Below are 57,476 nucleotides of genomic sequence, written 5' to 3'. Positions count from 1 at the left end.
CTACACTTCCACATCCAACCTATCAACGTCCTAGTCTTGAACGGCTCTTTAGGTGACATAAAGTCACAGGGAAATCTAATCTTGAGGTAGGCTTCCCGCTTAGATGCTTTCAGCGGTTATCCCTTCCGAACATAGCTACCCGGCGATGCGACTGGCGTCACAACCGGTACACCAGAGGTTCGTCCACTCTGGTCCTCTCGTACTAGGAGCAGATCCTCTCAAATTTCCAACGCCCATGGTAGATAGGGACCGAACTGTCTCACGACGTTCTAAACCCAGCTCGCGTACCTCTTTAAATGGCGAACAGCCATACCCTTGGGACCTGCTTCAGCCCCAGGATGAGATGAGCCGACATCGAGGTGCCAAACACCGCCGTCGATATGAACTCTTGGGCGGTATCAGCCTGTTATCCCCAGAGTACCTTTTATCCGTTGAGCGATGGCCCTTCCATACAGAACCACCGGATCACTAAGACCTACTTTCGTACCTGCTCGACTTGTTGGTCTCGCAGTTAAGCGCGCTTTTGCCTTTATACTCTACGCGTGATTTCCGACCACGCTGAGCGCACCTTCGTACTCCTCCGTTACTCTTTAGGAGGAGACCGCCCCAGTCAAACTACCCACCAGACATGGTCCTCGATCCAGATTATGGATCAGAGTTAGAACCTCAACATTACCAGGGTGGTATTTCAAGGATGGCTCCATAGTAACTGGCGTCACTACTTCAAAGCCTCCCACCTATCCTACACAAGTAAGGTCAAAGTTCAATGTCAAGCTGCAGTAAAGGTTCACGGGGTCTTTCCGTCTAGCCACGGGTACACGGCATCTTCACCGCGATTTCGATTTCACTGAGCCTCTGCTGGAGACAGCGCCGCCATCATTATGCCATTCGTGCAGGTCGGAACTTACCCGACAAGGAATTTCGCTACCTTAGGACCGTTATAGTTACGGCCGCCGTTTACTGGGGCTTCGATCAAGAGCTTCGCTTACGCTAACCCCATCAATTAACCTTCCAGCACCGGGCAGGCATCACACCCTATACGTCCACTTTCGTGTTTGCAGAGTGCTATGTTTTTAATAAACAGTTGCAGCGGCCTGGTTTCTGAGGCTGCCGACAGCTCAGGAAGCAAGTTCCATCACCATCAGCAGCGTACCTTCTCCCGAAGTTACGGTACCATTTTGCCTAGTTCCTTCAGCAGAGTTCTCTCAAGCGCCTTGGTCTACTCGACCTGACCACCTGTGTCGGTTTCGGGTACGATTCCTGTGTAACTGAAGCTTAGAGACTTTTCTTGGAAGTATGGTATCAGCCACTTCGTAGGTAAACCTACTTGCTATCGACTCTCAGCATAGAGCACCCCGGATTTTCCTAAGATGCATGCCTACTGTCTTCCACCTGGACAACCAACGCCAGGCTGACTTAACCTTCTCCGTCCTCTCATCGCATTACACAGAAGTAATGGAATATTAACCATTTTCCCATCGACTACGCCTTTCGGCCTCGCCTTAGGGGTCGACTCACCCAGCCCCGATTAACGTTGGACTGGAACCCTTGGTCTTTCGGCGAACGGGTTTTTCACCCGTTTTATCGTTACTCACGTCAGCATTCGCACTTCTGATACCTCCAGCATGCTTCTCAACACACCTTCATCGGCTTACAGAACGCTCCCCTACCACTTACGCTAATGCGTAAATCCGCAGCTTCGGCACATAGTTTTAGCCCCGTTACATCTTCCGCGCAGGCCGACTCGACTAGTGAGCTATTACGCTTTCTTTAAATTATGGCTGCTTCTAAGCCAACCTCCTAGCTGTCTATGCCTTCCCACATCGTTTCCCACTTAACTATGATTTTGGGGCCTTAGCTGGCGGTCTGGATTGTTTTCCTCTTGACTACGGACGTTAGCACCCGCAGTCTGTCTCCCGGATAGTACTCATAGGTATTCGGAGTTTGCATCGGTTTGGTAAGTCGGGATGACCCCCTAGCCGAAACAGTGCTCTACCCCCTATGGTATTCGTCCGAGGCGCTACCTAAATAGCTTTCGGGGAGAACCAGCTATCACCAGGCTTGATTAGCCTTTCACCCCTATCCACAAGTCATCCCCTGGCTTTTCAACGACAGTGGGTTCGGTCCTCCAGTTAGTGTTACCCAACCTTCAACCTGCTCATGGATAGATCGCCTGGTTTCGGGTCTATACCCAGCAACTAAACGCCCTATTAAGACTCGATTTCTCTACGGCTCCCCTATACGGTTAACCTCGCTACTGAATATAAGTCGCTGACCCATTATACAAAAGGTACGCAGTCACATAATAAATATGCTCCCACTGCTTGTATGCATGCGGTTTCAGGATCTATTTCACTCCCCTCACAGGGGTTCTTTTCTCCTTTCCCTCACGGTACTGGTTCACTATCGGTCAGTCAGGAGTATTTAGCCTTGGAGGATGGTCCCCCCATATTCAGACAAGGTTTCACGTGCCTCGCCCTACTCGATATCATTATCTAAGCCCTTTCGTGTACGGGACTATCACCCTTTATAGTCACACTTCCCAGAGTGTTCCACTAAAACTTAGATAACTTAATGGGCTGATCCGCGTTCTCTCGCCGCTACTGACGGAATCTCAATTGATTTCTTTTCCTAAGGGTACTGAGATGTTTCACTTCCCCTCGTTCGCCTCAACAACCTATGTATTCAGTTATTGATACCTACCTTATGGTAAGTGGGTTCCCCCATTCAGAAATCTCCGGATCATAGGATATTTGCCGCCTCCCCGGAGCTTATCGCAGGCTATTACGTCTTTCATCGCCTCTGACTGCCAAGGCATCCACCACATGCACTTAATTACTTGACTATACAACCCCAAACAGTCGCTTACGCGAACTTCAAGGTGTACAGCTTCAATCTCATACCAAAACGCTTGATTCAGTTAATTTGCTAGTTCTCATCTCATTTCAAGTTGCTTTAATGTGAAATTAATTAAAATTTCAATTAAAACGCTTCAAAATGTATGAGTGAACAATTTTATTTCAGACTCAAATTGAATAATCTGTTAATGATTTAACATGCCTTCGTCAGGTCATGTACTGTGATTACTCACAGAGGTTAATATCAAGGTGGCGTAGTATACGCAATCTTTCTACTAAACTCTATAAGCAAATAAGCTGTTTGCTTATTTATTAGCTTAACTTTAATTAAATTGAAATATCAATCTGATTAAAATCATGGTGGAGACTAGGAGAGTCGAACTCCTGACCTCCTGCGTGCAAAGCAGGCGCTCTACCAACTAAGCTAAGTCCCCAGCTTAAAATCATTTCGAATTGTACATTATCTTCTAGTCTTTGGTGGGTCTGACAAGACTTGAACTTGTGACCCCACGCTTATCAAGCGTGTGCTCTAACCAACTGAGCTACAGACCCTCAGATAATATACCGAAGAACAACTTGTTGTGGATTCTTACCAAGTCTCACCTTTTCGTTAAGGAGGTGATCCAGCCGCAGGTTCCCCTACGGCTACCTTGTTACGACTTCACCCCAGTCATTGGCCACACCGTGGTAAACGTCCTCCCGAGGGTTAGACTATCTACTTCTGGTGCAACAAACTCCCATGGTGTGACGGGCGGTGTGTACAAGGCCCGGGAACGTATTCACCGCGGCATTCTGATCCGCGATTACTAGCGATTCCGACTTCATGGAGTCGAGTTGCAGACTCCAATCCGGACTACGATCGGCTTTTTGAGATTAGCATCACATCGCTGTGTAGCAACCCTCTGTACCGACCATTGTAGCACGTGTGTAGCCCTGGCCGTAAGGGCCATGATGACTTGACGTCGTCCCCGCCTTCCTCCAGTTTGTCACTGGCAGTATCCTTAAAGTTCCCATCCGAAATGCTGGCAAGTAAGGAAAAGGGTTGCGCTCGTTGCGGGACTTAACCCAACATCTCACGACACGAGCTGACGACAGCCATGCAGCACCTGTATCTAAGTTCCCGAAGGCACCAATCTATCTCTAGAAAGTTCTTAGTATGTCAAGGCCAGGTAAGGTTCTTCGCGTTGCATCGAATTAAACCACATGCTCCACCGCTTGTGCGGGCCCCCGTCAATTCATTTGAGTTTTAGTCTTGCGACCGTACTCCCCAGGCGGTCTACTTATCGCGTTAGCTGCGCCACTAAGTCCTCAAAGGACCCAACGGCTAGTAGACATCGTTTACGGCATGGACTACCAGGGTATCTAATCCTGTTTGCTCCCCATGCTTTCGCACCTCAGTGTCAGTATTAGGCCAGAAGGCTGCCTTCGCCATCGGTATTCCTCCAGATCTCTACGCATTTCACCGCTACACCTGGAATTCTACCTTCCTCTCCTATACTCTAGCCACCCAGTATCGAATGCAATTCCCAAGTTAAGCTCGGGGATTTCACATTTGACTTAAATGGCCACCTACGCGCGCTTTACGCCCAGTAATTCCGATTAACGCTTGCACCCTCTGTATTACCGCGGCTGCTGGCACAGAGTTAGCCGGTGCTTATTCTGCGAGTAACGTCCACTTATCCTAGGTATTATCCAGGTAAGCCTCCTCCTCGCTTAAAGTGCTTTACAACCATAAGGCCTTCTTCACACACGCGGCATGGCTGGATCAGGCTTGCGCCCATTGTCCAATATTCCCCACTGCTGCCTCCCGTAGGAGTCTGGGCCGTGTCTCAGTCCCAGTGTGGCGGATCATCCTCTCAAACCCGCTACAGATCGTCGCCTTGGTAGGCCTTTACCCTACCAACTAGCTAATCCGACTTAGGCTCATCTATTAGCGCAAGGTCCGAAGATCCCCTGCTTTCCCCCGTAGGGCGTATGCGGTATTAGCGCTCCTTTCGGAACGTTGTCCCCCACTAATAGGCAGATTCCTAAGTATTACTCACCCGTCCGCCGCTAGGTCATGTAGCAAGCTACAATCCCCCGCTCGACTTGCATGTGTTAAGCCTGCCGCCAGCGTTCAATCTGAGCCATGATCAAACTCTTCAGTTAAAATCATTAATTCCTTAAGGGAATCAATCTGGCTCATTAATCACTAGCAAAAATATTCGCTCTCAAATAAATTTTCGAGTAAATTTCTACTTTTAATCAATGAATCTTAAATATATTCAGTGATCACTCAGTAAAAATCCACACAAGTTGTTCTTCAATTCTATTAATGATTCGCATCACTGATTCGTCATCAGCAAGCTAGGTCGGCTATATTACTCTCTTTTTAAAGAAAGTCAACTGTAATCTGAAAGTTTTTTATCTTCTTAATCAAACCTAACTTTAATCAATCTAAGAACTAAATCTTAAACCAATCAACTAAGTTACTGTTTACTAAGAAGTTTCTTTCAACATCACCGCCGATGGATACGCATTATAGACCAATACATTCCAAACGCAACCCCTTAATCCAATTTATTTCTAATTTATCTATCAACAGAATAAAATACGTACGAAATACGTGAGTTTTCAATCAATTTGAATGATTTTACAGCAAAATAGGAAAGATTATTTATTATCTATCAGTTCTTTTATTTTTAAATAGCGCGCTTGTGATGCTAAAAAGAGTATTTTCATCATTTTTTCAGAGAACAAACAATTTTCTCGTAAGAAATAAATAGACCATGCTTCTCTAAAAAGAACATAAGGAAGTATTTCTTTCATTTGTAATGTTTGCTGGCTTAGACCGTTATATATATGTAGAAAGTATTTGAGCCGATGATCTACTTCCTCATTGGATAAGTCTGAGGAAATAAGATTCCAGACTACAGTGGCTAAATCATATTTTGGTGTAGCCAAGGCAGCATTTTCAAAATCTATAAATGTCAGATGTTCTTTTTCATCAATAAATGTATTTTCTGGTCTTGCATCTCCATGACAAAAAGATTGGGATTCATTTAAAGGCATGAGTAAGTATATTTGAGAGCATAAGTGTTTGTAGTATTGAGAATAGGTTTCATCTTCTGTAATAAAAGACTGTATTTTTATAAACTTTTTTAGATAGTCGTGAAAATCAAATGGCTGAATCAGAGAATTTGGTTGATATTGATGAAGTTGTACCAAGCTTTGTGCAAGTAGTTTAAGGTCTGTCTTTTCTAATGAACATTCTCTTCCTCTTGCTTCAGAAAAAACAAGCGTGTCATAGAATTGATGGCAGAGTTTGAGCCTTGTTAAGTAGTTCCCTCTGTTATTTTTAAGTACTTGTGCTGATGCTAAACCAATACTATTTAGCTCATTTACAAGGTTTGCTTCTGTTTCAATAGAAATAGATTGGCGAGGTTGGTTAAATAACTTGATGTAAAATCTATTTTTTTGCTGATCCATCACTTTTAAAACTGTATTCAACCGATTAGGAATAACCTCTAAATGTTGAATATAGAGACTATAGTTGTTGCACATCCATGCATTTACAATATCAAAATATTGGTTATCCATCACTCAATTGTATTTCCTTTGCTTTTTAAAAATAAGGGAGAATTCCCCCCTACTTTTAATTTGTATTTTTAATCATTCATTATTCTTTGTGTACTGTAATCTAAAATATTTGGTTTATAAATTTGTTTTTCACCATCAACAGTTGGCTGACGCTCTAAATAGTTTAAGAATACTTCGGCATAATCTAATCCAATGTCTTTACGGCGATCTCCTTGTATTGTACTCAGAGTCGTGTAGTGTGTGTCCTGAGCCTCTTGCCAAAAAGTCTATCGTTGCGAGTTTATATATTTTATTTAAATCTAAAGGCTGTATTTGCCCTGATGATAGAACTTGCTCCAAATTTTGAATGCGATTCCCCTTGGGCTGGTTTAAGTCTACAGTCCAATGCAATCCCGACATATATGGATAACTTCCTGCATCTTTATCTAGGTTATTCTTATCCATTACTTGTTCTAAGGTATTTTTTATTTCAGCCCCAGTCATATTTAACTGCATTAAGGTATTTTTAAATGGTAAAAGCTGATAGACCATTCCAACAGTCACAGGCCCTTTTGCAATTGGAATACGAACCCCACCACCATTTTGTAAAGAAAAGTCTGCATTAAATTGACGCTTGCCTTCTTCTAATAGCGCTTTGGCAAAGAGTTGCTGTAATTCTCCACCATATTTTCCACATTTATTATTTGATATAGGTACAGGCATACTTTTTACACATAAATCTTCTTTGGCATAGCCAACAACTCGGTTGGTGAAACGTTGTTTCTGCTGACTATATGTTGCTAATACCTGCAACATAGCGGGATCAGGCTGTATGATATTAACTGGTAACTGCTGTTGCTTGATTTGTTCTTGAATTTTTTGTTTTTCACTTTTAGATAAATCGCTGTTATTTGAAGCTCTTTTAATATCATCACCTATTAAAATATGGGGTGTGCCTGTACAGCTTAATACTTTTCCATTCTCATCAAACTTGATATTCAGTTCACCTACAGCATAATTATACTGCCATGCTTGAGCGATACAGATAGGCTCTCCATCTTTATTTTTTACTTGGGTTGGATAAGCTCCCTCAGGCTTTAAACCAATATTATTTAAGTTACTTGGTCCAAGTAGCGTATGTGAATCTGCTCCAACAATCACATTTACACCTGTGAGTTGTTGCGCAAGCTGAATATCGAACTTATAACCCAAATGAGTTTGTAAAATAATCTTATTGATCCCTTCTGCTTTTAAGCGATTAATTTCCCCTTGTGCTATTTCTAACTCATTGGCAAAAATTGTATCTAAATTCGGTTGTGATGCATTTTTAGTTTTATCTGCAACAGTTAAACCAATAAATGCAATTTTTTGACCTTGTTTTTCAATAATTGCTGTTTTCTGTACTAAGTTAGTTTTATATAAAGGTGAAGATGCACCAAAACTCACATTGGCTGAAAGAATTTGTGTTGGCTGAGGACAGTTTCCATGTTTTAGAAAGTGAATAAACTGATTAAGTCCTTGATCTTTCGCATCAAACTCATGATTTCCTAATGTAAATGTATCAAAGCAAATCTGATTCATTGCCATTGCATCAGCTTTACCTCCATTCAAATTATAGTAAAAGTCACCTGTAACTGCATCCCCCGCATGTACTTTCACAATATTTTTATTTGGTAAACTGAGCTCATTGATCATTGTTGCAACACGAGCAATACCCCCACGTGTCACTTCAAACTCTTCTATACCTTTACCCGCATCAAATTTTAGCTTTGTTTTTTCTTCATCTAAATGAGAGTGATGGTCATTGATATGTAAAATAGTCAATTCGAATGGCTGCTGTAGATGTTCAGCATGTCCTAATGAGCAGCCAAGAATAAATGCTGTAGGAATAAACTGACGAAAGATTCGCATAATGTATTCTAAATAATCGTATAAATTCTTATATTATTTTCTTTGAGTTTAATTTAAATGAATATAATATTTTTATAATAAAAAATGCCCCCTAAGGAGCATTTTTAAAGAATGATTCAATTAGTCTACGAAGGTAACACGGGCAATTGCTTTTTTACCTGCTTGAATGATCACAGTTTTATTTTCACTTACAGAGAAATCTGCACCAATCACTTCACCATCAACTTTAACGGCTCCACGTGAAACAGCATCTTTTGCTTGTGCTGCATTCTTGGTTAGACCAGACATACGTAAAATAGAAACAATGAAGATTTCACCAGATTCACCGCGTGATACTTCAACTTCAGGCGTATCTTCTGGAATTTCACCATCAACCAAACGATTACCTGCACCTTTATGTGCATTTTGTGCAGCTTCTGCATCATGGAAACGTTCAACAAGTTCTAATGCAAGAATACGTTTAATCTCTTGTGGATTACGCCCTGCTTCCATTTCTGCAAGAAGGTTTTGTATTTCTTCTACTGTTTTAAAACTTAATAAGTCAAAGTAGCGTTCAATGAGGGTATCTGGCATTGAAAGCACTTTTTGATAAATAGAGCCCGGCGTATCAAAAACACCAATATAATTACCTAAAGATTTAGACATTTTATTTACGCCATCTAAACCTTCAAGAATTGGGATTGTGATACATACTTGTGACGCTTGCCCATAGCGACTTTGCAGTGTACGCCCCATAAGCAAGTTAAACGTCTGATCTGTCCCACCAAGCTCTACATCTGCTTCTAATGCAACAGAGTCATAACCTTGAACCAATGGGTATAAAAACTCATGAATCGCGATCGGCTGTTGGTTGTTATAACGCTTTGTAAAATCATCACGTTCCAACATACGCGAAACCGTTTGCTGGCTTGCCAACTGAATGAGGTCTGCTGCCGTTTTTTGCCCGAACCATTCTGAGTTAAAGACAACTTTGGTTTTTTTTGGATCAAGAATTTTAAAAACTTGTTCTTGATAAGTTTTTGCATTTTCAATGACTTGCTCACGCGACAATGGAGGTCTTGTTGCACTTTTACCAGTCGGGTCACCAATCATGGCTGTATAGTCACCAATCAAAAAGTGAACTTCATGACCTAAGTCTTGAAAAGCTTTCAGCTTATTAATAAGCACAGTATGACCAAGGTGTAAATCTGGAGCAGTTGGATCAAAACCTGCTTTTACACGTAATGGGCGATTTTCTTTTAATTTCTTCAGTAAGTCTTCTTCAGAAATAATTTCATGTGTGCCTCTTTTAATAAGGGCCAACTGCTCTTCAGCAGGTAAGAAATTTGACATCACAAAATCCAAACACATCAGTTATTCAATTTATGCGATATACTAACACTTTTTCAGCATATTGCAGGTTTTGTTAATCATGACATCAATCTATATTGGAGTGATGACAGGAACAAGTATGGATGGCATCGATATTGTCGCTGCATCTTTTGAGCCTTTACAGTTACATGCAACACTTACGATTCCATTCGAGCAAGATTTAAAAGATGAGCTCATGGCACTCACGTTACCAAGTGATAACGAAATTGACCGCATGGGAAAAGCAGATGTTGCTCTTGCAAAACTGATTGGACATGGCATTAATGAACTAATCAAGAAAAATAAACTTGAGCGTAAAAAAATTAAAGCAATTGGATCGCATGGTCAAACGATTCGACATCGTCCTGAAGATGGTTTTACACTACAAATTGGCGATCCAAACATTATTACAGAGATCACTCAACTTCCTGTTATTTCAGATTTTCGCCGTAGAGATATGGCGGCAGGTGGTCAAGGTGCGCCCCTTGTCCCTGCATTTCACCAAGCCTTGTTTCAGCATGAGCAAATTGATCGTGTCATTTTAAACTTAGGCGGGATTGCAAATGTAAGCTTCTTACCTGCAGGCAAGAAAGAAAATATTTCAGGTTTTGATACAGGACCTGCAAATGTATTGATGGATGCATGGTGTCATCGCCATACAGGACACGCGTATGATGAAAATGGCGATTGGGCAGCCAATGGATCACCCATTCGTGCCCTACTAGACCGTTTATATTCACATGATTTTTTTGCGAGAAAACCGCCAAAGAGTACAGGTCGTGAAGACTTCAATTTAGATTGGCTAGATGATCAGATTTCTGACTGGCGTAATGATGAATTAGAGTACGAAGAGTTTGAGGATACTCCTGAAAATATTCAAGCAACTCTGGCAAAGCTCACAGTACGTGCAATTCAAAAAGCCATTTACCGTTCAGGTATGAAAAATGGTGAAGTTTATGTCTGTGGTGGTGGCGCTTATAACTCACATATCCTTGAACAATTACGATGGCGCTTACGCAAGCATAGTTGGTCTGTTCAAACCACAGATGTTATTGGGCTTTCACCAACATGGGTAGAGAGTACAGCCTTTGCATGGCTTGCAATGCGATTTGATCAAAGCATGAATGGCAACCTGTCTGCTGTTACAGGCGCGAAAGGTGATCGAATTTTAGGAACAATTACGAAAGTATAATATAATGATAAAAAGCGACAAATATTTGTCGCTTTTTTTATTGATTAAACAGAGAAAGACGAACCACAACCACATGTTGTTGTTGCATTTGGATTCTTCACAATAAAGCGCGAACCTTCTAAACCCTCTATATAGTCTACTTGAGAACCCACTAAGTATTGATAGCTTAAAGAATCAACAAGCATTTTTACATCACCGTTTTCAAATGATGCATCATCATCATTGGCACCTTCAGCAAAGTTAAAGCCATAAGAGAAACCTGAACACCCCCCACCTGTGACATAAACACGAAGCATAAGTGCCTGATTCCCTTCACTGTCGCGAAGCTGGCGTACTTTTTTTGCTGCATTATCAGTTAATACTAAAGCTTGAGCAGTCATGTTGGGCATTCCTCAAATCAACACAGATGGTCTGGCAGGACAATATATCCGTATAATATAACATAATCTATCTGTTGAAGTATGTCTTCATAGAAGCGATTTGTTTTGTTTTCATCGGCTTTAGCTTTAGAATGGTTGCATCTTATTACATACTGAAAGCCTTATGATCCAACTTGAACATTTTAGTATTCGTCTTGGCGGTCGTGTTCTCTTTAAAACAGATACCATGCAATTGCACCCAGGTTGGAAAATTGGCTTAACAGGTGTAAATGGTGCAGGAAAATCATCATTATTTGCAGCTTTGCTTGGCAAAATAAGTGGAGATGAAGGCAGTTTAACACGACCTGAAAGCTGGACTGTGGCACATATGGCTCAAGAGATTGAGGCTTTAGACCTGCCTGCCATCGACTTCGTTTTATCAGGTGATGAAGAATATTGGAAAATTCAAACCCAACTTAATGACAGTGACAAGCTAAGCAATGATGATATTGCTCAACTTCATGGAAGGTTTGATGAAATTAATGGCTATACAGCTTTTGCAAAAGCTGCACAGCTTATGGCGGGTTTAGGGTTTTCAGAACAACAAATTCGTAACCCTGTCGCAAGTTTTTCAGGTGGATGGCGAATGCGCCTTAACTTGGCACGTACATTGATGAGCCGTTCTGACCTGCTACTTCTAGATGAACCAACCAACCATTTAGATTTAGATGCAATTTTATGGCTAGAAGATTGGCTAAATAGCTATGAAGGCACACTAATTCTGATTTCGCATGACCGTGATTTTCTAGATTCCGTTACAGATCATATTTTACATATTGAAAATCAAAAGCTCACGCTATACACAGGCAACTACTCTTCATTTGAAACCATACGTAGTGAACGCTTAGCACAGCAACAACAGGCTTTTGAGAAACAACAAGAAACAAGAGCACATTTACAAAAATTTATTGATCGTTTTAAAGCCAAAGCCACTAAAGCAAAACAAGCACAAAGTCGTATTAAACAACTTGAGAGAATGCAAGATCTCGCACCTGCGCATGTTGACACTGCATTTACCTTTAGCTTTAGAGAGCCAACAAAAATGAGCTCTCCGCTTCTTACTTTAGATGATGTAACTATTGGCTATCCGAATAAAGAAATTGCAAGCCAAATTAATCTACAAATCACACCAAGCTCTCGTATTGGCTTACTCGGTATGAATGGTGCAGGTAAATCGACACTGATTAAGTCTTTAGTTGGTGACTTACCTATTCAACATGGTGAAAGAAAAGCATCTGAACTTTTAAACATTGGTTACTTCGCACAGCACCAAATGGATGCCTTAGATGGTAATGCAAGTCCTATGTTACAACTTGCACGTATTGCAGACCCTAAAATTAGTGAAGCATCACTCAGATCATTCTTAGGTAGTTTTGGATTTAGCGGCGAAAGAATGGATACCGTATGCGAAAACTTTTCAGGAGGAGAACGTGCGCGTCTTGCCTTAGCTTTAATTGTATGGCAACGCCCAAATGTACTTATTCTTGATGAGCCAACCAACCATTTAGACTTAGATATGCGCCATGCTTTGACTATGGCATTACAAGATTTCGATGGTGCTGTAGTTTTGGTATCGCATGAGCGTCAGCTTATTTCAAGTGTTTGTGATGACCTAATTTTAGTACACGGAGGTCAATGTCAAAATTTTGATGGTGACTTAGTTGAATATGCAAAATGGTTGCGTGAAGCACGTCAGCAGCAGATGAATGCACAAAATGCACTTGATGCGAAAAATACACCGAAAAAAATAGATAAAGAAGCACAAAGAAAAGCTGCTGCAAAAAAAAGAGAACAGACGCGACCTCTTCAAAAAAATATCGAAAAAGTTGAAAAGAAAATTGAAAAACTTCAAGAGCAACTCCAGAAAATTGAAGTTCTATTGGCAGATACAACTTTATATGATGAAAATCGTAAAGATGAATTACTAAAAATTATGGATGAACAATCTAATCTAAAAAATGATTTAGAAAAAAATGAGGAAATGCTGCTAGAGCAAATGATGGAACTTGAAATGTTAGAAGAAAGTTTCTCTGAGTAAATGATTTAAGAAGATGTTCCACATGGAACATCTTCTTATTTTGCTTTATTTAAAAGCATGATGCCCAAAAGACATAATTCGATCTATCTCTTTTGTTTCTTCTTTTGCTTGTGCAAGCTGATTATTTTTAGTTAGATCTTCTGCCTTTTGAACTTCCATTGCCAAAGCATCTAATGTTTTAAAATATGATTTAACCTCAGGGCTATTTTCAGGCTCATTCATAAGTTTCATTGGAATGCTATTTTTTGCATCTAATGCATAAGTTTTCATTTTCTCTAATGCAGCTATCGCTTCTTCATTATTTTCAGTCTTTTTAAACTGCTTATAACTTGTTGATAACCCATCCATGTCTGTGGATAAGTCAGCTGCAAAAGCACTTCCACTCAAAATACATACACAAATAATGGCTACTCGGCTAAACCCTAACATATAAACTCCTTTTCATAATGAAAAATGAATCGTTGGCTAAAATGGCTATATTTTCAAATATTAATCTAATACCTTAACTTTATTTTTATATTAAATATTATAATTTCGTTTGATTTATTTCAGTTATCTATATATATGTAGTAAGTTAAGCTCAGTTTTTTATAATCTGTGCTAAAATTCTTTCAAGCAAGTGATGTGCAACATTTGTACTGTGTTGCTTTTTTCAGTGGAATATTATGTAAATAAAAGTGGGAATGTACCCCCGATGAGTTTTTTTGATTTTATTCTTAGCTTTGAAAATCATTTACCTATCTTGATTCAAGAATATGGTATGTGGATTTATGCTATTTTATTTTTAATTATTTTTGCAGAAACTGCATTTATTTTTATGTTCTTCCTTCCTGGGGACAGCTTATTACTCACAATAGGCGCATTATGTGCAACAACGCCTTTGCTTAATCTTAATTATATGATTTTTCTTTTATTTATAGCTGCTGCACTTGGCTATATTGTTAACTATCATATTGGCAAAGTATCAGGAAATAGTATTATTAACTCAAATTCTAGATTTGTTAAAAAAGAATATTTACATAAAACAGAAGCTTACTTTGCAAAACATGGTGGGAAAACTATTCTTCTCGCACGATTTATTCCATTTGCACGTTCATTTGCGCCGTTTGCAGCAGGTTCAACGGGCATGAATTATTTTATGTTCCTTATTTATAATATTATCGGTGCTTTTATTTGGATTGCCTTACTTGTAGGTATTGGCTACATGTTTGCATCAGGTATTTTAACTGCTGTTGAATAAATATAATGCAATAAAAAAGCACTCAATTTGAGTGCTTTTTTATTTTCAGGTATTAAAGCACTTAGGCATCAATATCTGCATTTAGTGCATTTTCTTCAATAAATGCACGACGTGGTTCAACGTCATCACCCATTAGACAGTTGAACATACGATCTGCTTCAATTGCATCATCAATAGTTACTTGAAGCATATGACGATTTTCAGGATCCATCGTTGTTTCCCACAATTGGTCTGCATTCATCTCACCAAGACCCTTATAGCGTTGAATCATCATACCGCGACGAGAATCTTGTAACACGTTTTGCCAAACTTGATGGAAATCTGCTACAGGAATACGTTTTTCACCTTTTTGTAGGTATGCCCCACTTTCTAAAAGGGTAAACCAACTTTCTGCATTTTTAAGTAAGCGTGCACATTCAGCAGAGTTTAATAAACCTGCATCTAAAAGATAGTGATGTGGTAAGTTATGTACATATACCGTTACACGTGGCCAATAATGCACAGACTTCGTACCATCAGCATCTTCTCTTTCAAAAGCTTCTAATGAAATTTCAGGTTTTAGACTTTCCTGATATTTTGCTACTGACTGCTTCAGTTTCTCTGCCCAAGCTTGAACATATTCCTGATCATGATTTTGCTCAGACTTAAACATATCAAGATCTAACAAAGCATCCAAAATACTTGCAGGATAACGCTGAGTTAAGCGTGTAATACTCTTCTGCGCAGCTTGATAGTCATAAATTACTTTAGCCAATGCTTCACCTGTAATTGCAGGCGAGTCTGCATTAATATGCAAGCCAAGATCATCAATTGCATTTGAAATAAGGAATGTTTCTAATGCATCCTTATCTTTCATATATTGCTCATGCTTACCTTTTTTCAACTTATAAAGTGGTGGCTGTGCAATATAAATATTGCCACGCTCTACAAGTTCAGGCATTTGACGGAAGAAGAACGTGAGCAGCAATGTACGAATATGTGAACCGTCAACATCGGCATCCGTCATAATAATAATTTTATGATAACGCAATTTATCTGGATTATATTCTTCGCGACCAATACCACATCCAAGTGCTGTAATGAGTGTTCCAACCTCTTGGCTAGAAATCATTCTGTCAAAACGTGCACGCTCAACATTCAAGATTTTACCTTTTAAAGGCAAAATTGCTTGCATTTTGCGGTTACGACCTTGCTTTGCACTTCCGCCTGCTGAGTCACCCTCGACAAGATAAAGTTCTGATAATGCAGGATCTTTTTCTTGGCAGTCTGCCAATTTACCTGGAAGACCTGCAATATCTAATGCACTTTTACGACGTGTCATTTCACGTGCTTTACGTGCTGCATCTCTTGCACGTGCTGCATCAATAATTTTTCCTGCAATGGCTTTTGCTGCAGTAGGATTTTCAAGTAAATACTCAGAGAATGCTTTGTTCATTGCCTGCTCTACAGCAGGTTTCACTTCACTAGAAACAAGTTTTTCTTTTGTTTGCGATGAAAACTTTGGATCTGGAACTTTTACAGAAACAATTGCGGTTAGACCTTCACGAGCATCATCACCCGATACATTTACTTTTTCTTTTTTAAGAATATTTTCTTTATCTAAATAGCTATTTAGACCACGCGTTAATGCCGCACGGAAACCTGCTAAATGCGTACCACCATCTTTTTGTGGAATATTATTTGTAAAACATTTTACATTTTCTTGATATGAGTCATTCCATTGTAAAGCCACTTCAACCGAAATGCCTTGGTCAGATTCTGCATTAAAATGAAAAATATCATTTAAGTGTGTTTTGCCTTTATTGATATATTTTACAAATTCAGCAAGACCACCTTCATAATCATATGAGTATTCTAAATTAACACGTTGGTCTATTAGAACAATACGCACGCCAGAGTTCAAAAATGAAAGTTCACGTAAACGACGCGCTAAAATATCTACATTAAAAATTGTTTGGCTAAAAGTATCTGCACTTGGCCAAAAACGAACAGTCGTACCTGTTTTCTCAGTTGTGCCAATTGCATTTAGCGGTTGCTGAGGTACACCATGACGATATTCTTGTTCATGGATTTGTCCTGCACGGTGAATTGTCAGCTTTAATTTACTCGAAAGTGCATTTACAACTGAAACACCTACACCGTGTAGACCACCAGAAACTTTATAACTATTGTCGTCAAACTTACCACCAGCATGAAGAATTGTTAAGATTACTTCTGCTGCTGAAACACCTTCTTCAGGGTGTATATCTGTTGGAATTCCACGTCCATTATCTGAAACACTTAATGATTCATCCTCATGAATTTTGACGATAATTTCATCACAGTGTCCAGCCAATGCTTCATCAATTGCATTATCTACAACTTCAAAAACCATGTGATGTAAACCTGTCCCGTCATCGGTATCACCAATATACATTCCAGGACGTTTACGAACTGCATCTAGCCCACGTAATACTTTGATACTAGAGGAATCATAAGCCTTTTCATTGTTTAGTTCTGTTTGAGAAGCAGATTGAGACTCTGAATCCATGGTTTCTCCCTAGTCATAAATAAAATAATGATTATTCAACCTGGTTTGTGTTTTTCATCAGCTGAACACAACCGTTGTTCACATTAAATAATTGATACGAAATAGATAGCGCGTACAAGTGTTTTTCTACGCTTTTATGGTCTAAAGTTGTTAAAAACACCTGACAGCTCAGTTCATTTAAACGCGTAATTAAACGCCGTTGCGCCTGATAATCTAGTTCTGCCGTCAAATCATCTAATAATACCACAGTTTCCATATTACTCGCATGTAGCATTGCAATCTGAGATAACTTTAGAGCAATAATTAATAGCTTTTTTTGCCCTCTTGAAAGAACAATATCGGCATCTCCTTGCGCTGTCTTGAGCTTTAAATCTGCACGATGTGGGCCATATTCTGTATAACGTTTCTCAGAATCTTTAACATGATGATTTATAAGGTTTTGTAGTAAGCCTATACTTAATGAATAGCCTGCCTGATATTCTAGTTGAATCTCAACCTCTGGCAATAATTGCTGTATAGCTTGCTGAAAAAATACTTGCCATTGCTCTACGACTGCATAACGCTGAGAATTTAAAATTTCACCATACTCAGCAACGAGATTATTCCAAGGTTCAAGGACTGCTAAAGGAATATTTTTTTGACCTTTAAGTAAAATATTCCGCTGCTTCAGTGCCCGTGAGTACAATTGCCATATTGGATAAAAGTTAGGTTCCACGTGAAACATCAACCAATCTAAAAGTTGGCGTCTTGGCTTTGCTCCATGATCAATAATGTCGGTACTTAAAGGGTCTATATGCTGTAACGGAATCTTTTTTGCAAGCTGTCCTTGCGTTGCAACATTGTCGCCATTAAGTTTAATAATTTGCTCGCCTGATATTAGTTTCTGTATACCAAGCTTTTCTTCTAAAGATTGTGCAAAGACAATTGCATTATCTGTTTTGTATTGAATATAGTGTTTAGGTATATGTGTTCGAAAAGATCGTCCTGTTGCAAGTAAATGAATTGCTTCAAGTACTGACGTTTTTCCTGAGCCATTATTACCGTATAAAATAGTAAACGGTTGCAAATTTTGCATTGCAACCGTTTCTAAGTTTCTTACACGCTCGATATTTAGACGTGTGAAATGCATATAAAAACTCTAATTTCTAAACACGCATTGGCATAACAACATAAACCTGATCTTGATGCTGTAAGTCTTGAACAAGAACTGATTGATTTGCTTCTGTCATTGTCATTGAAACATCATCACCATCTAATGCACTTAAAACATCTAATAAATATTGGGCATTGAATGACATTTCTAAACTATCATGCTGATATTGAATCGCAAGGTCTTCAATCGCCTCATCTTGTTCAGGGTTATTTGCACGGAGTTGTAGCGTATCTGTATAAAAGTTTAAAAATACGCCACGTAGTTTTTCATTACTTAAAATTGCGACACGTTGTAAAGACTGCTTAAAAACATCATGACCAATCGTTACGACTTTGTCCCCCCCTTTAGGAATAACACGACGATAGTCAGGAAATTTTCCATCAATCAGTTTTGTTGTAAATCTTACCGTAACATCACCCTGTTCTTTATCTCGGCTTGGCATACCAATGGTCACATTCAGTAACTCACGCCCAATAAGCACTGTTAAAGCTTCATCTTCTACACTTAACAAACGCTGTAACTCTGCCACTGCCTTACGTGGAATAATCGCTTGTAAGGGCTGTGTTGCTGTAGATTGAGCACCTGTTTCACACATTGCAAGACGATGACCATCTGTTGTCACTGCACGCAATTGCTCTGTATCTATTTCAAGCAATGTTCCTGTTAAATAGAAACGAACATCTTGTACTGCCATTGCAAAAGCAGTCTTTTCAAATAGACGCTTTAGCTCACGTTGTGTAACTTGAACTTGTGTTCCTTGGGTTGTTTCTGTTGTAAGAAGTGGATAGTCTTCCGCAGGCAATGTACCTAAAACAAATCGGCTATTGCCAGACTTTAAAATACAACGCTGATCTTCAGTAATATGTAAATCTACCAATGCTGCAGAAGGAAGTGATTTACAAATATCCATGAGCTTACGCGCAGGAACAGTCGTTTCCCCTGCTTGTACACAGCCACCATTTGCAAATGGCATACTTGCAACCAGTTCAACTTCTAAATCTGAACCTGTAATGGTTAGTGCATCATTTGAAGCTTGAATCTTTACATTCGATAAAATATTTAAAGTATGGCGACGTTCAACTACACCAACAACATGGGATAAGATATTCAGTAAACTCTCTTTCGCAATTTTTAAACGCACAGCGCATTCCTCTAAACAAGTATCTTAAAATAAAATAGGTCTATTACTAAGTACAGTGCAATCTAATAATTAGATGCAAATATAGCGTTTTTAAATTAAATAATGAAGTTCTAACTTTGTAGCAATCGTAGTAAATTTTTATAGTCTTCATCAAAAATTGGGTCAGTTTCTCGTAGGCTAACTACCTTTTCACAGGCATGCATCACTGTACTATGATCTCGTCCACCGAAAGCCATTCCAATCTCAGGAAAGCTATCACCCGTTAATTCTCTTGAAAGCCCCATTGCAAGTTGTCTTGGACGTGCATAAATACGTGTTCGCTTTGGTCCAATAAGCTCTTTTAAAGGTACTTTAAAATACTCACCAACCACTCGTTGTATATTTTCTGTACTAATCGTTCTTGCACGAATTGCAAGTACATCCTTTAAAGATTCTCTTACAACATCTAGATCAATTAATGAACCTTTAAATCGTGCAATTGCAACAACTTTATTTAAAGCACCCTCTAATTCTCGAACATTTGCAACAACTTGCTGTGCAATAAACAAAGCACAGTTTCTTGGCAAATCTACACCAGTACTACTTGCTTTTTTAAGTAAAATTTCAATACGCGTTTCAATATCAGGGGGCTCGACCCCAACAGACAATCCCCAAGAGAACCTTGAAACAAGTCTAGGATCTAACTCTGTAAGCTCTTTAGGATAACGATCTGAAGTTAAAATAATTTGTTTTGATTCGTCTAAAAGCGCATTAAACGTATAGAAAAACTCCACCAAACTTGCTTCTTTTCCCGCAAGAAGATGAATATCATCGACTAATAATAAATCTAAAGAACGGCAGTTTTTTTTGAATTCTTCAACTTTTCCTTTTTGTAATGAACTTACAAAATCTTGTACAAAACTTTCAGCAGTCATATACATCACACGCGCATTAGGTTTTACATGCAATAATGCATTACCAACTGCTTGCATTAAATGCGTTTTACCTAGGCCTGTTGGACCATATAGAAATAAGGGATTATGCTGAGACTCCCCCAAATGCGTTAGCGCTTTCCGACATGTTTCCGCTGCCATTTGGTTAGAACGACCTTCCACAAATGAAGAAAAAGTAAATAGCGGATTCAGTTGTCTTCTCTTACTTGTTTTATTCGTTATAGGCGTTGTTGCTTCTTTTTTCTCTTTTTGGGGAACAATGGTCGTTTTTGTACTTACAGTTTTTTCAAGTGCAGCCGTAGTCGTAGCTGGTTGCTCACTGGCTTTTAAAATTGCACCAGGTCTTGAGTCAACAACAATTTCAACATTTGTTACTCGTCCTTCTGAGAGCTGCTCGACTAAAATTGAAATGAGCTCTAAATGATGCTCTTTTATATAGCGTGTCCAATAAGGATTTGGTGCATATAAAAATAGTGTTGCCTCACGTTCTTCAGCAACTAGCGGGCGTATCCACATAGCAAAGACATTATCAGATAACTCTTCTCGTAAACGAGCTAGACATTGTGTCCAAAGCATGTAAAAACCCCTAATTTAAATTTAAATACATCAACCTCAGCTTGAGGGTCGGCTATTCTAACCAAGTTATCCACATCTGTCATAAAAATTTTAAACTTTTAATGTCGAAATCAGCCTGTGGATAACATCCGCAAAAAACTGTGGATAAAATATATCACAAAGTTATCCACAATTTAATATTTTTTTAGAAACAATATTATCCACAACATAAGTATATGTTTTATTTATATTAATATGAGTTATCTACAGAAAATTAGCTTCCTAATAATAATAAATTTAAATTTATAAATTTGAATTTATATATAAACTTTAAAACTACTGTGGATAATTTGAATTTATTTCTGAATTTAAATTTAAATCAGAGAATTGAAGTTATGTGGATAACTATGATGATAAAATTGTTTATAACTTATTGAACTGTTTTCGACACTTTTTAATCTACTTAATTCTATTCATTTAAGTAAAAATCGTTGACATAATGTCCAATGCACAATAAAATCGCGAACCTTTAAGATAGATCAATTTTGGAGTTTCGATATGAAACGTACATTTCAACCATCTGAATTAAAGCGTAAACGCGTTCATGGTTTCCGTGCTCGTATGGCTACTAAAGCTGGTCGTCAAGTATTAGCTCGTCGCCGTGCAAAAGGTCGTCATAGCTTAACAGTATAATTATACTGTTAACGCTTCATCGACTTTGGGTGTATGACACTTTATAGTTTCGGCACAGAAAAACGAATACGCTGTGCCGCAGATTACAAGAGTGTATTCGATGATGCGCTTTTTAAAGTGCATCAGCCCCACTTTCTTTTTTTAGCGAGAAACTCAGAAGAACATAGTCGTTTGGGTATTATTGTTGCGAAGAAGAAAGTTCGTCGTGCACATGAAAGAAATCGAATAAAACGTATTGCTCGAGAGAGTTTTCGTTTAAATCATCATAATATTGATTTACTCGATATTGTAGTCATGCCAAAAAAAGGAATTGAAAGTGTAAGTAATGAAGACTTGCATCAACAATTGAAGTTCGCTTGGCATAAATTACAACGCTTATCTAAAAAGCGACATAATAATACGACTACTATCCCGCCAAAGTAGAGATTGCCAATGGTTAAATTATTACATTGGTTGGTTCGCTTTTATCAGATTGCTATTAGTCCTCTCATAGGGCCTCGTTGTCGTTATATTCCTACCTGCTCCCAATATACTATTGAAGCGCTTCATATGCATGGTGCTTTCAAAGGTAGTATATTCGCTGTTAAACGAATATGTCGTTGTCATCCTTGGGGTGGTTCAGGCTATGATCCTGTACCCAAAAAAGCAATTCGTTTTATTTCATTTCAGCAAATCAGTTCTCAAATGCATCACGTTGCTGTACCCTTTCGTGAGCATTTTATGAATCAATATCATTCTAACCACTTGGGGTCATAGCTATGCAAAAATGGGCCAGGTTTGCGATACTCGGAGCCATGTTGGTTACCGCGTACTTACTTGTTTTGGCTTGGCAAAAGGACTATGGTCATAATACAAACACAGCTGTGCAACAAAGCAGTGTAGCTGTTGCTTCTAATGACGTATCTGCCGATTTACCAAATAGTCAAAATACTGCGGCAACAGATGTGCCACAGGCAAGTAATACTGCCGCATCTCAAACTAACAATACAGCAGCGACATCAGATCAAAAACTGATTACTGTTCAAACAGATTTATATCGCTTATGGATTAATCCAAAAGGTGGTGACATTGTTCGTCTTGAACTGTTGAACCATGATTCTAGCAAAAATAGTAATCAACCTTTTGTAATGCTTGAAAGTGATAAAGACCGTACCTATGTGGCTCAATCTGGGTTGATTGGTGCAAATGGACCAGATAGCAATGCTTCAGGTCGTCCATCATTTGAAATTGAAAAAACAAACTATTCTTTAGCTGATGCTAAAACAGTAAATGCTAAAAATGGTCAAGCAGAAAAAGTTATTTCTATTCCTATGGTATATAAAACTGCCAATGGTGTAGAAATTGTTAAAACATTTACGTTTACGCAAGGTCAATATCCAATTAATGTTGATTACAAAGTAATTAACCGTAGTCAGCAAAACTGGCAAGGTCAGTTCTTTGGACAAATTAAGCGTGATGATACTATAGATCCTGGAAAATCGAGTCAAGGTATCTTCCAATTAGGGACATATCTTGGTGGTGCATGGGGTACACCTGATGAACATTATAATAAATTAAAGTTTACTGACTTTAATGATGAAAAATTAAATGTTCAGGCAAAAGGTGGTTGGGTTGCTGTTGTTCAACACTACTTTGTAAGTGCTTGGATTCCAGGAACACTGAAATTGAGCCAAGCAAATGGTGAACCATATACAGCAGACTTACAATCGCGTAAATCTCCTGACCATATGAACATTATTGGTTTCACCTCCCCTACAATTACTGTGCCTGCTGGTACAGCAATGGAAGTCGATGCAACATTCTATTCAGGTCCTAAAGTTCAATCTGAATTGAAAGATTTGGCAGTGGGTTTAAACCAAACTGTTGATTATGGTTGGTTATGGCCAATTGCAAAATTGCTTTTCTTAGGTCTAGAAACGTTCCATAAACTTGTAGGTAACTGGGGCTGGTCGATTATCTTATTAACAGTTGTTGTTAAGTTAATTTTATGGCCACTTTCTGCGAAAAGTTATCGCTCAATGGCAAAAATGCGTGTCATTGCACCTGAAATGCAACGCATGAAAGAAGAGTTCGGTGAAGACCGTATGCGCTTCTCTCAAGAAATGATGGCGCTGTATAAGCGTGAAGGCGTAAACCCTCTTTCAGGGTGTCTGCCAATGTTTTTACAAATGCCTATTTTCTTAGCTTTATATTGGGTACTGATGGAAAGTGTGGAACTTCGCCACGCACCTTGGTTAGGTTGGATTCAAGATTTATCTGCAATGGACCCATGGTTTATTTTACCATTGATTATGGGCGCAACCATGTTTGGGCAGCAAATGCTAAACCCACAACCTGCAGATCCAATGCAAGCAAAAGTTTTCCGCTTAATGCCAATTATTTTCACAGTATTTATGCTGTTCTTCCCTGCAGGTCTAGTACTGTACTGGATTGTGAACAACAGTATTACAATTTTACAGCAATGGTTTATTGGCCAAAGTGTAAAAAAAGCACGTGAGAAAAAAGAGGCTAGCTAATTTACGAGATAAGTTAAGCTAAACCGAACCGCTTAAGGTAAAATACTTAAGCGGTTTTTTTATATGTATGATTTAGTTAAATAAGGATGAATGATGAGATACAACCAAACAACCATCGCGGCAATTGCAACCCCTCCAGGTCGTGGCGGTGTTGGTGTAATTCGTTTATCTGGCCCAAAAGCATATTTGATTGCAGAACAGTTGTCGGATACAACACTTCCTAAAACACGAATGGCTGGATTTAGACAGTTTTTAGATGGCGATCAAACTGTATTAGATGAAGGATTACTCATTTGTTTTCCGAACCCTCATTCATTCACCGGGGAAGATGTTGTTGAGATCCAAGGTCATGGTGGACCTGTGGTGCAAAATGCTTTGCTTCAAAGACTCTTTGAATTAGGTGCTATTGCTGCTAAAGCAGGTGAATTTTCAATGCGTGCTTTTGAAAATAGAAAACTAGATTTAGTGCAAGCAGAAGCTATTGCAGATTTAATTGATGCAACATCACAAGCTGCTGCTCGCTCGGCTGTTCGTTCATTACAAGGTACATTTTCGAATAAAGTAAATGCTGTACTTCAGCAGTTGATACATTTACGGCTACATGTAGAGGCTGCGATAGATTTTCCTGAAGAGGAAATTGATTTCTTAGCAGATGGTAAAATATTAAATCTACTTACTGAAGTGCAAAGCTCAGTGAAAGAGGTGCAACAATCTGCACGTCAAGGACAGTTACTTCGAGAAGGGTTACAGGTCGTCATTGCAGGTAAACCGAATGCAGGAAAATCAAGTTTATTAAATGCGCTAGCAGGTAATGACCGCGCAATTGTGACAGATATTGCAGGAACAACACGTGATGTCTTGCATGAGAAAATCTCCTTAGCAGGTCTGCCTATTACATTGACAGATACAGCAGGTCTTCGTGAAACAGGAGATGTTGTCGAGCAAGAAGGCATTCGACGCGCAATTAAAGAAATTAGTCAGGCAGATTTGCTTTTATTGGTTTATGACTTAAATAAAGATGATGATCCTTTAGCATTAGCAAAGCACTACTTTGCAGAATATCAAACACCAAGCAGACTTATTTTGATTGGTAATAAATGTGATTTAACGCAAAGCACGGCGACACTTGTTGACTATCATGGCTTTAGGCATATTTCTATCTCAGCAAAAGAGCAAACAGGTGTTCAAACCCTTATAGACGCGATTACAGCGCATGCTGGTTTTCAGCCGGAAGAAGATACCTTTATTGCAAGAACGCGTCATATCGATGCAATGAGACGCACACAAGAGTATTTAGAAGAAGCACATGAGCAATTAACAGAGTTTCATGCAGGTGAACTTGTTGCGGAGTCACTACGGTTAGCACAAAATGCTTTGGGTGAAATTACAGGTGATTTCAGTGCAGATGATTTACTTGGGGAAATTTTTGGATCATTCTGTATTGGAAAGTAATTTCATTTTTTAGAGTTATTCAAGGAGTTCTAAGGAGTTCCAAAGAGAATATAAATTGCATTAAGTTATAAATACTTAGTGCTTTTTTTATGTCTATTTATATTCAATAGTGTCTAATACGTTCCATTAGTGCTATGCTTTTTTTAGTTGCAGTCTAGTTGCAAAAGTCTTTTTTTCGCTAGAAATAGTAATGCAACTAAATATTGCTCATGAAAGCAACTAAACAGCATATTTCTGTTAGTTGCAGTAAGGTTCTGTATAAGGACAAATCATGGCTTGCAACTAAAACATTCATTTTTATATACGCAATGCAACTAAAAAAGATTATGCCAGTAGATAACGGTTACACATTTGGAACGCCTAGAGAGATAGAAGCATTAAAGCCACAAGAGAAACGCTATATGGCTAAGGATAAGCTCAATAACGGGCTATTCCTTGATATAAAGCCGACTGGACGAAAAGTGTGGGTATATCGCTACAGCTTTAATCGTAAGCAAGAGCGTTTAACAATAGGTAACTACCCTGATATATCCTTAAAAGATGCAAGAGAAATCCGCAATGAAAATGCAACTAAAATTGCAAAAGGTATTTCACCACAGCAAGAGAATAAGAAAGCATATAAGGGCTACTCTAAGACGGTTTTATTTGTTGAGTACGGCGAACGCTATTACAGCGAAGTCATAAAGAAAGACAGAAAGAACCCCAAAACAATGTTTATGTATCTGCATAACGATATATTCCCGATGCTTGGTCACTTGCCTATATCGGATATTGGGATAGAGCATATTAGAGATACGATATGGCGCAAGAAAGAACAAGGTTTTGATGCTTCCGCTAATCAAGTGAAAGGCTTACTGAAACGTATGTTTGATTACGCCGTTACATTAGGCTTAGTTGAATTTAACCCAGTGTTAGCCATTCCGACACGCCATGTATTTAAAGCCAAAGCAAGAGAGCGTTATTTGTCTATTGATGAAATACGTACGTTCTACACTACCCTACTCAATTCAAGAATCTATAAACCACGAAAGCTAGGCATATTACTTTCATTACTCACATTGCTTAGAAAGTCCGAGCTATTGAGGGCTAAGTGGGAACATATAGATTTTGAAAAACGTGTGTGGCTTGTACCTGAAACAAAAGCAGACAGTAAGACAGGCTATAGCCGTGAAATGGTTGTGTATTTATCAGATCAAATTATTGAAATACTCAAAGAGCTAAAGACCATTGCAGGTGATGAACCTTATGTATTTGTTGGTCGGCAACGTGGTACGCATATTAGCCACAATGCATTTAATACGGCGCAAAAAAGTGCACTGGCTTTAACAGATTTACCGCCGTTCACTATTCACGATCTAAGACGTACAGCAAGCACCCATCTAAATGAGCAGGGCTTTAATGGTGATGCCATAGAGAAATGCCTTAACCATGTGATGACGGGTGTACGTGGTGTGTATAACAAAGCTGAGTATGAAAAAGAGCGTATAGAGTTAATGCAGAAATGGAGTAATTTTATATTTAGTATAATTTTTGAGCCGAATCTTATCTTTTTTAATGAGTTTAAGCCAAAGAAATTGGGGTAATTGTAACTAAATATAATGAGGAAAATATAAAAGCGTTACCTTTTAGGTAACAAATCTATATAAATTAAAAACTTATATAACTTTGGTTATAGGTTTTTTTGAAATAAAACCAAATATTTACCGTGTTTTAGGTATAAATCAAGGTCGTTACTAATATTTGGCTGTGTGATAAATCAAAAATTAAGTTTAATTATATGCTTAACTTTTAAGCATAAAATGCCAGATTTGTGTAGTAAGATGCAGTAAGATTATTGAGTTCTAATAAATTCAAAAGAATTCAATAGACAAAGAAAAAGACCAAGCACTGCAATGCTTGATCTTTTGGTTGGTATTTGTAGTTTTCCTACAGATACCTTATTAAAAACCTGCCTGAACAGAGGCACAAAACTAAGAAGGACTTAGAGATGTAGTACAGATTTAAAATATAGAAATTTTGTACTTAATTTTGAAAAAAACTCAAAATTTTGTACTTAATTCTTATCTTAAAACAAATAGAACAGCTATGTAAAGATTATTTGTAATGCAGTTTTAATGACTAAAGACAGGAATTGTATTTAGTCATTGCGAAAGCTGAAACATAATCTATTCATTTGCCTGAGCTTACAGCCATTGTATTAATGGTTTTTAGGGCTTCTATACCCTATTTAAGGAATCTTAAATGGCTGTATAGTCTGTTTTTCTGTTATTACCTCGCTAATTTCTTTTCAAATTTTGTGTCTAGGCATTTCCATAAGGAAAATGTTTAGATGAAATTATCTAAAGAACAGCAACAAGAAAATATACGTCTTATTCGTTGTAAAGAAGTCCAAAACAAAACAGGGCTAGCCCCATCATCTATTTATGCCATGATGAAAAAAGGTGAATTTCCACCTTGCATGAGTATATCTGAACGCCGTGTGGCTTGGCTTGAATCTGACGTAGACGCTTGGATAAATGAGCGTATAGCAACGCATAAAGCCTCTATTGCAACGATGGAGGCATAGTCCATGACTAAGACACGCCTTAAAAGTTTAATACTCCAAATAAGCCGACAGCTAAACGCCGTACAAAAGAATGTTTATAACCTTGATTTGGTAACAGCTATTGATCATAAGCAACTTCAATCTATATCCGTACAGTTTAATGAGCTATACGGCGCAATAGATGGGTTCTACGGTAACCAAACACAGAAACATTTATCTAATTTCATGGAATATACAGACCTCGTTAAGAAGCGTATAGATGCCCTTGCAGAGTACATACGCCCTAGTCGATTAAAGGCAGTCCATATTTCACCAAAGTTAATTACACAGATATTAGATACAGAGCAACAGGCATTAAGCCACCTAACAGTAACTGCTTAGGTGGTGAGGGAATTAACAATGATTAAAAATAATTTTGGATTAACCTTTAAGAACTTGGTGTTATTAGGATGTAGTCATTTTTACCATACTTATACCACTGCCCCTAAAGAGATTTTCGAATATTTGGCAGCGGATTTGAAAGGTATATTCGATAGAGAAATAATAAAATATACGGCTAAAATTGAAGAAGATAGTGAGGGGCAAGCATGAGCAGACATGAAGCCCCAACAGCAAATGGCAACCCTAAATCGCCGTTAGAGATTATAAATCAAACCACTGTATTAAAGCCACAAGATAATGCTTATTTACAGCATGATTTAATTGTACATTTTGGCAGTCCTGAACAGCCGATCTATGTTGATATGGGTAAGGTCACTATAGGCGATAAAACGTATATAGACCCTTTATTATTGCCCATTGTGAATGGTTCATTACAGCATATACAAACCGCAATTTTAACTATTGATAAGCTTATATATATCTACCCTGACGGCGGTAAGGCGAAAGGCTTTGCCTACTTTGGTGAAATGGTAAAAGACCAACCCGTTATTATTACTCATCACCTTGAGGCGTTCTTTAAGGTTGCCTCTACTGGGTACGCCGTTGTGTTGGTGTTATTGCCAAATGTGTCTAAATCTTACAATTATAACGCTTTGAAAGGCTATGAGCTTAAACAGGTTGAATATGTGGTTAATCAACTTAGCAATGCAGGTTATACCTCGTTATACATGCCATCACGCCCCGAACAGATCAAACTTGATGAATATATACAGCTAGAGCAAAACACGGCATTGAGGTTTTTAGATCAATACATGGAAGGTAGTAAAAAATTTATGATTGACCTGAGTTGTGATGATGACAATGCAGAGGTTAAAGAATTTCTTGATGAAGCTATAGATACACTACCCAAAATAGATGTACTTCCAAAGGGGCATTTAGCAAAGCCATTTAGAATGGATAACAACGCATGTTTGCATATCCTAGACAGTGGTTTATACCTCATTAAAGAAACCACAGATTCAGACGGTGAAACAAAGCAGACTAAAACATTGATATCGTCACCAATAATTATATTAGGTGAAGCTAGAAACAAGTGTAATGACCACTGGAAGCGTGTTGTTCAATTCCGTGATAAAGACCATTACATGCATACCTTACTTATTCCCTATGAGCACATCATGGGAGAAGCACAGGACGCATTAAGAATTATTGCCAATCATGGACTAATGCCCCCAAGACAAGGCAGTAAAAAAAATGTATTCATGAATTATATTCAAGACTACCCGATTGAGAAGCGTTTTAGGTGTGTGGCTAAAACTGGTTGGTACGATGATGCCTACGTTACAGCCCATAAGACCTACGGCAATACAGACGGCGAAGACTTATTATTTAGTAATGATAGAAACGACCCATACAGCACACAAGGTACGTTTGCAGGGTGGCAACAACTCAGTAAGTTAATAGAACCTCATGCATTGGCGGTATTGTCATTCTCGTGTGCATTTGCAGGGCAACTTGTCGCACCGCTTCATATAGAAAGTGGTGGATTTCACATATATGGCTCATCGACTGATGGTAAAAGCACCATTACAAAAGCCTCATGCAGTATATGGGGCAATCCTAAACCCGTGTCTAAGTCATGGCGTACCACAGATAACGCCCTAGAGGCTGAGGCAGAAATCAGAAACGATAACTTTTTAAACCTTGATGAATTGCGCCAAGCCTCGCCTAAAGCAGTATCAGATATTATTTATATGCTCAGTGGCGGAGATGGTAAAGCAAGAGCCAATAGATCGGGTAAGAACAAGGAAGTTAAAACTTTTAATCTGATGTATTGCTCAACTGGCGAGGTGATGCTTGAGGAGCATCTAAGACGAGGCAGCCTAGAGTTAGATGCAGGGCTATTAATCCGTTTTGCACAGCTTCCAAGTGATGCAGGGCATGATTACGGCGTATTTGAAACGATTAACTACGGCACACGCCCCCAAGATGTTGCCAATCGTATAAACGAGCTTGCAAGCCAACACTATGGACATGCAGGGGTAGCATGGCTTACCTACCTCACCCAAGACAAAGACAGCGTAATGGAACGAGCAAAGGGCTTGCTAGAGGACTTTATCAAACAATATGCACCTAAGACCACTAACGGACAAACAAGCCGTGTACTACGCCGTTTTGCATTGGTCGCAGTCGCAGGGGAACTGGCAACCCAAGCAGACATTACAGGGTGGCAACGTGGACGAGCCTTTGATGCTGTTGGGCAGTGTTTTAATACATGGCTGAATAGTTTTGGTGATGGTAGTAATTTGGAAGAAACCAAAATATTAGAGCACTTCAAGGCGTTTATTGAATCTCATGGCTCAAGTCGTTTCGAGAGCTTAACTGTTGTTAGACAAGCAGACGGCGAAATCATTAGACCACGTATCAATAACCAAGTTGGTTATTATGACCCTGATGAAAGAACTTACCTTGTATCATCGACCTTGTTTAAAAAAGAAATGTGTTTAGGTATCAATGAAGCTAACGCTAAAAAGGTGCTTAAAAAGAATGGGTGGTTAATGTGTGACAGTGGACGCTATGACAAAAAAACCAAAGGAAAACTGCCTGATGGTACACGCCCTCGTATGATTCATTTTGATGAAAAGCAGATAAGAGCATTTGATGATTAGCTAAAATCAAGTGTTTAGTTTTGGGGCAAGTGGGGCGTGTTTGGTATTATTTATATTTAAGTTATTATTTTATATAGATATATATCTTGCCCCACTTTTTATATTTTAGCTTTTTTACTATTGGGGCGTGTTTGGGGCAGATGGGGCATGTTTAACCTTGCCCCACTTTTTTTAAGATGAATATTTACTATTTGGGGCAAGATTATATATTTAATATCATATAGATAGATCAATCCGCCCCACTCGCCCCACTTGCCCCACAAAATAATGCATGGTTTGGATACTTACACAGTAAGCACAGCCTTATCATGTATGGAGCTTTTAAATATCTAGTTTTATGAGGTTCTAAAACCAGTATCATTTAAAAGTCATGTTTAGTCATGACACTTAGTAAAGCACTTTTTATGAGTGCCTTACTTCTTCTTGAATATTAGTTACGCAGTATTCAACTGTATTTATATCAATACAACTTCCATACTTCATATTGTTAAGACTGCTATAAAGCATAGGGTCTATTATTTCGCTAGTATCTGAATCTATCCATAACTCATAAGCTAAATTATTTACTTCATCTAAATATTGTTCTTCATAGACTCTTTCAATAAGTAAATCTCGCTTTCCTTTACTACTTAGAGTAATACTTTGCATTGACTTCCCCTGAATTGAGTAGCTACTTATATATCCATTGGGGGAAACTAAACTTGTTCAAGTCTAGTCTTTATGGTTAAAAACAATATGCTTGAAAGCTATCCTGAATGTTAAGTTCTATCTAAATGTAAAAGTCATGTTTAGTCATGGTTGAGCTACAGTCCTATAAATCTTGTTTGACAAGATATATTCTTATAACTTACTCAAAGTACCGATATATAAGGATTACAGAATTTTTTATACCCCTCGCTTTGTCATACTACGTCAAACAAAATAGACAGCAGTGTTATAACAATACTGCTTTAATGCTTATCTAGTAATGGACACACGGCGTTTTATACCCTCCCACTTTGTCATGCTACGTCATGCAAGAAATAGCCTTTTAAAGTTCGGGTTTTGACACCTCAAAAGATTAAGTTTTATTAAGTCCAAAGGTGTGGTTCTAATATGAGTTTTTATGAGTAGTTCGAATGTAGAGTTTTGTGGGGTTCTAATACAGGGTTGTTCTCATTAGTCATAAGTAACGAGCTTCTTTAGTATTACTCAACTAAAAATATTATAAATGAGATTAGTTTTATATGTGATAACAATTAAAAAACCTAACACTGAATAAATAACATATCTGAATATGCTGTCGCTTACATTATTTTGAATATACCTATCTGCAATAATTGCCAAGACAAGAAGAAAGAGAGTCAGCATTTGTATTGCCTAGCTTTGTTTTAACAGTATTTATAATAGGTATGATTAGGGCTAAAGTGCAATCTTCTAGCCCCTTAGCCTTCTTATATCAATATATTGGCTTAGTAGAGTTTAGTTTAATCATAATCTATATCAAAAATACGTAGTGTTGTATGAGTTGCACCAAAATATGTGCCTTCATCTACATCTAAGACAAGCCATTCGTTACAGCTAGAGCATTGAAAGGGTTCTATGTCTTCATAATCTTCAATAGTTACGCCGTGTTCGCAGTTTGGACAAATCATAGAGATCCTATAGGGTGATTTAGCATGGTATAGAAAGAGTTTATATCTGCTTAATGACACTAGGGTGTGAAAAATATGATATACCCTAATTGTTGTAGTATTTGGAGGTGAATTTTTAATAAATTTTTTACTGCATAACTTTACTATAAGCTATATACAGTGAGGGTTTTGACTGCAAATTTTGCGCAAAAATAATGAAAAAATAATTGATGAACTTGCAATCTTTCTTGCATTAAATGGCTATTGCTTGAAAGGTTTTTACTAAGCTATTGTAGTCACAAAGCAATAATATCTAATGCTTCTTATCATTTAGTTTTAAAACATGCCTCTTCCATATTGTGGAAGAGGTCATCAAGTAATAGTGAGCTAGAATGTTCTATTGGAGTGTATGTACTCCATAGAATAATCAAATCCTATTATGTTTATATTTAATGGTTTTATCGACACGTTAGGTATTTCATGTTTATGGCATCGACATATAAAGCCCCTCATGTCGATATTTTCCCTTTTTATCGACATGACATTGCCAATATGTTTATAGTATCGACATATAGTTATACTCATGTCGAAGTTTTGCCCTTTTATCGACATGACAATATAGGGTTATTTAGATGAATCAATGGCAAGCCGACCAACCATATAACCAACTTCCACAGCTACCACCTGAGCAAGAAGTGGAAACAAAAGTGGTCTTAAAAGCATGTATTACGGCGAATAAAGCCCTTGCTGAGTTAAAACAGGCAGGTGAGTTAATACCAAATCAAAACATGCTTATTAATATTATTCCTTTACTCGAAGCTAAAGACAGCTCAGAGATTGAAAACATTGTCACCACCACAGACAAGTTATTTCAACATGCACAAGGCAATGATGACACGGCAGACCATTCAACCAAAGAAGCCCTACGCTACCGCACTGCATTGTATAAAGGCGTACAGTCAATTAAAGAACGCCCATTGTCTACAGGTACAGCCATAGAAATATGTCAAACGCTTAAAGGTGTGGATTTAGGTATTAGATCGACAACAGGTACAGCATTAAAAAATAGCTACACTGGTGAGGTGATTTATACGCCTCCAGTTGGAGAGGACAATATAAGAGGGCTATTATCTAATTGGGAAAAGTTTATTCACTACAATGATGACATAGACCCTTTAGTTAAATTGGCTATCTCACATTATCAGTTTGAAGCAATACACCCTTTTATAGATGGTAATGGACGTACAGGGCGTGTACTCAATGTATTGTACCTGATGGGTGAAAACCTTTTGAGCTTGCCTATACTCTACCTGAGCCGTTTCATTATTCAGAACAAGGCAAAGTATTACGAGCTATTGCTTAATGTGACTAAGGACGGCGATTGGCAATCATGGATATTATTTATCTTACAAGCGATTACGGTTACAAGTGAATGGACACTCGCTAAGATTAACGGCATCAAACAGCTACATGAGCATACAGTGGAGTATGTGAAAGCCAATGCTGAGAAAATATATACAAGGGAGCTTGTAGACCTCATATTTGAGCAACCTTATAGCCGTATTAGTAATGTGGTAGACAAAGGGATAGCTAAACGCCAGTCAGCTTCAAACTATCTTAAAAAACTAGCAGAGATAGGCATATTAGAAGAAATGACGGTAGGTAAAGAAAAGTTATTTATTCACCCTAAACTATTGGCTTTATTGCAGGACGATAGCCATAGCTTCATGCCTTATGAGTAATCCAATATAGTAGGTACAAAACGCACCTTTGCGCTTTGCTTACCTATCAATGATATCGGGGTGTAACCATTTCAGTTATACCCCTTTTTTTGCTTTACAGCCCTTACTTGCTAAATCACGTATAAACCATGATATATAAGGCTTACAGGGCTATTTGTACTTTTCAATCCGTATAGCTACGTAAAGCAAAACAATCAAACCTTACCGTAATCTTACCGTCCTACAACCTCGTTAAACCTTGGGGTTCTTTTTGATTAGATTCTGAATCAGACCAAGACCTATAAATAAGAGTTTCGCAACAACTACGCGCGCGAGGGTGTTTACTTCAAAATTAAGCAAAACCTTATAGTAATCTTAGGGTAATTTAAACAGCAGTTTTTTATATGAAGTAAGCAACTAATAAGATAGTAATAAAGCCAAGTATAACCAGTGGTATAAGATTGTGAGATTTATAGTCGTAATAAGAGGATATAGCACTCAAGATAGCGATGATAAGGTTAATTAGTGATTCCCACATAGTAAAAGTATGATTCATTTTAGATACTATAGTTTACTACTTTTTACTACACTTTTCGGGTGGTGAACGACATTCATCAGTGAACCTTATTCACTAGGCTATAGGCTCATCTTTTTAACGTGGTTATTTCCACCATAGTAGCCATGTGATTGTTCAACCATCATGGAAATAGTGATAGTCAACTATTATGGAAATCGCAATGGTTGCATATCAGCATTTGAAATGCGTAATTACTACACCTATTCAAAGTGAACCAATCTCATATATAAGGGTTCCAAGTAGGCTTGCTTATATTCTAACTTTTGCAAAAATAGTTGCATTTTAGTTGCAACAGAAATTTAAAAATTTTAAGTTATTGTTTTTATTTGAATAAATATTTTAAATAACATTCTGTATTGGAAAGTAAAGTAGCTTAAATTTTAAGAACAGCATATTTAAATGCTGTTCTTAAGCACTACTTAGTCCAAACTTGTATTTTATCTTTCATATTAGGTGTATTTTGAGCCATGATGCCAGACAAGGCATGTGGTTGATACTCTTCTTCCAAATAGAATATTTCTTCTTGTGTTAACTCTAGTTCAACTGCCCTAATTGCAGCATCAATATGATGCATTTTAGTTACCCCTATAGCGGGTGCAGTCACTTTTTTTAAAAGCCAAGCAAGTGAAATCTCAGTCATAGAAACATTATGTTTATGAGCAAGATTCGCAACGCGGTCAATGATGATCTGATCTTGTGAAAGGTTATGGTCATATTTCATTTTTGCATAAGCATCATTTTGTAAGCGGTTTGTTTGAACCTGAGTATTACGAGATAGTCGCCCACTTGCCAAAGGGCTATAAGGTGTTAGTGCGATTTGCTCTTCATGGCATAGTTGAAAAAGCTCTCGTTCATCTTCACGCATAATCAGATTATAATGACTTTGAGCGGAAACAAATGGAGTTAGTCCTTCGAGTTTTGCTAAAGTATTTGCTTTTGCAAGTTGCCAAGCGTAGCAATTTGAAATACCAATGGCTCTCACTTTACCTGAACATACAGCCTCGTGGAGTGCTGTTAAAACATCAAGAATTGGGGTGTTGTAGTCCCAAATATGATAGATAAAAAGATCAATATAATCTGTACCGAGATTCTTCAGGCTTTGATTTAAAGAATGTGTAATGGCTTCTTTACCTGAAATCCCAGATTCAATTTGCTGTGGTGTACGCGGTAAAAACTTTGTAGCAATTACAATATCTTCACGTCTTGCCATATCGCGTAATGCTTTACCAACGTACTGCTCACTTGAACCATTTTGGTATGCAATCGCTGTATCAAAGAAATTGATACCTTGATCTAGACCATATTTAATAATAGACCTGCTTTCATTCTCATCCAACGTCCAACGATGTTGACCATCCATAGGGTCGCCGAAACCCATACAGCCCATACATACACGAGAAATATTTAAATTACTTATACCAAGCTGAGTGTATTGCATTATATTTATCCTCGCTCAGCTTATATTTCTTGGATTGTTGGTCTGAAAATAATCTCATTGATATCTACATTCTCAGGTTGTTGAATAGCAAATAGAACAGCACTTGCAAAGCTAGATGCAGGGATTTCATTTTTCTCATAAAAGCTTTGCATTGCATTTAAGGACATTTCTGAAGATGAACCATCTTTTAATTCACTTGAAATAGCACCCGGTGAAATAACTGTTGTACGAAGATTATAAGGTTTTACTTCTTTGCGTAGACTTTCTGAAATGGCAAGAACTGCTGACTTTGTTGCACTATATACGGCACAGAGTGGACCAAAAACATGACCTGCAACAGAAGATACATTAATAATCTGTCCGCTCTTTTGTTCTTTCATAACAGGCAAGACCGCCGCAATACCATGTAATACACCACGAATATTGACATCAATCATTAAGTTCCATTCATCAACTTTCAGTTCTTCTAAGAGTGAAAGTGGCATTACACCTGCATTGTTCAGTAATACATCGACTCTGCCATATAAATGTATTGCTTGTGCAACTAATTTTTGTACCTGATCAAGTTGTGCAACATCTGTTTGCACACAATGGTCATGTGTAATATTTAATTCATCTGCAAGTTGGTGTAGTCGGTCAATACGGCGTGCACCTAAAATAACTTTCGCACCTTGTTGAACGAGATGTCTTGCTGTTTCTGCGCCTAAGCCTGAAGATGCACCTGTAATGACAACAACTTTCTGATCGATATTACTCATTTTATTCCATGCTATTTTTAATAATATATTCTCTATTATTGTATTCTCCACAATGAAGTAGAAGTGCATTGGAGGTTAAATAATACATAACCTAAGGTTGATAATATGCTTTTGTTTCACGTGGAACATCGTATTAAAATACACAACAGAATATTTATCTGGATAGATATACACTATATCGTCGATTGTTTTATTGTGTAATTGGTTATGTGGAAAATAAGTGCGGTTTTAGCGATAGTATTGGCATCTACAATGACATATGCGGATGTAAATACAGTAAATTCACAATTAAAGAAACAATATCCCAATCTAAATTTTCAGCATATACAACCTACAGAAATGCATGGTGTTTATAGTGCAATGCTAGATAATCAAATAGTTTATGTAGATGAAGCAGCAACACATGTTTTGTTTGGATCTATGATTCGTTTAAAAGATCAAAAAAACTTAACGAAAGATTTAGCCATACAAAATAACAAAGTAGATTGGTCTGCGCTTCCTTTACAAGATGCTATAAAAACAGTTAAGGGAAATGGTCAGCATAAAATTGCAATTTTTTCAGACCCGAATTGTCCTTATTGTAAAAAATTAGAATTGGAATTAGATCATCTGAATAATGTGACAATTTATACTTTTCTCTACCCTATCCGTCCGCAATCTATTTTCACGTCTAAACAAGTCTGGTGTAGTACAAGTCGTGCCTATTATTGGAAGAAATTAATTCGTGAAAATATAACACCTCAAAATGATGCAAGCTGTGATACACCAATACAACGAAATTTAATGCTAGGGCAAAAGTTGGGAATTGATGGAACACCTGGAATTATTTTTTCTAATGGTTTTAAGACGATGGGATATATCCCCGCAGCAGAGATAGAAACCGTTTGGAAAGATGCTGGAATTTAAATTAAAAAAGCAGTACATGATGTACTGCTTTTTTTACTAAAGAATGACTTAATCGTTTTTAGTAAAAAAGTTATAAGCAATTAAAACAACAATTGCACCAACAACAGATGCAATAAAGCCTGCTGATGAGTTTTGCCCATATAGGTGTAACATGCGACCGCCATATGTGGCAACAAGCGAGCCTGCAATTCCTAATAGTGTTGTGACTAAAAATCCTGCTTTGTCATCACCGGGGTGTAAAGCTCGTGCGATGAGTCCTGCAAAGAATCCAATAAAAATGGTGACGATGAGGCTCCACATAATAAGATGCTCCCGAAAAGTCTTTGTTTATTCTAGTATTACATTTGAGTGTTTACGATTTCTTAAAATTATAATAAACAAAGAAACAGATAAGAATGTTGTTGTTTTGTGCATAAAAAAGTGGCATATGCCACTTTTTTTATAAACCGATTTCCCCAATAAAAGGAATATGGCGATATTTCTGATCATAGTCTAGACCATAACCAACAATAAAGCGGTCTTCTACTTCAAAACCTAAAAACTTAACATCAAGTTCAATTTCACGGCGTGAAGGTTTGCTCACTAGCGTACATAGCTCAATAGAGTTCGGATTACGTGTCTGTAGCATTTCAACGACTTTGCTCAGCGTATTGCCTGAGTCGATAATATCTTCAACGACTAAGACATCTTTACCCTGAATATTGCCATCTAAGTCTTTTAAGATTTTAACATCACGGCTTGAAACTGTACCCCCACCATAGCTAGAAACAGTCATGAAGTCGAGTTCATGTGGTTTTTCAATGGTACGGCATAAGTCAGCCATAAAAATAACAGAACCACGCAATAAACCAATAAGCACAAGGTCTTTGTCACTATTGGCATAAAACTGGTTAATTTGTTCACCTAGCTGTTTAACTTTGGCTTGAATTTCATCTGTGGAAATCATCACACGCATTGGAACAGTCATCGGAAGGTCCTACTTGTCTGAATAAAAAAGGTGTTGCGTTGCAACACCTCAAAAACTGCCGTTAGTTTAATGCAAAAGGTCACAAGATGCATCTTCAGATTTTTATAAGTATGTTTATTTAACTTTATTTCTGCTGATACGCCACTTGACCATAAACATAAGTAGTATGAATATTACGGTCATCACCCATAGTAAAGAGTGCAAATAAACGGTCTTCAATATCTTTTGCTTGAGACTGTCTAAGTGCTTGTAAAGCAGTTGCATTGAGGTTAATGACAACACAGTCTGCTTCTTTACCAATATTGAAGTTGCCTAATTTATCATCTAAATGTAGTGATTTTGCCCCACCGAGAGTCGCGTGATATAGCGACTCAAATGCAGAAAGTTTGTCACCTTGAAGCTGTTGTACTTTATACGCTTCATTGAGTGTTTGTAATTGTGAAAATGAAGTTCCCGCACCAATGTCTGTGCCAAGTCCTACCTTAACTTGTTTATTCCAAGCTTGTTTTAAAGAAAATAAGCCACTGCCTAAAAATAAGTTAGACGTTGGACAGAATGCAATTGCGGAATCTGTTTTATGCATACACTGCCATTCATCTTCTTCAAGGTGCACGCAATGTGCGAATACAGAGCGGCTACCTGTAAGCCCGTAATGATCATAGACATCTAGGTAGTTTTTTCTTTCAGGAAAAAGTAATTTAACCCATGCAATTTCATCTTTATTTTCACTTAGGTGTGTATGCACGTATACATCAGGAAATTCTTGTTTTAACTGTCCTGCCTTTGTAAGTTGTTCGGGGGTAGATGTCGGTGCAAATCTTGGTGTAATTGCATAAAGTGCTCTGCCCTTACCATGCCATTTTTCAATGAGTGTTTTACTATCTTGATAAGCTTGTTCAGCAGTATCGCAAAGGTCTTCAGGTGCATGACGATCCATCATCACTTTTCCTGCAATGAGGCGCATATCTACTTTTTCTGCTGCTTCAAAAAGTGCATCTATAGATTGAGGATGTACTGTGCCAAACACTAATGCTGTAGTTGTTCCATTCTTTAGGAGTTCTTGAACAAAGAAAGCAGCAATCTTGTCTGCATATGCTTTATCTTTAAATTTTAGTTCTGTTGGAAATGTATAGGTATTGAGCCAACTTAAAAGTTGTTCGCCGTATGCACCTACCATTTCAGTTTGTGGATAGTGAATATGTGTATCAATAAATCCGGGAACAATCAGCTGATCTGGATAATGTTGAACTTGAATATTTTTAGATAAGTGCGCTTGTCCATCTTCCCATGAACCGAACCATGTAATTTTTCCTTCTGATATGATGAGTAATCCATCTTCGATATAACGAATATGATTTTTAATATCACTTGCTTGGCTGACTGTATGGGTAATATCTAAAAAGTTACCGCGAATCGCAGAAGGTTGTGGAGAAGTTGTAAAAGACATTTGCCGCTCATCTATATTGTTTTTTCAATAGATTGTAACGTATTTTTATAATAGATAGATGGGAAAAAAAGATAAAAAAAGCATGCGAGAGGCATGCTTTTTATAAGATTGCTATGGTGTTTTTTGCTTTTTGTCATAACGTAATGAAAGAATCGTTGTAATGATTAAGACAACAGCAATTACACCTAAAGATAACCAAATTGGAATATGGAAGTTAAACATTAACATCAGCATTTTAAAGCCAATGAATATCAGAATGACGCCAAGACCATAAGGTAGATAATGCATCTTTTGTGCAGCACCTGCCAAGAGGAAAAACATTGCACGTAATCCTAAAATTGCCATGAGGTTTGCACTGAGCACAATAAATGGATCACTTGTCACTGCAAAAATTGCAGGGATTGAGTCAACTGCAAAAATAACGTCAGATACTTCTACAAGAATAAGTACAATCAGTAACGGTGTAACAAATAATTTACCTTTTTCACGAATCGTAAATTTGTCTTCACGTAATGTCGGAGTAATGGGTAATTTTTTTCTTAACCATTTGAGAAGTTTCATGTCCTCAATATCAGGGTCTTCATCTTGTCCTTTTAAGAACTTATAACCTGTATAGACGAGGAACGCACCGAAGATATAAAGAATCCATGAGAATTCTTGAATGAGCCATGCACCAATAAAAATAAAGATGGTTCTTAAAACGATTGCTCCAAGTACACCATAGAGCAGTACACGGCGTTGTAAAATAGGTGGAATAGCAAAAGCAGAAAAAATCATGAGCCAAACAAAAACATTATCAATCGCGAGAGATTTCTCAAGGAGATAACCTGTGATGTATTCTAATGTTTTTTGGTTCGCAACTTCTGTACCAACGGTATTTTGTAGATAAGCCCAAAGTCCACCTGCAAAAAGCAATGCCACAGTAACCCATGCAGCACTCCAAATTCCTGCTTCTTTTAATGAAACACCTTGTGATTCATTGGTAGTATCTTTTTGTTTAAAACTTAAAAAGTCGACAAGTAACATGACAGCGACAAGGCAAAAGAATACCCCGTATAGCCAAACGTTTCCGATAGAGTCCATTTTTACTCCTTCATCTTGCATTTGGCCACAAAAAAACCTTGACCAGTTGCCAGATGATTTTTTATCTTCTGAGACAACATGATCAAGGTCTTGCCTACACTGTATATTTACAGTGCTCAGATACCGACTTTGTTTTGACAAAGCGTAATGACGATACCTGACACTTAGTCATTGACTAAGCTTGGAAGAGGCTACTCCCCTTGTTCAATTCTATTTGAATCGTATACATTCAATAGAAATATTTTGTCATATTGTCGAATGAAAAGCAAATATTATTGATTTTTTAAGGCTGTAATCAGCTTCTGATGTAAGCCACCAAAACCACCATTTGACATAATAATAACGGCGTCTCCTTCATGAGCATCTTGTACTACATGTTGAATAATTTCATCGAGTGAATGACTCACATATGATTTATTTTTAGATGCATCTACAATTGGCTGTAAATCCCAGTTGAGTCCTTCAGGCTGATACCAAATGACATCATCTGCGAGTTCTGTTGCATGAGCAAGGTTTTGTTTATGAGCCCCCATACGCATTGTATTTGAACGCGGTTCGATCACTGCCCATAAGCGGCGTTTACCTAGTCTTTTACGTGCACCATCAAGTGTGGTTGCAATTGCTGTTGGATGATGTGCAAAGTCATCATAAACTTCAATGCCATTAATGGTATCTAAGAGCTCCATACGACGCTTTACACCACCAAAGTTAGATAATGCTTCACATGCTTGTTCAATACGAATACCTACATGTTTTGCAGCAGCAATTGATGCCAAGGCATTTGCAACACTGTGTTGCCCAGTCATCGTCCAATGTACTTCACCAACTTTTTCTTGGTTCTGATATACATAGAAATGGGAGCCATCTGCTTCAATGAGCTCTGCATATATTTCAGCATCATTATTTGGTGAGAGCGCCGTTCTTGTCACAGGTGTCCAACAACCTTTTTTAAGTACGTCATCAATATTTGATTCGGTAATCGGTGCAATAATTTTTCCTTCACTTGGAATAGTGCGTACAAGGTGGTGGAATTGTTTTTGAATGGCAGCAAGATCATCAAAGATATCTGCATGGTCAAATTCTAAGTTATTTAAAATTGCTGTTTTAGGGTGGTAGTGAACAAATTTAGAGCGTTTATCGAAAAAAGCAGAATCATATTCATCTGCTTCAACAACAAAGTATTGCCCACCTCCTAAACGTGCGCTGTGGCTAAAACCGAGAGGGACACCACCAATAAGAAATCCAGGATTTAAACCTGCTTGTTCAAGCACCCATGCAAGCATGGTTGTTGTCGTTGTTTTTCCATGCGTTCCTGCAACAGCCAATACATGTTTACCTTGTAATACATGTTCTGCTAAAAACTGAGGGCCTGATGTATATGGAATACCTTCATTTAGCATATATTCAACAGCATCAATACCCCGAACCATGGCATTACCGACAATCACTAAATCAGGTCTTGGGTCTAAATGCTCACGATGATAACCTTGCATGAGTTCAATACCTGCATTCTCAAGCTGTGTGGACATCGGAGGATAAACATTTTGATCTGACCCTGTCACTTTATGCCCTAGATCTCGTGCAAGCAGTGCCAAAGAACCCATGAATGTGCCACAAATACCTAAAATATGCAGGTGCATGATTTAATTTTCTCCAAATTTTACTCTGTTCTTTTCTGATGTGAACATGAGTAAGGTGCTGATCTTAATTGAAGAAACCATAGCAAGGCTATTATAGAAAAGATAGTTATAATTGGTGAAGAAAAGCTGAAATAGCAACCACTACAACGGTGTCGTGTAGCAGTTGCAAGACGATTTATTATTTTGCTTGGTAATGGATCACGGTACGAATAGATTGACCTGTATGCATTAACTCAAAGGCATCATTAATTTGTTCAAGTGGCATGGTGTGTGTCACAAATGGTTCAAGTTGAATATCACCTTTCATTGCATCTTCAACCATAGTAGGCAATTGGCTGCGACCTTTAACACCACCGAAAGCAGTTCCTTTCCAAGTTCTGCCTGTTACGAGTTGGAATGGACGGGTTGAGATTTCCTGCCCTGCACCTGCAACCCCAATAATGACTGACTGTCCCCAACCACGGTGAGCAGATTCAAGTGCTGAACGCATGACATTCACATTACCAATACATTCAAAAGAGTGATCTACCCCCCACCCTGTCATTTCAACAATCACTTGCTGAATGGGTTGATCAAAATCTTTTGGATTGAGAAAGTCTGTTGCACCAAATTCTTCTGCAAGTTTGAATTTTTCAGGGTTAGTATCAATAACAATAATTCGACCTGCTTTAGCCTGACGTGCACCTTGTACAACAGCAAGACCAATACCACCTAAACCAAAGACAGCAACACTATCACCTTCTTGTACTTTGGCAGTATTATGAACTGCACCAATGCCTGTAGTTACACCGCATCCTAAAAGACAAACTTGTTCATGGTTTGCTTCTGGGTTAATTTTTGCAAGCGATACTTCAGCAACAACCGTATACTCACTAAATGTAGAACAGCCCATGTAGTGGTAAATAGGTTTACCTTCATAAGAAAAGCGTGTTGTACCATCTGGCATAACACCTTTGCCTTGAGTTGCTCTTACAGAAGTACATAGATTCGTTTTTCTTGATTTACAGAACAGACATTCTTTACATTCTGCCGTATATAATGGAATGACATGGTCGCCAGCTTGTAAGCTAGTGACACCCTCACCAACTTCAACGACAACACCTGCACCTTCATGACCTAAAATTGCAGGAAATACGCCTTCTGGGTCATCTCCTGAAAGTGTGAATGCATCGGTATGGCAAACACCTGTATGACTAATTTTAACGAGTACCTCACCTTTTTGAGGTGGAGCAACATCAACTTCTACAATTTTTAATGGTTCACCTGGTCCAAATGCAACAGCAGCACGAGATTTCATTTTAACTCTTCCTATTACTTTAGATATGACTTTAAAATTTTGCTGATATTTTGAAGTTCTTCACTTCGCTCTTGCTCACTTGATTGGTTTACTACAAGTGTATCTTTTAAATGTACTTCTAATAACTCATGCATTAGCCCATTCATTGCACCACGTGCTGCACAGATTTGCTGTAAAATTGCATCGCAATTTTTTTGTTCAATGAGCGCACGTTCAATGGCTTGAACTTGTCCACTAATTTTTCGAACACGTAAAAGAATTTTCTTTTGATCTTCAATTTGCTTTGGCATGGTCTAAAAGTATCAGATTTTTTTATACTATACCCTAGTATAGTTATAGAAGTATTTACTTTTTGTTTCTTATAAAGGAATTTCAAAAATACTATTTAAGTAGTTCTTATGCTTCATATATTCTTATCAAAGAGTATTGTTAAATATTTTAGTAATTATTTTTAATTTTAAAGTGTTATTTATCGAATAAAAAATAAGAGAATATTATATGATGGTTCATCTTTAAATATAAATTATGTCTATTTAAAGAATAAAAAATTGCTTATAAATAACATTATGAGGTGTGAATGACTGATCCTTCTTTAATGTTTCTGATAACTAACATACGGTTAAGACTAACTAGCTTCTAAAGGACTAATACTAGAAATTTGACTTACACGATATTCTTTATCCTTTAATGTGAGTAGATCACCTTGTTTTACATTCGCTAGTGCAGAGTAGATTGAAAAATCAATGAGTGTAGCATCATTAATATCCATCCATAGCGTATGTGTAGAGACTTGATGATTTCTCTTGGTAATGTCTTCAATTTTTTGTAAATGCAGAACATGCATATCATCTGAAACTAGTGTTATATATAAATTATTCATCGTTTGCCTAATCTGAAGTAGCCTAACTAAAATATTAATCGCTTCAAATATATTTTTCTGATCTTATCCTATTATATTTGTTAAAAAAATAAAAATATGTAAGTAAATGCTTACAAGATTTGATTGTTTTTTATTCTTTTTTAATTTTATCTTTCATGTTTTATGAATATGTTTCATACTAAGAAGTGGTATTTTGTAAAGGGGGTAAGTCGTGTGAAATTACATGCTTTATGTTATTGCAGTGTACGCAGAGGAAGTCATGAAAATTTATTAGATGAGATTCATGATATATTAGAAGTTGCAAAAAAATTTAATAAAAAACATAATATTACAGGTGTTTTATACTATTCGGAAGGCAGATTTTTTCAATATATTGAAGGTTTGGAAAGAGTAATTGAAGATTTATTTGATCATATTGCTGTTGATCCTCGCCATCACTATGTACACTACTTTGGTACAAATCTAATTTATGAGCGTAGATTTAGTGGCTGGTCTATGAAATATGTGCAAAAGAACTCACGTGTTGAGCTTTTTTTCAAGAATCGAGGTGAAAAAACTCTGATGTCTCTAGGACTAAATGAAAGTAATCTTCCTGATTTTTTGGATGAGCTTGTACTTGCTGAGTAACTTAATGAATAGCATTTTATGGTGTTTTTATGATCTAAAAAAAGATGTAAAAGAAAGCCTATAATGTCTTATTTAGGCAATAATGGGTTTAGGAAGAAAATAGGATAATGGCGAATTAAATCAGGTGAAAATATGAAAGTGCGATACTGCTATTTTGGCCTTATTGATAGCCAAGATAATGAAACTTTAATTGAAAAATTAAAGTTTATACATGAAACAATATCGAGATATAGCCATAAATATCAAATTTGTGGTGTTTTTTATTATGCAAATCAATCTTTTTTTCACTGTTTAGAAGGAAAAAAAGAAACTGTTCATAAACTATTATCCTATTTACATGCAAGTGGAAAACTTATTGATATAAAGGTATATCAGAATATATCTATCGAAAGTCTACATTATCAAACATGGTCGATGAAGTATGTACATAAAGAATCAGATATCATTAAGTTTTTTAATAAAATAGGTCATCAATTATTTTGTCCATTATTACTTAATGATAAAAATATAGATAAATTAGTAAATATAATATTTAGTGAAATTTCAAATGAAAGTATAAATAAGCTTGCCAAGGGGTATAAAAACCGAGGAAAAAGCTTTTATTAAAATAATAATTCATAATAAAAGATCAAAAAGTATATGCATTCTATTGCTAAGAGATAGAACAGTTGGGCACTCTAGAAAAAACAGTTATACTTAAAGTATCTTGATCATTGCTTGTAATGAGTAATTACCAACCCTCCCTTATGCTTGGAATTTTGAATGAACATGGCTAAAGTTGAAGCTACACCATTAGTTGGAATTATTATGGGATCCCAATCTGATTGGGCAACGCTTGAGCATACTGCAAAAATGCTTGAACAACTTGGCGTACCTTTCGAAGCTGAAGTTGTTTCAGCTCATCGTACACCAGATCGTTTGTTTGAATATGCTGAAACTGCACGTGAACGTGGTATTCAAGTCATTATTGCAGGTGCAGGTGGCGCAGCACACTTACCAGGTATGTGTGCGGCAAAAACAGATTTACCTGTACTTGGTGTACCTGTTAAATCTTCTATTTTAAATGGTGTAGATTCGTTACTTTCAATTGTTCAAATGCCTGCGGGTATTGCTGTAGGTACACTTGCTATTGGACCTGCTGGTGCAACAAATGCAGCAATCATGGCAGCACAAATTATCGGGTTATCTCAGCCTCAAATTGCAAATAATGTTGCACAATTTCGTAGTGCACAAACTGATAAAGTTGCAAGTAACAATATTCCTGGAAATATCTAATTAGGGGCTAAAGTATGGATAAAACCATTGGTATTTTTGGGGGTGGTCAGCTTGGTCGTATGATGGCTCAGGCAGCTTTGCCACTAAATATTCAGTGTGTATTCTATGAAGCAAATACTGATTGTCCATCGGCAGCATTAGGTCCTATCTTTTCTAGTAAAGATAATTGCTTAAAAAGCTTTATTCAAAGTGCAGACGTATTTAGCTTAGAGTTTGAAAATACGCCTTTAAATGAAGTAGATACATTACTGGCAGATGAAAAGAATATTCATCCTCCTCGTACAGCATTGGCAATTGCACAAAATAGATTATCTGAAAAAAATCTATTTAAACGATTAGATATTCCTGTTGCACCTTTCTTGGCTGTGGATAACTTAGAAGATATACACAGTGCTGTAGATAAGTTGGGTCTTCCGATTGTACTTAAAACAGCAATGGGTGGATATGATGGAAAAGGACAATTTGTTCTTCGTTCAGAAGATCAAATATTACAAGCATGGGATGAGTTAGGAGATGCTAAACATCTTATTGCAGAGAGCTTTGTCGAATTTTCTAGAGAAGTTTCAATTATTGCGGTAAGAGGGCAGGATGGCGATGTAAAAACTTGGCCATTGGCTGAAAACCATCATCATCAAGGTATTCTTTCTCATTCTATTGTTCCTGCTCCAAATAGCGATGATTTGCAACCGATTGCACAAGAATATATTACAAGACTACTTAATCATTTAGATTATGTTGGTGTGCTAACTTTAGAACTATTTGTCACACCTCAAGGTCTATATGCAAATGAAATGGCACCAAGGGTACATAACTCAGGACATTGGTCTATTGAAGGTGCTATTTGTTCACAGTTTGAAAATCATATACGTGCAGTTGCTGGATTACCATTAGGGTCAACGGCGTTTATTTCTCCAACTGTAATGATCAATATTATTGGTAAACACCCTAATATTGCTGATGTTTTGTCTTTAGAAGGTGTACATCTTCACTTATATAATAAGTCTGAACGTGCAGGAAGAAAATTAGGTCATATTACATTAATGCCTAAAGACCCTACACAATTAACAACTTTATGCCAAAAGTTAGCGAAAATCTTACCTGAGCCATTGGCGCTTACAGAAGATATGACAATTTAATTTTTATACTAAAAAAAGCGGCTTATATAGCCGCTTTTTTTATATGGAAAAATAGATTTGAATTTAAAGTACGTGTTTAGCTTTGGGTAAATCTGTGGATATCTCTTTTTAAATTCAAAGTTACCATTTTTATAATTAGATTTTTTAGAATATCTGTTATTTTATAAAAAAATTAAATTCAAAAAATTAGGAATTTTAGGGATGAAAAAATCTTTAAATTTATTGATGTTACCACTTGCTGTACTCTCTATTAATTCACATGCTGATCTTATTATTCAGTCAGGAATGAATCCACAGCCAACATTAGCACCTGTTTTAAATTCAAATATACAAAATGAAAGCAACAATACAGAGAATTTAAATTTAAACCTTAAATTCAAGCAGTGTTTAGCACAATTAAAGCCGTTGGCTATTAATACAGGTATTCAGTCAGATGTATATGATAGATATACACAGGGAATCACGCCTGATTATTCCATTTTAGATAAGCTAAATTATCAACCTGAATTTTCAACTCCAATTTGGGATTATCTATCAGGATTGGTTGACCAAGAACGCATTACATTAGGTCAAGAAAAATTAAAACAATATCAATCAACCTTAGATCGTGTGCAGATGATTTATGGTGTACCACCTGAAGTGGTTGTTGCCGTTTGGGGTGTTGAAAGTAATTTTGGCAATATCATAGGAAAATATCCGCTACTCCAGTCGTTAGGAACACTAAGCTGTGAAGGTAGAAGACAATCATATTTCCGTGGAGAGTTTTTTGCAGCTATTCGGATTCTACAACGTGGTGATTTAACAGAAAATCAATTAACAGGTTCGTGGGCAGGTGCATTTGGTCAGACTCAGTTTATGCCATCTACTTATGAAAAGCTTGCTGTAGATTTCGATGGCGATGGACGTAGAGATCTCGTTTCTGATACACCCGATGCCTTAGCATCTACAGCAAACTTTTTAAAACAATCGGGATGGCAAGTAGGTATGCCATGGGGTTTTGAAGTAGATGTACCCCAAAATTTTGTTTTTAATAATGAAGGAAGAAGAAATAAAAAGCCATTATCTGTGTGGGTATCACAAGGGGTAGTACGTGCGGACGGTAGCACTCTTGTACAAGGCAATGTTACAGATGCAACTATGGCAGGTTTATTTATGCCTGCAGGTCAAAATGGTCCTAAGTTTTTAGTCTTCAGAAATTTTGATGCGATATATAGTTATAATGCAGCAGAAAGCTATGCTTTAGCAATTGCATATTTATCAGATCGTTTGAAAGGTGCACCTCCAATTATGGCAGCATGGCCAACAGATGACCCTGGAACTTCAAGAGCAGAGCGTAGAGAAATACAAAGTTATTTAATTTCTAAAGGATATGAAATTGGTGAACCTGATGGTTTAATTGGGGATAAAACCCGCCAAGCAATTCAGCAAGAACAACAAAAATTAGGTCTAACACCAACTGCTCGGGCAGGACAAATATTTCTGAAAAAGATTCGTAGTCTGCAAGCCAGTCAATTATTAGATTCAGGAACTTAATTTATTTTATTAATGGAATAACATATTGTGCTGTAAGTGGTGCAATAGGTACTGTGGCATGTTGCTTTGGATCAAACCAAACTAAATCTTCGATTTCTGCACAAGCCACAGGGTTTCCTAAAATTTTAACTTCATATAAATAAGCCTTTAATAGATAACCCGTTTCATTTGCAGCTTGGGTATCAAACTCACCTAAGTATTTTATAATACTTCCTTCTACACCAATTTCTTCTTTAATCTCTCGAATAATTGTAGTTTCAGGTGGCTCATTAGGCTCTAATTTTCCACCGACTTGCATATAGAAATCAGTATTTTTTTTACGAACTAATAATAGTTGTCCTTGATTATTAGTAATAACAGCAGCTGCTACAGTTATTAAGAGATTTTCTTTCATTTCAAATACCTTATTTATGCAGTAATTATATATTAACGATCTTTAATAATTGAATTACTTAAGTTAACAATTAAAATGTTAAATAAAATCATAAATTTAATTCAACACTAGTTAATATTTGTACAAATGTAGGAAAAAGATTACAGAATATTTTTGATGAATTACATATTCTGTATTTGCCCAACAAAAAATAAACAAAGAATAAATATAAACATAAATATACAACAGAGGGTGGGCAGATAAACCTCTCTATGAAAATAGAGAGGTTTATCTTATTTTAAAATATATAAAATATTATGCTTCTTTATCTATATGATTTTTAACTATTCTACGACTTGCCATATCTATAATATATGCAATTAAACATCCAACGGCACAGAAAAGAATACGTAATAATGCACCATGAAATGTATTGTGTGAAACATCATACACAGTAACAATGAGTAATCCTGATAGAGCAATACCACAATATTCTGCATGTTTTAGGAGAATACATGTGACTGTTGTGAGTACAATACCAACAATAAGTAGTAAATACTCAATATTAATATATGTATGTTCTTTAGAAAGTTGTGAAACAAGTAGCCAAATAATTACCCCAATACTAGAGCCAATTAAATTGCCAGTAACCTGATTAAAGTTTACAGGACTATTGGCATCATATTGAATAGTAAAAAAAGCAGTTAATGAGCTCCATAAGAAGAAATTAGAGACATGATCTTTATCTATACATATAGCTAATAGAGTAACAATCATTGCACATGCAAGAATTTTTAGAATATATAAGATTTTTTCTTTTTGTTCTTCGGTGAAAGTCATATTAAATATTTAAAGCTATTGTTATTTAAGTAGATAGTTTACCTAATTTAGCTATAAAAAAACCGTGCATATTGCACGGTTTTTTGACTTTAAGAAATATTATTTCTTATCATCTTTTACTTCTTTAAATTCAGCATCTACAACACCATCATCAGCTTTCTTCTGATGAGCCGCACCTTCTTGGTTAAATGCATTTGGATCAAATCCTTGTGCACCACCTTCAGCGCCTTGAGATTGCTCATAAGCACGTTGAGTGATTGGCATTAAAATGTTTTGTAAGCTTTCAGTTTTTGTTTTGATCGCTTCAGCATCATTTTCTTTAGTGACTGCTTCAAGTTCAGAAACAGCAGTATTTACAGCAGTTTTTTCGTCTTCGGTAACTTTATCACCTAAGTCTTTTACAGCTTTGTTTGCACTAGAAATTAAAGCATCTGCTTCGTTACGTGCTTTTGCAAGATCTTCGAATTTACGATCTTCTTCAGCATTCGCCTCAGCATCTCTGATCATTGCTTCTACTTCTTCATCAGATAAACCAGAGTTTGCTTTAATCTGAATAGACTGTTCTTTACCAGTGCTCTTATCTTTTGCAGATACTTTTAAGATACCATCAGCATTGATGTCGAAAGACACTTCAATTTGTGGTACACCACGTGGCGCAGGTGGAATATCACCTAATTGGAAGTTACCCAACAGTTTGTTTTGTTGAGCCATTTTACGCTCACCTTGGTAAACAGCAATATCAACCGCAGGTTGGTTATCTGCTGCTGTAGAGAACACTTGAGATTTCTTAGAAGGAATCGTTGTGTTCTTTTCAATGATTGGTGTAAGTACACCACCCATTGTTTCAATACCAAGTGTTAAAGGTGTTACGTCAAGAAGTAGAACGTCATTTTTGTCACCAGAAAGTACTGCACCTTGAATTGCAGCACCCATTGCTACTGCTTCATCTGGGTTAACATCTTTACGTGGCTCTTTACCAAAGAAATCTTGTACTTTTTGTTGTACAAGTGGCATACGTGTTTGACCACCAACTAAAATAACGTCTGAAATTTCACTGTTTGAAAGACCAGCATCTTTTAGTGCAATACGGCAAGGCTCAAGTGTACGTTCAACAAGGTCAGCAACAAGTGCTTCAAGTTTTGCACGTGTTACGTTAAGTACTAAGTGTTTAGGGCCACTTGCATCTGCAGTGATGTACGGAAGGTTAATTTCAGTACCATTTGAAGATGAAAGTTCAATTTTTGCTTTTTCAGCCGCTTCTTTTAAACGTTGTAGTGCAAGAGGATCATTTTTCAGATTGACGTCTTGCTCTTTCTTGAACTCTTCAACTAAGTAGTCAATTAATGCTGTATCGAAGTCTTCACCACCTAAGAATGTATCACCGTTCGTAGATAATACTTCAATTTGTTGGTCGCCATCTAAGTCAGCAATTTCAATGATAGATACGTCAAATGTACCACCACCTAAATCGTATACAGCAACTTTACGATCACCTTCTTTTTTGTCCATACCGAATGCAAGTGCAGCAGCAGTTGGCTCGTTAATGATACGTTTTACATCTAGACCAGCAATTTTACCAGCATCTTTCGTTGCTTGACGTTGTGCATCGTTAAAGTATGCAGGTACTGTAATAACAGCTTCTGTAACTGCTTCACCTAAATAGTCTTCAGCAGTTTTTTTCATTTTTTTCAAAATTTCTGCTGAAACTTGTTGTGGTGCAAGTTTTTTATCGTTTACTTCAACCCAAGCATCGCCATTGTCTGCTTTTACAATTTTGTATGGCACAAGACCAATATCTTTTTGTACAGCAGAATCTTCATAACGGCGACCAATCAAACGCTTGATTGCGTATAAAGTATTTTTTGGGTTAGTTACTGCTTGGCGTTTTGCACTTTGACCTACAAGTGTTTCACCATCTTTGTATGCAATGATCGATGGCGTTGTGCGTGCGCCTTCAGCGTTATCAATTACTTTTACTTTTTCGCCTTCAAGTACTGCAACACATGAGTTGGTAGTACCTAAGTCAATACCAATAATCTTAGCCATTGTATGTGTCCTCTAAAAATTATTTTGCAATGTTTTCGCTTGTTATTCGATATGAGAGTGAATCTAATTTTTTCAAGCAAAAAAATTAAAAAAATTAAAAAAACTCTCTAATATTAGTTAATTATTGACCAACGGTAACCATTGCAGGGCGGAGTAGACGGCCTGACAATGTATAACCTTTCTGTAAAACATTTCCGATCTCACCAGCTTTTGCTTCAGGATCAATGCCTACAGCTTGATGAAATTCAGCATTAAAGCCGTTTGCAGTATCTACAGCCGCAATTTCATGTTTTTCTAACGTTGTAATGAGTGATTTTAACGTTAGCTCTACACCTTCAAGTAAAGGGCTTGTTTCTTCGCTTGTTGCTTGAATTGCACGCTCAAGGTTGTCGACAGACTCAAGTAAGCTTTTCGCAAACTTTTCTAAAGCAAATTTTTTCGCAGTATCTGCTTCACGTTCAACACGCTCTTTTACTTTCTCTGATTCATAAATTGCGTTTGCAGCTCGTGCTTTTTCAAGTTTTAAACTTTCTTCGAGTTTAGTAATTTGTGCTTGTAAATCTTCTACGCTCACATCAGCTTGCTCATTATTTTCTTCAACCTGAACTTGTTCATGTTGTTCTACTTCAGCTTGACTGTCTTGAGCTTGGTTTTTTTGCTCGTTCGCCATTGATGATCTCCGTTTAAAAAGTTTTTCAAACATGTACAGTCCTTAGTTGGCATCCGTTCAGTCTTGAACAGGCATTATGCTGAACTGCCATGGAAGTTTGTAAAATAATTAACTAAGAGGTATGGGCATGCTATTAAAATTCAAGAAGCAAATTACATTAATTCGCAAATTAAATCGTATATTTATCTTTTTCCAATAACTTTGGTAAATTTTCTTGAATAAATCCGATAAATTTTTGTGAAATTAGAGGCAGGTGATGGCGTGATGTATACACTAAAGAAAGCATAATGTCTGGTGCAGTGTACTCAGGTAGTACAACTTTTAAATCACCATTTTTTAAATCGTTTTGTACAACATAAGTCGGTAGCATAGATATACCGCACCCTTGGCGACACATTTTATATAAAGCCAATACGTCATTACTTTTAAATGTACTTTTTATTGGATAGTTCTGCGGTTGTTGATTGCTATTAATAAATGTCCATGTACTCAATTGAGCATAGTGAACAATACAATCATGCTGAGCTAGCTGATTTGGACTTGTAATGGTTTCAATCTTTTCTAGAAATTGAGGGCTGGCACAAAAAGTTGATGGAATCGGATAGACAGGTCTTGCAATTAATCCATCTGCAATATTTTGAGCAATTCTAAAAGCAATATCTACGCGGTCTTCAATTAAATCAATTGTAGACTCACTCAGTTGAATATCAAACTCTACTTTAGGAAAGTGCTCTCTAAACTTAGCAATGCATTCATCAACACCTATTTGAAATAAAAAACTGCTACAAGAAATACGTATTATGCCTTGATGTTGTTCATGTGCAGATAGGCTGTATAGCAGGCTTTGTTGCTGTAATATATTTTCACAATAAATTAAAGCTTTCTCTCCTGAGGGAGTGAGCGAAATTTTTCTTGTATTTCGCTGAAATAATCGTGTTGAAAACGTCGTTTCAAGATGCTCTAAATAACGTGAAACCATTGCTCTAGAGTAATTCAGATGTTCGGCAGCCTTTGTAAAACTTCCATATTGATGGATAGTTACAAAAACTTGGATGGCCTTTAGCGTATCCATAATAGAATTATTGCTTAATATGAAATAGACTATCTTAATTGAAGTGCTTTAAAGTACATATAAGAAGATTAAAATAAATATATTCATAAAATGAGATATAAAAAATGACTGGAATACAAAAATTATCAGTGGCTTTACTATTGAATAGTGTGTTTCTAACGCAGTATGCAAATGCTGAAAACATTAAAATACAACCTTTTCTTGCATCTCCTGAACATTTTGGAGTGACATCAACACTCATTGAAACAGATAAAGATGTCATGCTTGTAAATGCACAATTTTCAAAATCTGAAGCATTGCGTATTGCTGCTAACATATTAGATAGTGGTAAACAGCTTAAAACTATTTTCGTGAGCTATGGCGATCCAGACTATTACTTTGGTTTAGATGTCTTAAAACAAATATTTCCTAAAGCACAAATTATAGCAACACCTGAAACTGTAAAGCATATTGAAAAAACCTACCAACTCAAACAAAAATATTGGTCTCCTCAAATGGGGGAAAATGCGCCTAGTAAAATTATTATTCCTCAACCCTATACAGCGAAAGAAATTAATTTTGATGGTCTAAATATCCAAATTCAGGGAAAAAAAGAGCTGACTTATCTATGGATCCCAAGTATTAAGGCTGTCATTGGTGGAATTCCTGTATCTTCAGGTATTCATTTATGGATGGCAGATACAGCAACAGCATCATCTCGAAAAGAAGTGCTGATGACTTTACAAAATATTAAAGAACTTATGCCTAAAATTGTTATCCCTGCACATATGGCAAGTGGTGCGGTAGAAAATATGCCAGCGGTCGACTTTTCCATACAATATTTAGAACAATATGAAAAAGCAGTACAAAAGACAAAGAATGCAAATGAGCTTATTGCTGAAATGAAAACAATCTATCCTAAACTACATGAAGTCAATAGTTTGGAGCTAGGTGCAAAAGTTGTTAAGGGTGAAATGAAATGGCCTTAGATATTTATTATTAAATATAAAAAACTAAAAAGTTCGCGATTATCTATGTAAAAAGACATAACTCTGTTTGTGGATTGTGTCTTTCTATGATTGAAATGAAATTTCAAACTGATAAATAAATAAACAATAAAATAATAATTAAATAAAAAATAATAGATATAGCAAAGATTTAATACTTATATATAGAAAAAGAGTCATTCAGAAAAATTAACAAAACATGCGTTAAAGTAAAGAAATACTTTAAAAAAGTATCATATTCAGAATATTACAGCTTTAAAAAAATATAGATGATGCAAAAACTCCGATGTTGAGTATTTATTTTTTTCCTTTTAGGAACGAGTGATTATGAAAAAATTAGTTTTAATGTCTTTAACAGTTGCTGGATTTGCATTATCTGCTGTTGGATGTGCTTCACAAAAAGCAGAAGAACCGACAAACACGATGCCTGCATCATCTGTTGTTTCTACACAAAATAACGATGCTGCAACTGTAAGCTCTGCACCAGTTGCTTCAAATGATGCATCATCTCAGAGTACAGTACCTCAATCATCTACAGGTGCATCAGATGTAGCAACAACAATGGCTCAATAAAATTTAAGTTATTTAAGGCTATATGATGTATGCATACATATAGCCTTAACCTTTTAAAATTGTGTTTCACGTGAAACCATGTTAGAGATTGACTTAAATAAGCATTGTTTGTGGTATGACATATGAAAAAATCAATTCTTCTACTTTTATCTACGCTTGCATGTGGAACAGCTTTTGCGAATACATATGTAGATATGAAAACTTCTATGGGGAATATAGAAATTGAACTAAATGATGCTCAAGCCCCAATATCAACGAAGAATTTTTTAAATTATGTAAAGAGTAACTTCTATGCGAACACAATCTTCCATCGAGTTATTCCTGGTTTTATGATTCAAGGCGGTGGGTTCGAACAAAATTTTAGTGAAAAACAGACAGCCGCACCGATAAAGAATGAATCGTATAATGGTTTATCAAATGTTCGAGGAACATTGGCTATGGCAAGAACCAGTGATCCAGATTCTGCAACGGCACAATTTTTTATTAATACAGTAGATAATCCTAACTTAAATAAAAGTATGTACAACGATGGTTATGCTGTCTTTGGTAAAGTGGTAAAAGGAATGGATATCGTAGATAAGATATCGAAAGTAGAAACAACAGATAAAGGTATGTATCAAAACGTACCTATAAAGCCTATTTTCATTGAAAGTATAAAAGTTGAAAATAAAAAACAACTCTAAAACCTTTTTATTCTGCTGTAAAATCATTCAAATTGATTAAAAACTCACGTATTTCGTACGTATTTTATTCTGTTGATAGATAAATTAGAAATAAATTGGATTAAGGGGTTGCGTTTGGAATGTATTGGTCTATAATGCGTATCCATCGGCGGTGATGTTGAAAGAAACTTCTTAGTAAACAGTAACTTAGTTGATTGGTTTA

At 37.0% G+C, this 57,476-nt stretch carries 49 protein-coding genes, 2 tRNA genes and 2 rRNA genes; 23 read left to right on the top strand and 30 right to left on the bottom strand.

Annotation, left to right across the window (positions count from 1 at the left end; genetic code table 11):
- The 7 genes from P256_RS12700 to tyrS all read right to left on the bottom strand — a co-directional run.
- Positions 1 to 2,845, bottom strand: a 23S ribosomal RNA gene (locus P256_RS12700); the annotation flags it as partial.
- Positions 2,846 to 3,216: 371 nt separating this feature from the next.
- A tRNA-Ala gene (locus tag P256_RS12695) sits at positions 3,217 to 3,292 on the bottom strand.
- Between the two features lie 41 nt (positions 3,293 to 3,333).
- Positions 3,334 to 3,410, bottom strand: a tRNA-Ile gene (locus P256_RS12690).
- Positions 3,411 to 3,469: 59 nt separating this feature from the next.
- Positions 3,470 to 5,006 (bottom strand): 16S ribosomal RNA (locus tag P256_RS12685).
- A 504-nt stretch (positions 5,007 to 5,510) separates the two neighbouring features.
- The gene (locus P256_RS12680) at positions 5,511 to 6,437 is read right to left on the bottom strand and encodes a phosphotransferase (RefSeq protein WP_023274100.1); all 927 of its coding nucleotides are present in this window, start codon (positions 6,435 to 6,437) and stop codon (positions 5,511 to 5,513) included.
- Positions 6,438 to 6,635: 198 nt separating this feature from the next.
- Complete coding sequence (locus P256_RS12675) at positions 6,636 to 8,327, bottom strand: bifunctional metallophosphatase/5'-nucleotidase (RefSeq protein ID WP_023274099.1); 1,692 nt, start codon at positions 8,325 to 8,327, stop codon at positions 6,636 to 6,638.
- Between the two features lie 120 nt (positions 8,328 to 8,447).
- Positions 8,448 to 9,677, bottom strand: a complete 1,230-nt coding sequence (tyrS, locus tag P256_RS12670; protein ID WP_155756770.1) for a tyrosine--tRNA ligase — start codon at positions 9,675 to 9,677, stop codon at positions 8,448 to 8,450.
- A 61-nt stretch (positions 9,678 to 9,738) separates the two neighbouring features.
- Between tyrS and P256_RS12665 the strand changes: the two genes are divergently transcribed.
- Positions 9,739 to 10,869: an anhydro-N-acetylmuramic acid kinase gene (locus P256_RS12665; RefSeq protein WP_040332354.1), complete on the top strand. Its 1,131-nt coding sequence runs from the start codon at positions 9,739 to 9,741 to the stop codon at positions 10,867 to 10,869.
- Between the two features lie 44 nt (positions 10,870 to 10,913).
- Here the strand turns inward: P256_RS12665 and erpA are convergent, their stop codons facing one another.
- Positions 10,914 to 11,249 (bottom strand): iron-sulfur cluster insertion protein ErpA, encoded by a 336-nt coding sequence (gene erpA / locus P256_RS12660; RefSeq protein ID WP_023274096.1) that lies wholly within the window; start codon positions 11,247 to 11,249, stop codon positions 10,914 to 10,916.
- A 163-nt stretch (positions 11,250 to 11,412) separates the two neighbouring features.
- Between erpA and P256_RS12655 the strand changes: the two genes are divergently transcribed.
- Positions 11,413 to 13,326: an ATP-binding cassette domain-containing protein gene (locus P256_RS12655; RefSeq protein WP_023274095.1), complete on the top strand. Its 1,914-nt coding sequence runs from the start codon at positions 11,413 to 11,415 to the stop codon at positions 13,324 to 13,326.
- A 45-nt stretch (positions 13,327 to 13,371) separates the two neighbouring features.
- Here the strand turns inward: P256_RS12655 and P256_RS12650 are convergent, their stop codons facing one another.
- Positions 13,372 to 13,755: a cytochrome b562 gene (locus tag P256_RS12650; RefSeq protein ID WP_023274094.1), complete on the bottom strand. Its 384-nt coding sequence runs from the start codon at positions 13,753 to 13,755 to the stop codon at positions 13,372 to 13,374.
- Positions 13,756 to 14,020: 265 nt separating this feature from the next.
- Between P256_RS12650 and P256_RS12645 the strand changes: the two genes are divergently transcribed.
- Entirely contained in the window at positions 14,021 to 14,566 is a 546-nt protein-coding gene (locus tag P256_RS12645; RefSeq protein ID WP_023274093.1) for a VTT domain-containing protein, read from the top strand.
- A 61-nt stretch (positions 14,567 to 14,627) separates the two neighbouring features.
- Here the strand turns inward: P256_RS12645 and gyrB are convergent, their stop codons facing one another.
- The 4 genes from gyrB to dnaA all read right to left on the bottom strand — a co-directional run bounded on the left by gyrB (position 14,628) and on the right by dnaA (position 20,898).
- Positions 14,628 to 17,096: a DNA topoisomerase (ATP-hydrolyzing) subunit B gene (gene gyrB, locus P256_RS12640; protein ID WP_023274092.1), complete on the bottom strand. Its 2,469-nt coding sequence runs from the start codon at positions 17,094 to 17,096 to the stop codon at positions 14,628 to 14,630.
- Positions 17,097 to 17,127: 31 nt separating this feature from the next.
- Positions 17,128 to 18,225 (bottom strand): DNA replication/repair protein RecF, encoded by a 1,098-nt coding sequence (gene recF / locus P256_RS12635; protein ID WP_023274091.1) that lies wholly within the window; start codon positions 18,223 to 18,225, stop codon positions 17,128 to 17,130.
- Between the two features lie 16 nt (positions 18,226 to 18,241).
- A complete protein-coding gene (gene dnaN, locus P256_RS12630) occupies positions 18,242 to 19,390 on the bottom strand; it encodes a DNA polymerase III subunit beta (protein ID WP_023274090.1) in 1,149 nt (382 codons plus the stop codon).
- 110 nt (positions 19,391 to 19,500) lie between these two features.
- Positions 19,501 to 20,898, bottom strand: a complete 1,398-nt coding sequence (gene dnaA / locus P256_RS12625) for a chromosomal replication initiator protein DnaA (protein WP_023274089.1) — start codon at positions 20,896 to 20,898, stop codon at positions 19,501 to 19,503.
- A 537-nt stretch (positions 20,899 to 21,435) separates the two neighbouring features.
- Here dnaA and rpmH point away from each other — a divergent pair.
- The 10 genes from rpmH to P256_RS12575 all read left to right on the top strand — a co-directional run bounded on the left by rpmH (position 21,436) and on the right by P256_RS12575 (position 31,133).
- Positions 21,436 to 21,570 carry a 50S ribosomal protein L34 gene (gene rpmH / locus P256_RS12620; RefSeq protein WP_000831329.1) on the top strand — a complete coding sequence of 45 codons (135 nt, stop codon included), beginning with the start codon at positions 21,436 to 21,438 and terminating at the stop codon, positions 21,568 to 21,570.
- A gap of 33 nt (positions 21,571 to 21,603) precedes the next feature.
- A complete protein-coding gene (rnpA, locus tag P256_RS12615) occupies positions 21,604 to 21,993 on the top strand; it encodes a ribonuclease P protein component (RefSeq protein WP_023274088.1) in 390 nt (129 codons plus the stop codon).
- A 9-nt stretch (positions 21,994 to 22,002) separates the two neighbouring features.
- Positions 22,003 to 22,326 carry a membrane protein insertion efficiency factor YidD gene (yidD, locus tag P256_RS12610; protein WP_023274087.1) on the top strand — a complete coding sequence of 108 codons (324 nt, stop codon included), beginning with the start codon at positions 22,003 to 22,005 and terminating at the stop codon, positions 22,324 to 22,326.
- Positions 22,327 to 22,328: 2 nt separating this feature from the next.
- Entirely contained in the window at positions 22,329 to 24,086 is a 1,758-nt protein-coding gene (gene yidC / locus P256_RS12605) for a membrane protein insertase YidC (RefSeq protein ID WP_023274086.1), read from the top strand.
- A gap of 93 nt (positions 24,087 to 24,179) precedes the next feature.
- Complete coding sequence (gene mnmE / locus P256_RS12600; protein ID WP_023274085.1) at positions 24,180 to 25,538, top strand: tRNA uridine-5-carboxymethylaminomethyl(34) synthesis GTPase MnmE; 1,359 nt, start codon at positions 24,180 to 24,182, stop codon at positions 25,536 to 25,538.
- A gap of 326 nt (positions 25,539 to 25,864) precedes the next feature.
- On the top strand, positions 25,865 to 27,121 hold the full coding sequence (locus tag P256_RS12595; protein WP_040332363.1) for a tyrosine-type recombinase/integrase: 1,257 nt from the start codon (positions 25,865 to 25,867) through the stop codon (positions 27,119 to 27,121).
- Positions 27,122 to 27,867: 746 nt separating this feature from the next.
- The gene (locus P256_RS12590) at positions 27,868 to 28,104 is read left to right on the top strand and encodes a helix-turn-helix transcriptional regulator (RefSeq protein WP_023274083.1); all 237 of its coding nucleotides are present in this window, start codon (positions 27,868 to 27,870) and stop codon (positions 28,102 to 28,104) included.
- Positions 28,105 to 28,107: 3 nt separating this feature from the next.
- Positions 28,108 to 28,464 (top strand): hypothetical protein, encoded by a 357-nt coding sequence (locus tag P256_RS12585; protein WP_023274082.1) that lies wholly within the window; start codon positions 28,108 to 28,110, stop codon positions 28,462 to 28,464.
- A gap of 18 nt (positions 28,465 to 28,482) precedes the next feature.
- The gene (locus P256_RS12580; protein WP_023274081.1) at positions 28,483 to 28,674 is read left to right on the top strand and encodes a hypothetical protein; all 192 of its coding nucleotides are present in this window, start codon (positions 28,483 to 28,485) and stop codon (positions 28,672 to 28,674) included.
- On the top strand, positions 28,671 to 31,133 hold the full coding sequence (locus P256_RS12575; RefSeq protein WP_023274080.1) for a DUF927 domain-containing protein: 2,463 nt from the start codon (positions 28,671 to 28,673) through the stop codon (positions 31,131 to 31,133). The genes P256_RS12580 and P256_RS12575 overlap by 4 nt, the downstream gene beginning before the upstream one ends.
- Before the next feature lie 402 nt (positions 31,134 to 31,535).
- Here P256_RS12575 and P256_RS12570 read toward each other — a convergent pair whose 3' ends face one another.
- Complete coding sequence (locus P256_RS12570; RefSeq protein WP_023274079.1) at positions 31,536 to 31,781, bottom strand: hypothetical protein; 246 nt, start codon at positions 31,779 to 31,781, stop codon at positions 31,536 to 31,538.
- Positions 31,782 to 32,599: 818 nt separating this feature from the next.
- Positions 32,600 to 32,767 (bottom strand): hypothetical protein, encoded by a 168-nt coding sequence (locus P256_RS13330; protein ID WP_023274077.1) that lies wholly within the window; start codon positions 32,765 to 32,767, stop codon positions 32,600 to 32,602.
- Between the two features lie 611 nt (positions 32,768 to 33,378).
- Between P256_RS13330 and fic the strand changes: the two genes are divergently transcribed.
- Positions 33,379 to 34,488, top strand: a complete 1,110-nt coding sequence (gene fic, locus P256_RS12565; RefSeq protein ID WP_023274075.1) for a protein adenylyltransferase Fic — start codon at positions 33,379 to 33,381, stop codon at positions 34,486 to 34,488.
- Positions 34,489 to 35,459: 971 nt separating this feature from the next.
- Here the strand turns inward: fic and P256_RS12560 are convergent.
- Both P256_RS12560 and P256_RS12555 read right to left on the bottom strand, forming a co-directional pair.
- Complete coding sequence (locus P256_RS12560; protein ID WP_023274074.1) at positions 35,460 to 36,482, bottom strand: aldo/keto reductase; 1,023 nt, start codon at positions 36,480 to 36,482, stop codon at positions 35,460 to 35,462.
- A 20-nt stretch (positions 36,483 to 36,502) separates the two neighbouring features.
- Positions 36,503 to 37,240, bottom strand: a complete 738-nt coding sequence (locus tag P256_RS12555) for an SDR family oxidoreductase (RefSeq protein ID WP_023274073.1) — start codon at positions 37,238 to 37,240, stop codon at positions 36,503 to 36,505.
- Positions 37,241 to 37,447: 207 nt separating this feature from the next.
- Between P256_RS12555 and P256_RS12550 the strand changes: the two genes are divergently transcribed.
- On the top strand, positions 37,448 to 38,146 hold the full coding sequence (locus P256_RS12550; protein WP_023274072.1) for a DsbC family protein: 699 nt from the start codon (positions 37,448 to 37,450) through the stop codon (positions 38,144 to 38,146).
- 48 nt (positions 38,147 to 38,194) lie between these two features.
- On the opposite strand, the gene P256_RS12545 is transcribed toward P256_RS12550, so the two are convergent.
- The 8 genes from P256_RS12545 to P256_RS12510 all read right to left on the bottom strand — a co-directional run bounded on the left by P256_RS12545 (position 38,195) and on the right by P256_RS12510 (position 45,460).
- Entirely contained in the window at positions 38,195 to 38,446 is a 252-nt protein-coding gene (locus P256_RS12545; RefSeq protein ID WP_023274071.1) for a GlsB/YeaQ/YmgE family stress response membrane protein, read from the bottom strand.
- Between the two features lie 139 nt (positions 38,447 to 38,585).
- Positions 38,586 to 39,113 (bottom strand): hypoxanthine phosphoribosyltransferase, encoded by a 528-nt coding sequence (gene hpt, locus P256_RS12540; RefSeq protein ID WP_023274070.1) that lies wholly within the window; start codon positions 39,111 to 39,113, stop codon positions 38,586 to 38,588.
- Positions 39,114 to 39,237: 124 nt separating this feature from the next.
- Positions 39,238 to 40,560 carry a guanine deaminase gene (gene guaD, locus P256_RS12535; RefSeq protein ID WP_023274069.1) on the bottom strand — a complete coding sequence of 441 codons (1,323 nt, stop codon included), beginning with the start codon at positions 40,558 to 40,560 and terminating at the stop codon, positions 39,238 to 39,240.
- Between the two features lie 111 nt (positions 40,561 to 40,671).
- Positions 40,672 to 41,643: a TerC family protein gene (locus P256_RS12530; RefSeq protein WP_023274068.1), complete on the bottom strand. Its 972-nt coding sequence runs from the start codon at positions 41,641 to 41,643 to the stop codon at positions 40,672 to 40,674.
- A 272-nt stretch (positions 41,644 to 41,915) separates the two neighbouring features.
- The gene (gene mpl / locus P256_RS12525) at positions 41,916 to 43,283 is read right to left on the bottom strand and encodes a UDP-N-acetylmuramate:L-alanyl-gamma-D-glutamyl-meso-diaminopimelate ligase (protein WP_023274067.1); all 1,368 of its coding nucleotides are present in this window, start codon (positions 43,281 to 43,283) and stop codon (positions 41,916 to 41,918) included.
- A gap of 178 nt (positions 43,284 to 43,461) precedes the next feature.
- Positions 43,462 to 44,580, bottom strand: coding sequence for an S-(hydroxymethyl)glutathione dehydrogenase/class III alcohol dehydrogenase (locus tag P256_RS12520; protein WP_023274066.1), 1,119 nt, complete (start codon positions 44,578 to 44,580; stop codon positions 43,462 to 43,464).
- A gap of 14 nt (positions 44,581 to 44,594) precedes the next feature.
- On the bottom strand, positions 44,595 to 44,870 hold the full coding sequence (locus P256_RS12515; RefSeq protein ID WP_023274065.1) for a metal/formaldehyde-sensitive transcriptional repressor: 276 nt from the start codon (positions 44,868 to 44,870) through the stop codon (positions 44,595 to 44,597).
- A gap of 335 nt (positions 44,871 to 45,205) precedes the next feature.
- Positions 45,206 to 45,460, bottom strand: a complete 255-nt coding sequence (locus tag P256_RS12510; protein WP_023274064.1) for a hypothetical protein — start codon at positions 45,458 to 45,460, stop codon at positions 45,206 to 45,208.
- 213 nt (positions 45,461 to 45,673) lie between these two features.
- On the opposite strand from P256_RS12510, the gene P256_RS12505 reads away from it, so the two are divergent.
- The 5 genes from P256_RS12505 (at position 45,674) to P256_RS12485 (ending at position 50,031) form a co-directional block, all read left to right on the top strand.
- On the top strand, positions 45,674 to 46,087 hold the full coding sequence (locus P256_RS12505; RefSeq protein ID WP_040332348.1) for a BLUF domain-containing protein: 414 nt from the start codon (positions 45,674 to 45,676) through the stop codon (positions 46,085 to 46,087).
- Positions 46,088 to 46,219: 132 nt separating this feature from the next.
- Positions 46,220 to 46,693, top strand: a complete 474-nt coding sequence (locus P256_RS12500; protein WP_023274062.1) for a BLUF domain-containing protein — start codon at positions 46,220 to 46,222, stop codon at positions 46,691 to 46,693.
- Positions 46,694 to 46,849: 156 nt separating this feature from the next.
- Entirely contained in the window at positions 46,850 to 47,362 is a 513-nt protein-coding gene (gene purE / locus P256_RS12495) for a 5-(carboxyamino)imidazole ribonucleotide mutase (RefSeq protein WP_023274061.1), read from the top strand.
- A gap of 14 nt (positions 47,363 to 47,376) precedes the next feature.
- Positions 47,377 to 48,498: a 5-(carboxyamino)imidazole ribonucleotide synthase gene (locus P256_RS12490; RefSeq protein WP_023274060.1), complete on the top strand. Its 1,122-nt coding sequence runs from the start codon at positions 47,377 to 47,379 to the stop codon at positions 48,496 to 48,498.
- A gap of 201 nt (positions 48,499 to 48,699) precedes the next feature.
- Entirely contained in the window at positions 48,700 to 50,031 is a 1,332-nt protein-coding gene (locus P256_RS12485) for a lytic murein transglycosylase (protein ID WP_023274059.1), read from the top strand.
- A gap of 1 nt (position 50,032) precedes the next feature.
- On the opposite strand, the gene P256_RS12480 is transcribed toward P256_RS12485, so the two are convergent.
- From P256_RS12480 to P256_RS12460, 5 genes are all read right to left on the bottom strand, one after another.
- The gene (locus P256_RS12480) at positions 50,033 to 50,425 is read right to left on the bottom strand and encodes an NUDIX hydrolase (protein WP_023274058.1); all 393 of its coding nucleotides are present in this window, start codon (positions 50,423 to 50,425) and stop codon (positions 50,033 to 50,035) included.
- A 294-nt stretch (positions 50,426 to 50,719) separates the two neighbouring features.
- Positions 50,720 to 51,244, bottom strand: a complete 525-nt coding sequence (locus P256_RS12475) for an aromatic acid exporter family protein (protein ID WP_023274057.1) — start codon at positions 51,242 to 51,244, stop codon at positions 50,720 to 50,722.
- Between the two features lie 99 nt (positions 51,245 to 51,343).
- Positions 51,344 to 53,290: a molecular chaperone DnaK gene (dnaK, locus tag P256_RS12470; RefSeq protein ID WP_023274056.1), complete on the bottom strand. Its 1,947-nt coding sequence runs from the start codon at positions 53,288 to 53,290 to the stop codon at positions 51,344 to 51,346.
- Positions 53,291 to 53,411: 121 nt separating this feature from the next.
- A complete protein-coding gene (grpE, locus tag P256_RS12465; protein WP_023274055.1) occupies positions 53,412 to 53,960 on the bottom strand; it encodes a nucleotide exchange factor GrpE in 549 nt (182 codons plus the stop codon).
- Between the two features lie 169 nt (positions 53,961 to 54,129).
- Positions 54,130 to 55,032 (bottom strand): LysR family transcriptional regulator, encoded by a 903-nt coding sequence (locus P256_RS12460; protein ID WP_023274054.1) that lies wholly within the window; start codon positions 55,030 to 55,032, stop codon positions 54,130 to 54,132.
- Between the two features lie 104 nt (positions 55,033 to 55,136).
- On the opposite strand from P256_RS12460, the gene P256_RS12455 reads away from it, so the two are divergent.
- The 3 genes from P256_RS12455 to P256_RS12445 all read left to right on the top strand — a co-directional run bounded on the left by P256_RS12455 (position 55,137) and on the right by P256_RS12445 (position 57,274).
- The gene (locus P256_RS12455) at positions 55,137 to 56,000 is read left to right on the top strand and encodes an MBL fold metallo-hydrolase (protein WP_023274053.1); all 864 of its coding nucleotides are present in this window, start codon (positions 55,137 to 55,139) and stop codon (positions 55,998 to 56,000) included.
- Between the two features lie 345 nt (positions 56,001 to 56,345).
- Positions 56,346 to 56,591: a hypothetical protein gene (locus P256_RS12450; RefSeq protein WP_023274052.1), complete on the top strand. Its 246-nt coding sequence runs from the start codon at positions 56,346 to 56,348 to the stop codon at positions 56,589 to 56,591.
- A gap of 122 nt (positions 56,592 to 56,713) precedes the next feature.
- The gene (locus P256_RS12445; protein ID WP_023274051.1) at positions 56,714 to 57,274 is read left to right on the top strand and encodes a peptidylprolyl isomerase; all 561 of its coding nucleotides are present in this window, start codon (positions 56,714 to 56,716) and stop codon (positions 57,272 to 57,274) included.
- Positions 57,275 to 57,476 lie beyond the last annotated feature (202 nt).

The sequence above is a fragment of the Acinetobacter nectaris CIP 110549 genome, assembly GCF_000488215.1.
Taxonomy (GTDB): domain Bacteria; phylum Pseudomonadota; class Gammaproteobacteria; order Pseudomonadales; family Moraxellaceae; genus Acinetobacter; species Acinetobacter nectaris.
Note: the sequence above shows the minus strand (reverse complement) of the source record. Positions and strands in the feature narration are given on the sequence as shown.

Excerpts from the sequence above, each read along its gene's own strand:
- tyrS (WP_155756770.1), bottom strand. The coding sequence starts at position 9,677 with ATGTGTTTGGATTTTGTGATGTCAAATTTCTTACCTGCTGAAGAGCAG.
- P256_RS12530 (WP_023274068.1), bottom strand. The coding sequence starts at position 41,643 with ATGGACTCTATCGGAAACGTTTGGCTATACGGGGTATTCTTTTGCCTT.
- P256_RS12490 (WP_023274060.1), top strand. The coding sequence starts at position 47,377 with ATGGATAAAACCATTGGTATTTTTGGGGGTGGTCAGCTTGGTCGTATG.
- recF (WP_023274091.1), bottom strand. The coding sequence starts at position 18,225 with ATGCATTTCACACGTCTAAATATCGAGCGTGTAAGAAACTTAGAAACG.
- dnaA (WP_023274089.1), bottom strand. The coding sequence starts at position 20,898 with ATGCTTTGGACACAATGTCTAGCTCGTTTACGAGAAGAGTTATCTGAT.
- P256_RS12560 (WP_023274074.1), bottom strand. The coding sequence starts at position 36,482 with ATGCAATACACTCAGCTTGGTATAAGTAATTTAAATATTTCTCGTGTA.
- P256_RS12590 (WP_023274083.1), top strand. The coding sequence starts at position 27,868 with ATGAAATTATCTAAAGAACAGCAACAAGAAAATATACGTCTTATTCGT.
- P256_RS12500 (WP_023274062.1), top strand. The coding sequence starts at position 46,220 with ATGAAAGTGCGATACTGCTATTTTGGCCTTATTGATAGCCAAGATAAT.
- mnmE (WP_023274085.1), top strand. The coding sequence starts at position 24,180 with ATGAGATACAACCAAACAACCATCGCGGCAATTGCAACCCCTCCAGGT.
- P256_RS12585 (WP_023274082.1), top strand. The coding sequence starts at position 28,108 with ATGACTAAGACACGCCTTAAAAGTTTAATACTCCAAATAAGCCGACAG.
- P256_RS12450 (WP_023274052.1), top strand. The coding sequence starts at position 56,346 with ATGAAAAAATTAGTTTTAATGTCTTTAACAGTTGCTGGATTTGCATTA.
- P256_RS12650 (WP_023274094.1), bottom strand. The coding sequence starts at position 13,755 with ATGTTAGGGTTTAGCCGAGTAGCCATTATTTGTGTATGTATTTTGAGT.
- mpl (WP_023274067.1), bottom strand. The coding sequence starts at position 43,283 with ATGCACCTGCATATTTTAGGTATTTGTGGCACATTCATGGGTTCTTTG.
- guaD (WP_023274069.1), bottom strand. The coding sequence starts at position 40,560 with ATGTCTTTTACAACTTCTCCACAACCTTCTGCGATTCGCGGTAACTTT.
- P256_RS12580 (WP_023274081.1), top strand. The coding sequence starts at position 28,483 with ATGATTAAAAATAATTTTGGATTAACCTTTAAGAACTTGGTGTTATTA.
- gyrB (WP_023274092.1), bottom strand. The coding sequence starts at position 17,096 with ATGGATTCAGAGTCTCAATCTGCTTCTCAAACAGAACTAAACAATGAA.
- P256_RS12555 (WP_023274073.1), bottom strand. The coding sequence starts at position 37,240 with ATGAGTAATATCGATCAGAAAGTTGTTGTCATTACAGGTGCATCTTCA.
- P256_RS12475 (WP_023274057.1), bottom strand. The coding sequence starts at position 51,244 with ATGACTTTCACCGAAGAACAAAAAGAAAAAATCTTATATATTCTAAAA.
- P256_RS12645 (WP_023274093.1), top strand. The coding sequence starts at position 14,021 with ATGAGTTTTTTTGATTTTATTCTTAGCTTTGAAAATCATTTACCTATC.
- P256_RS12515 (WP_023274065.1), bottom strand. The coding sequence starts at position 44,870 with ATGCCAAAGCAAATTGAAGATCAAAAGAAAATTCTTTTACGTGTTCGA.
- P256_RS12445 (WP_023274051.1), top strand. The coding sequence starts at position 56,714 with ATGAAAAAATCAATTCTTCTACTTTTATCTACGCTTGCATGTGGAACA.
- P256_RS13330 (WP_023274077.1), bottom strand. The coding sequence starts at position 32,767 with ATGATTTGTCCAAACTGCGAACACGGCGTAACTATTGAAGATTATGAA.
- P256_RS12595 (WP_040332363.1), top strand. The coding sequence starts at position 25,865 with ATGCCAGTAGATAACGGTTACACATTTGGAACGCCTAGAGAGATAGAA.
- grpE (WP_023274055.1), bottom strand. The coding sequence starts at position 53,960 with ATGGCGAACGAGCAAAAAAACCAAGCTCAAGACAGTCAAGCTGAAGTA.
- rpmH (WP_000831329.1), top strand. The coding sequence starts at position 21,436 with ATGAAACGTACATTTCAACCATCTGAATTAAAGCGTAAACGCGTTCAT.
- P256_RS12520 (WP_023274066.1), bottom strand. The coding sequence starts at position 44,580 with ATGAAATCTCGTGCTGCTGTTGCATTTGGACCAGGTGAACCATTAAAA.
- purE (WP_023274061.1), top strand. The coding sequence starts at position 46,850 with ATGAACATGGCTAAAGTTGAAGCTACACCATTAGTTGGAATTATTATG.
- P256_RS12480 (WP_023274058.1), bottom strand. The coding sequence starts at position 50,425 with ATGAAAGAAAATCTCTTAATAACTGTAGCAGCTGCTGTTATTACTAAT.
- P256_RS12575 (WP_023274080.1), top strand. The coding sequence starts at position 28,671 with ATGAGCAGACATGAAGCCCCAACAGCAAATGGCAACCCTAAATCGCCG.
- P256_RS12455 (WP_023274053.1), top strand. The coding sequence starts at position 55,137 with ATGACTGGAATACAAAAATTATCAGTGGCTTTACTATTGAATAGTGTG.
- P256_RS12675 (WP_023274099.1), bottom strand. The coding sequence starts at position 8,327 with ATGCGAATCTTTCGTCAGTTTATTCCTACAGCATTTATTCTTGGCTGC.
- yidC (WP_023274086.1), top strand. The coding sequence starts at position 22,329 with ATGCAAAAATGGGCCAGGTTTGCGATACTCGGAGCCATGTTGGTTACC.
- fic (WP_023274075.1), top strand. The coding sequence starts at position 33,379 with ATGAATCAATGGCAAGCCGACCAACCATATAACCAACTTCCACAGCTA.
- P256_RS12570 (WP_023274079.1), bottom strand. The coding sequence starts at position 31,781 with ATGCAAAGTATTACTCTAAGTAGTAAAGGAAAGCGAGATTTACTTATT.
- P256_RS12485 (WP_023274059.1), top strand. The coding sequence starts at position 48,700 with ATGAAAAAATCTTTAAATTTATTGATGTTACCACTTGCTGTACTCTCT.
- P256_RS12680 (WP_023274100.1), bottom strand. The coding sequence starts at position 6,437 with ATGGATAACCAATATTTTGATATTGTAAATGCATGGATGTGCAACAAC.
- P256_RS12545 (WP_023274071.1), bottom strand. The coding sequence starts at position 38,446 with ATGTGGAGCCTCATCGTCACCATTTTTATTGGATTCTTTGCAGGACTC.
- yidD (WP_023274087.1), top strand. The coding sequence starts at position 22,003 with ATGGTTAAATTATTACATTGGTTGGTTCGCTTTTATCAGATTGCTATT.
- P256_RS12665 (WP_040332354.1), top strand. The coding sequence starts at position 9,739 with ATGACATCAATCTATATTGGAGTGATGACAGGAACAAGTATGGATGGC.
- P256_RS12510 (WP_023274064.1), bottom strand. The coding sequence starts at position 45,460 with ATGAATAATTTATATATAACACTAGTTTCAGATGATATGCATGTTCTG.
- P256_RS12655 (WP_023274095.1), top strand. The coding sequence starts at position 11,413 with ATGATCCAACTTGAACATTTTAGTATTCGTCTTGGCGGTCGTGTTCTC.
- P256_RS12460 (WP_023274054.1), bottom strand. The coding sequence starts at position 55,032 with ATGGATACGCTAAAGGCCATCCAAGTTTTTGTAACTATCCATCAATAT.
- dnaK (WP_023274056.1), bottom strand. The coding sequence starts at position 53,290 with ATGGCTAAGATTATTGGTATTGACTTAGGTACTACCAACTCATGTGTT.
- hpt (WP_023274070.1), bottom strand. The coding sequence starts at position 39,113 with ATGACTGTTCCAATGCGTGTGATGATTTCCACAGATGAAATTCAAGCC.
- rnpA (WP_023274088.1), top strand. The coding sequence starts at position 21,604 with ATGACACTTTATAGTTTCGGCACAGAAAAACGAATACGCTGTGCCGCA.
- P256_RS12550 (WP_023274072.1), top strand. The coding sequence starts at position 37,448 with ATGTGGAAAATAAGTGCGGTTTTAGCGATAGTATTGGCATCTACAATG.
- erpA (WP_023274096.1), bottom strand. The coding sequence starts at position 11,249 with ATGACTGCTCAAGCTTTAGTATTAACTGATAATGCAGCAAAAAAAGTA.